The organism is Streptomyces sp. NPDC002092 (assembly GCF_053593775.1).
The window spans coordinates 373486-430878 of sequence record NZ_JBSFDG010000003.1 but is presented as its reverse complement, the minus strand read 5'-3'; the positions used below and the strand labels follow the sequence as shown (position 1 = coordinate 430878).

General features: G+C 68.6%; 50 protein-coding genes, 1 tRNA gene and 7 pseudogenes (2 of these 58 cut by a window edge). 26 read left to right on the top strand and 32 right to left on the bottom strand.

Translation table 11 applies throughout. The annotated features are described in order from the left end of the window. Positions 1-204 carry the 5' portion of a TetR/AcrR family transcriptional regulator gene (locus tag ACWCRD_RS09450; RefSeq protein WP_450965314.1) on the bottom strand. The gene continues 459 nt to the left of window position 1, outside the view, so the window shows 204 of its 663 coding nt (coding positions 1-204); it begins with the start codon at positions 202-204; its stop codon lies beyond the left edge, outside the window. 316 nt (positions 205-520) lie between these two features. Between ACWCRD_RS09450 and ACWCRD_RS09445 the strand changes: the two genes are divergently transcribed. From ACWCRD_RS09445 to ACWCRD_RS09420, 6 genes are all read left to right on the top strand, one after another. Continuing rightward, positions 521-1807 carry a M6 family metalloprotease domain-containing protein gene (locus tag ACWCRD_RS09445; protein WP_450965313.1) on the top strand — a complete coding sequence of 429 codons (1287 nt, stop codon included), beginning with the start codon at positions 521-523 and terminating at the stop codon, positions 1805-1807. Between the two features lie 69 nt (positions 1808-1876). Next, positions 1877-3592: an IclR family transcriptional regulator domain-containing protein gene (locus ACWCRD_RS09440; RefSeq protein WP_450965312.1), complete on the top strand. Its 1716-nt coding sequence runs from the start codon at positions 1877-1879 to the stop codon at positions 3590-3592. A 343-nt stretch (positions 3593-3935) separates the two neighbouring features. Further along, positions 3936-4400, top strand: a complete 465-nt coding sequence (locus ACWCRD_RS09435; RefSeq protein ID WP_286253726.1) for a hypothetical protein — start codon at positions 3936-3938, stop codon at positions 4398-4400. A 532-nt stretch (positions 4401-4932) separates the two neighbouring features. Further along, positions 4933-5115 carry a hypothetical protein gene (locus tag ACWCRD_RS09430; protein ID WP_450965311.1) on the top strand — a complete coding sequence of 61 codons (183 nt, stop codon included), beginning with the start codon at positions 4933-4935 and terminating at the stop codon, positions 5113-5115. Between the two features lie 102 nt (positions 5116-5217). Continuing rightward, positions 5218-6102: a DNA-processing protein DprA gene (locus ACWCRD_RS09425; protein WP_450965310.1), complete on the top strand. Its 885-nt coding sequence runs from the start codon at positions 5218-5220 to the stop codon at positions 6100-6102. A 12-nt stretch (positions 6103-6114) separates the two neighbouring features. After that, positions 6115-6870 carry a hypothetical protein gene (locus ACWCRD_RS09420; protein WP_450965309.1) on the top strand — a complete coding sequence of 252 codons (756 nt, stop codon included), beginning with the start codon at positions 6115-6117 and terminating at the stop codon, positions 6868-6870. A 3-nt stretch (positions 6871-6873) separates the two neighbouring features. Here ACWCRD_RS09420 and ACWCRD_RS09415 read toward each other — a convergent pair whose 3' ends face one another. Then, on the bottom strand, positions 6874-7215 hold the full coding sequence (locus ACWCRD_RS09415; protein ID WP_450965308.1) for a helix-turn-helix domain-containing protein: 342 nt from the start codon (positions 7213-7215) through the stop codon (positions 6874-6876). A 465-nt stretch (positions 7216-7680) separates the two neighbouring features. On the opposite strand from ACWCRD_RS09415, the gene ACWCRD_RS09410 reads away from it, so the two are divergent. The 4 genes from ACWCRD_RS09410 (at position 7681) to ACWCRD_RS09395 (ending at position 11921) form a co-directional block, all read left to right on the top strand. Then, positions 7681-8202 (top strand): hypothetical protein, encoded by a 522-nt coding sequence (locus ACWCRD_RS09410; protein ID WP_286253739.1) that lies wholly within the window; start codon positions 7681-7683, stop codon positions 8200-8202. Between the two features lie 505 nt (positions 8203-8707). Further along, positions 8708-9172, top strand: a complete 465-nt coding sequence (locus ACWCRD_RS09405) for a hypothetical protein (protein WP_286253741.1) — start codon at positions 8708-8710, stop codon at positions 9170-9172. Positions 9173-9559: 387 nt separating this feature from the next. Then, positions 9560-10447, top strand: coding sequence for a hypothetical protein (locus ACWCRD_RS09400; RefSeq protein ID WP_450965307.1), 888 nt, complete (start codon positions 9560-9562; stop codon positions 10445-10447). Continuing rightward, complete coding sequence (locus tag ACWCRD_RS09395) at positions 10440-11921, top strand: hypothetical protein (RefSeq protein ID WP_450965306.1); 1482 nt, start codon at positions 10440-10442, stop codon at positions 11919-11921. The genes ACWCRD_RS09400 and ACWCRD_RS09395 overlap by 8 nt, the downstream gene beginning before the upstream one ends. Before the next feature lie 29 nt (positions 11922-11950). Here ACWCRD_RS09395 and ACWCRD_RS09390 read toward each other — a convergent pair whose 3' ends face one another. From ACWCRD_RS09390 to ACWCRD_RS09355, 8 genes are all read right to left on the bottom strand, one after another. Beyond that, positions 11951-12097, bottom strand: a complete 147-nt coding sequence (locus ACWCRD_RS09390; protein ID WP_450965305.1) for a hypothetical protein — start codon at positions 12095-12097, stop codon at positions 11951-11953. A gap of 113 nt (positions 12098-12210) precedes the next feature. Then, positions 12211-12348, bottom strand: a complete 138-nt coding sequence (locus tag ACWCRD_RS09385) for a hypothetical protein (RefSeq protein ID WP_450965304.1) — start codon at positions 12346-12348, stop codon at positions 12211-12213. A 156-nt stretch (positions 12349-12504) separates the two neighbouring features. Continuing rightward, positions 12505-13203, bottom strand: a complete 699-nt coding sequence (locus ACWCRD_RS09380; protein WP_450965303.1) for a nitroreductase — start codon at positions 13201-13203, stop codon at positions 12505-12507. Positions 13204-13431: 228 nt separating this feature from the next. After that, on the bottom strand, positions 13432-14172 hold the full coding sequence (locus ACWCRD_RS09375) for an NADPH-dependent F420 reductase (protein ID WP_450965302.1): 741 nt from the start codon (positions 14170-14172) through the stop codon (positions 13432-13434). A 106-nt stretch (positions 14173-14278) separates the two neighbouring features. Further along, positions 14279-14872, bottom strand: coding sequence for a TetR/AcrR family transcriptional regulator (locus tag ACWCRD_RS09370; RefSeq protein WP_450965301.1), 594 nt, complete (start codon positions 14870-14872; stop codon positions 14279-14281). A gap of 247 nt (positions 14873-15119) precedes the next feature. Then, the gene (locus ACWCRD_RS09365; RefSeq protein WP_450965300.1) at positions 15120-15956 is read right to left on the bottom strand and encodes a helix-turn-helix transcriptional regulator; all 837 of its coding nucleotides are present in this window, start codon (positions 15954-15956) and stop codon (positions 15120-15122) included. A 304-nt stretch (positions 15957-16260) separates the two neighbouring features. Then, complete coding sequence (locus tag ACWCRD_RS09360) at positions 16261-16404, bottom strand: hypothetical protein (protein ID WP_319097811.1); 144 nt, start codon at positions 16402-16404, stop codon at positions 16261-16263. Between the two features lie 61 nt (positions 16405-16465). Continuing rightward, the gene (locus tag ACWCRD_RS09355; protein WP_319097809.1) at positions 16466-17215 is read right to left on the bottom strand and encodes an SDR family oxidoreductase; all 750 of its coding nucleotides are present in this window, start codon (positions 17213-17215) and stop codon (positions 16466-16468) included. Between the two features lie 123 nt (positions 17216-17338). Between ACWCRD_RS09355 and ACWCRD_RS09350 the strand changes: the two are divergent. Together ACWCRD_RS09350 and ACWCRD_RS09345 are read left to right on the top strand one after the other, a co-directional pair. Further along, positions 17339-17512 (top strand): annotated as a pseudogene (locus ACWCRD_RS09350) (DUF6233 domain-containing protein); the annotation flags it as partial. A gap of 294 nt (positions 17513-17806) precedes the next feature. After that, on the top strand, positions 17807-18199 hold the full coding sequence (locus ACWCRD_RS09345) for a nuclear transport factor 2 family protein (RefSeq protein WP_385993986.1): 393 nt from the start codon (positions 17807-17809) through the stop codon (positions 18197-18199). Here ACWCRD_RS09345 and ACWCRD_RS09340 read toward each other — a convergent pair. Continuing rightward, a pseudogene (locus ACWCRD_RS09340) lies at positions 18177-19023 on the bottom strand (IS5 family transposase). The gene ACWCRD_RS09345 and the pseudogene ACWCRD_RS09340 sit on opposite strands and share 23 nt — an antisense overlap. 97 nt (positions 19024-19120) lie before the next feature. Here ACWCRD_RS09340 and ACWCRD_RS09335 point away from each other — a divergent pair. Beyond that, positions 19121-20059 carry an alpha/beta fold hydrolase gene (locus ACWCRD_RS09335; protein WP_316779893.1) on the top strand — a complete coding sequence of 313 codons (939 nt, stop codon included), beginning with the start codon at positions 19121-19123 and terminating at the stop codon, positions 20057-20059. A gap of 105 nt (positions 20060-20164) precedes the next feature. Then, entirely contained in the window at positions 20165-20614 is a 450-nt protein-coding gene (locus tag ACWCRD_RS09330) for an acyl-CoA synthetase family protein (protein WP_316779891.1), read from the top strand. Positions 20615-21025: 411 nt separating this feature from the next. On the opposite strand, the gene ACWCRD_RS09325 is transcribed toward ACWCRD_RS09330, so the two are convergent. The 20 genes and pseudogenes from ACWCRD_RS09325 to ACWCRD_RS09230 all read right to left on the bottom strand — a co-directional run bounded on the left by ACWCRD_RS09325 (position 21026) and on the right by ACWCRD_RS09230 (position 46031). Then, positions 21026-21769 (bottom strand): NADPH-dependent F420 reductase, encoded by a 744-nt coding sequence (locus ACWCRD_RS09325; RefSeq protein ID WP_185007532.1) that lies wholly within the window; start codon positions 21767-21769, stop codon positions 21026-21028. A gap of 229 nt (positions 21770-21998) precedes the next feature. Beyond that, entirely contained in the window at positions 21999-22235 is a 237-nt protein-coding gene (locus ACWCRD_RS09320) for an NAD(P)-binding domain-containing protein (RefSeq protein WP_286253768.1), read from the bottom strand. Between the two features lie 487 nt (positions 22236-22722). Continuing rightward, positions 22723-23562 (bottom strand): helix-turn-helix transcriptional regulator, encoded by an 840-nt coding sequence (locus tag ACWCRD_RS09315; RefSeq protein ID WP_450965299.1) that lies wholly within the window; start codon positions 23560-23562, stop codon positions 22723-22725. 352 nt (positions 23563-23914) lie between these two features. After that, entirely contained in the window at positions 23915-24664 is a 750-nt protein-coding gene (locus tag ACWCRD_RS09310; RefSeq protein ID WP_450965298.1) for an SDR family oxidoreductase, read from the bottom strand. A gap of 208 nt (positions 24665-24872) precedes the next feature. Beyond that, positions 24873-25740 (bottom strand): annotated as a pseudogene (locus ACWCRD_RS09305) (IS630 family transposase); the annotation flags it as partial. A gap of 114 nt (positions 25741-25854) precedes the next feature. Then, positions 25855-26868 carry an amidohydrolase family protein gene (locus ACWCRD_RS09300; protein WP_319097805.1) on the bottom strand — a complete coding sequence of 338 codons (1014 nt, stop codon included), beginning with the start codon at positions 26866-26868 and terminating at the stop codon, positions 25855-25857. A gap of 52 nt (positions 26869-26920) precedes the next feature. After that, entirely contained in the window at positions 26921-27895 is a 975-nt protein-coding gene (locus ACWCRD_RS09295) for an Lrp/AsnC family transcriptional regulator (RefSeq protein WP_316779874.1), read from the bottom strand. Positions 27896-28096: 201 nt separating this feature from the next. Then, positions 28097-29737 carry an MFS transporter gene (locus tag ACWCRD_RS09290; RefSeq protein WP_450965297.1) on the bottom strand — a complete coding sequence of 547 codons (1641 nt, stop codon included), beginning with the start codon at positions 29735-29737 and terminating at the stop codon, positions 28097-28099. Between the two features lie 329 nt (positions 29738-30066). Next, positions 30067-31227, bottom strand: a complete 1161-nt coding sequence (locus ACWCRD_RS09285) for an XdhC family protein (RefSeq protein WP_450965296.1) — start codon at positions 31225-31227, stop codon at positions 30067-30069. Between the two features lie 303 nt (positions 31228-31530). Next, entirely contained in the window at positions 31531-33705 is a 2175-nt protein-coding gene (locus ACWCRD_RS09280; RefSeq protein ID WP_450965295.1) for a xanthine dehydrogenase family protein molybdopterin-binding subunit, read from the bottom strand. Continuing rightward, positions 33702-34703 (bottom strand): FAD binding domain-containing protein, encoded by a 1002-nt coding sequence (locus tag ACWCRD_RS09275; protein ID WP_450965294.1) that lies wholly within the window; start codon positions 34701-34703, stop codon positions 33702-33704. The genes ACWCRD_RS09280 and ACWCRD_RS09275 overlap by 4 nt, the downstream gene beginning before the upstream one ends. Before the next feature lie 3 nt (positions 34704-34706). Beyond that, complete coding sequence (locus ACWCRD_RS09270; RefSeq protein ID WP_319097799.1) at positions 34707-35225, bottom strand: (2Fe-2S)-binding protein; 519 nt, start codon at positions 35223-35225, stop codon at positions 34707-34709. 706 nt (positions 35226-35931) lie between these two features. Beyond that, a complete protein-coding gene (locus ACWCRD_RS09265; protein ID WP_385994007.1) occupies positions 35932-36621 on the bottom strand; it encodes a TetR/AcrR family transcriptional regulator in 690 nt (229 codons plus the stop codon). Between the two features lie 135 nt (positions 36622-36756). Next, the gene (locus ACWCRD_RS09260; protein ID WP_450965293.1) at positions 36757-37725 is read right to left on the bottom strand and encodes an NADPH:quinone oxidoreductase family protein; all 969 of its coding nucleotides are present in this window, start codon (positions 37723-37725) and stop codon (positions 36757-36759) included. Between the two features lie 126 nt (positions 37726-37851). Beyond that, entirely contained in the window at positions 37852-38610 is a 759-nt protein-coding gene (locus ACWCRD_RS09255) for an SDR family oxidoreductase (protein WP_385994010.1), read from the bottom strand. After that, a complete protein-coding gene (locus ACWCRD_RS09250; RefSeq protein ID WP_450965292.1) occupies positions 38607-39395 on the bottom strand; it encodes an enoyl-CoA hydratase/isomerase family protein in 789 nt (262 codons plus the stop codon). Before ACWCRD_RS09250 ends, ACWCRD_RS09255 begins: the two co-directional genes overlap by 4 nt. Then, on the bottom strand, positions 39392-41035 hold the full coding sequence (locus tag ACWCRD_RS09245) for an AMP-binding protein (RefSeq protein WP_390105900.1): 1644 nt from the start codon (positions 41033-41035) through the stop codon (positions 39392-39394). The genes ACWCRD_RS09250 and ACWCRD_RS09245 overlap by 4 nt, the downstream gene beginning before the upstream one ends. Beyond that, on the bottom strand, positions 41032-42777 hold the full coding sequence (locus ACWCRD_RS09240; protein WP_450965291.1) for a CocE/NonD family hydrolase: 1746 nt from the start codon (positions 42775-42777) through the stop codon (positions 41032-41034). The genes ACWCRD_RS09245 and ACWCRD_RS09240 overlap by 4 nt, the downstream gene beginning before the upstream one ends. A gap of 580 nt (positions 42778-43357) precedes the next feature. Beyond that, complete coding sequence (locus tag ACWCRD_RS09235) at positions 43358-44701, bottom strand: cation:dicarboxylate symporter family transporter (protein ID WP_390105897.1); 1344 nt, start codon at positions 44699-44701, stop codon at positions 43358-43360. A 163-nt stretch (positions 44702-44864) separates the two neighbouring features. Beyond that, positions 44865-46031, bottom strand: a complete 1167-nt coding sequence (locus ACWCRD_RS09230; protein ID WP_390105895.1) for a mandelate racemase/muconate lactonizing enzyme family protein — start codon at positions 46029-46031, stop codon at positions 44865-44867. A 109-nt stretch (positions 46032-46140) separates the two neighbouring features. On the opposite strand from ACWCRD_RS09230, the gene ACWCRD_RS09225 reads away from it, so the two are divergent. The 12 genes and pseudogenes from ACWCRD_RS09225 to ACWCRD_RS09170 form a co-directional block, all read left to right on the top strand. Continuing rightward, complete coding sequence (locus ACWCRD_RS09225) at positions 46141-46824, top strand: GntR family transcriptional regulator (RefSeq protein WP_450965290.1); 684 nt, start codon at positions 46141-46143, stop codon at positions 46822-46824. A gap of 903 nt (positions 46825-47727) precedes the next feature. Further along, positions 47728-47803, top strand: a tRNA-Arg gene (locus ACWCRD_RS09220). 255 nt (positions 47804-48058) lie between these two features. Continuing rightward, positions 48059-49386 (top strand): annotated as a pseudogene (locus tag ACWCRD_RS09215) (protein kinase domain-containing protein); the annotation flags it as partial. A gap of 307 nt (positions 49387-49693) precedes the next feature. Continuing rightward, positions 49694-50260, top strand: coding sequence for a Uma2 family endonuclease (locus ACWCRD_RS09210; RefSeq protein ID WP_450965289.1), 567 nt, complete (start codon positions 49694-49696; stop codon positions 50258-50260). A 290-nt stretch (positions 50261-50550) separates the two neighbouring features. After that, positions 50551-51852 (top strand): tyrosine-type recombinase/integrase, encoded by a 1302-nt coding sequence (locus ACWCRD_RS09205; RefSeq protein ID WP_450965288.1) that lies wholly within the window; start codon positions 50551-50553, stop codon positions 51850-51852. Positions 51853-51916: 64 nt separating this feature from the next. Next, positions 51917-52201 (top strand): winged helix-turn-helix domain-containing protein, encoded by a 285-nt coding sequence (locus ACWCRD_RS09200; protein WP_450965287.1) that lies wholly within the window; start codon positions 51917-51919, stop codon positions 52199-52201. A 91-nt stretch (positions 52202-52292) separates the two neighbouring features. Then, positions 52293-52577, top strand: a complete 285-nt coding sequence (locus ACWCRD_RS09195; RefSeq protein WP_450965286.1) for a hypothetical protein — start codon at positions 52293-52295, stop codon at positions 52575-52577. A gap of 66 nt (positions 52578-52643) precedes the next feature. Beyond that, the gene (locus ACWCRD_RS09190; RefSeq protein ID WP_450965285.1) at positions 52644-52823 is read left to right on the top strand and encodes a hypothetical protein; all 180 of its coding nucleotides are present in this window, start codon (positions 52644-52646) and stop codon (positions 52821-52823) included. Between the two features lie 886 nt (positions 52824-53709). Beyond that, entirely contained in the window at positions 53710-54177 is a 468-nt protein-coding gene (locus tag ACWCRD_RS09185) for a hypothetical protein (RefSeq protein WP_450965284.1), read from the top strand. 17 nt (positions 54178-54194) lie between these two features. Continuing rightward, a pseudogene (locus ACWCRD_RS09180) lies at positions 54195-54969 on the top strand (IS5 family transposase); the annotation flags it as partial. A gap of 130 nt (positions 54970-55099) precedes the next feature. Next, positions 55100-55543, top strand: a pseudogene (locus ACWCRD_RS09175) (class I SAM-dependent methyltransferase); the annotation flags it as partial. Continuing rightward, a pseudogene (locus ACWCRD_RS09170) lies at positions 55543-55779 on the top strand (hypothetical protein); the annotation flags it as partial. The pseudogenes ACWCRD_RS09175 and ACWCRD_RS09170, both read left to right, overlap by 1 nt. Positions 55780-57161: 1382 nt before the next feature. On the opposite strand, the gene chvE reads toward ACWCRD_RS09170, so the two are convergent. Then, positions 57162-57393, bottom strand: the 3' end of a protein-coding gene (gene chvE, locus ACWCRD_RS09165; RefSeq protein WP_450965283.1) for a multiple monosaccharide ABC transporter substrate-binding protein. The gene runs 854 nt beyond the window's last position; the window shows 232 of its 1086 coding nt (coding positions 855-1086); its start codon lies off the right edge, out of view; it ends in the stop codon at positions 57162-57164.

The following is a 57393-nucleotide window of genomic DNA, read 5'->3' as shown; positions in this document are numbered from 1 at the left end:
TGCGTCGCGGTCGGGGAAGTTGCGGTACACCGTGGCGTTGCCCACGCCGGCCCGGCGGGCGATCTCGTCGAGCGGCACCTCGGGGCCGAACTCGGTGAACATCTCCCGGGCGGCGGCGACGATCCGCTCCCGGTTGCGCAGGGCGTCGGCGCGCGGCCGGGCCACCTTGCGCTGCGGGGCCTTCGCGGTCGTCGTGGCGGTCACGGTGTGCTCCTCGGTGAGAGTTGCTGCGAGTAGTCGGTAGTGCTGCGAACGATCGGTGGTGCTGCGGACGGACCATCGGTGGTGCTGCGATCCGGGGAAGCACTCCCCGCTTCGCTCGGACACCTGACTAAACGGGGAGACGCTCCCCGCTTATTTCAGGTTGACGGAGAGATTTAATGTGACCTGAGTCACACCACCCTCTCGGCGAAACCCCACGTTCGGGCTCCTCCAGCGCGCGCCCGCGCAGCCCCCCAATCAGGGTGATCGAAAGGGCGCAGTCCGATGCCGCCGGCTGCCATGGACGAAGGACGCGTGCATGCAGCTCTGCCGTGGGATACGTCCACGCCGCGCGGCCGCCCTCGCGTCCGTGACCGCCCTGACCTTCGCGGTCAGCACCTCGGCCGGCACCGGACATCTGACGGTGCCCTCCACGACCGCCGGAGCGGGCCCGATCGCGGCGGCCCGCAGCGCCGTGCTCAACCCCTGCATGATCAGAGGCGGCCACGCCATCCAGCTGTCGGAGGGCGTCCCGACCGGCGCCGGCTACTCCCGCTCCGCGGGCACCGTCCACGCCCTGACCCTGATGGTCGACTTCTCCGACGCACCCGGCCCCGGCCACGCCCTCGACCGCTTCCACGAGTTCTTCCCGAAGACCCGCCAGTGGTTCCGCACCGCCTCCTACGGCCGCCTGGACTACCGCCCCGAGACCCCCATCCGGCACTGGCTGCGCATGCCGAAGCCGTTCAAGGCGTACGGCATAGAACGCGGCGCCCCCTTCGACTCCGGCTACCGCGAGCTCGTCCAGGACATCGTGAGCGCCGCCGACCCCAAGGTGAACTTCCAGGACTACGACTTCCTGAACGTGCTGGTGACGCCGAACGCCGGCCCGTCCGCCCTGGACACGGTCCTGTCGGTGACCTTCGCCGGCAACTCGGAGGCCCCGGTCGCCGACGGCGTCCCCGTCGCCAACGTCTCCTTCGTCTACTCCCGCCAGGACGACGGCTCCGGTTCCTACGGCAGGACCGGCTACCGGGTGCTGCCGCACGAGAACGGCCATGTCTTCGGCCTGCCCGACCTCTACACCCAGGCCGGCGGCGGCGCGGTCGGGCACTGGGACATCATGAGCGAGGACTGGGGGGCCAACAACGACCTGCTCGGCTGGCACAAGTGGAAGCTCGGCTGGCTGGACCCGTCCCAGGTCAGCTGCGCCGCACGGCACGGCACCACCGAGCACATCCTGACCCCGCTGGAGCGCGCGGGCGGCCCGAAGCTGGTCTTCGTGCCGCTCAGCAGCCGCACCGGGTACGCCGTGGAGGTACGCACCCACGCGGGCAACGACGAGGCCGTGTGCCGTCCGGGCGTACTGATCTACAAGGTCGACGCGGCCGTCGACACCGGAATGGGACCGGTCAAGGTCTACGACTCCCGGCGCGACAGCGGCGGCTGCACCCGCAGCCCCAATGTGCACGCGGAACTCTCGGACGCCCCCTTCACCCCCGGCGAGGTCTTCAAGGACCCGAAGCGAGGGATCCGCATCACGGTGGCGGGGACGAACGGCTCCGGAAGCGCGCGCAGCTACCGGGTGCTGGTCACCCGGCGGTGAGCGGCCCGCAGTGCACCGGGGTTCTCCGCATTACGGTAGGCATGCCCCGACCGCCGTACCGGAGACCCGATGCCCGCCAAGCCCACGATGGACGCCGACGCCGCTGCTCCCGACGTACGGGCCGCGTCGTCCGCCGTATCGGCCGACGGCTCTTCTGACGTACCGGCCGAGGCGGTCGCGCCGCTCATCCGCGGGGTGGCCGTGCTGCGCCGGCTGACCGAGGCGGGCGGGACGCTGAGCCCGAGCGCCCTGGAACGGGCCACGGGCCTCGCCCGCTCCACGGTCGACCGGATCACCGCCACCCTCGCCCGCATGGGATACGTCCGCCTCGACGGCCGGGACGTGATCCTGACCCCCCGCCTGATGGAACTGGGCAACGCCTACCTCTCCGCCCTGCGCCTGCCCGCCCTGCTGGACGCGCGCGCCGACGCCCTCGCCGACGAACTGGACGAATCCGTGTCCCTGGCGGTCGCCGACCGCGACGGCATCCGCTTCATCCACCAGGCCACCCGCCGCCGCGCGATGTCCCTGAGCTTCCGCATCGGCGACCTGCTGCCGGCCGAACGCACCGCGCCGGGCGCCCTGTTCGCCACGGAGTGGACGCAGAACGACTGGCGGGACTGGCGGCAGCGCAGGGCAGCGGACCGGGAGGGGACGCTCTTCCCCGCCGTACCGCCACCCCAACACCCCTACCCCGACGAGGACTTCGAGCGACGCGTGGCCGAATCGGCCGCGAGCGGCTGGGCCTTGGACGACCAGCTGATCGAACCCGGCCTGGTCGCGGTGTCCGTCCCCGTACGGGACCCGCGCACCGGCCGTATCGCCTGCGCCGCGAACGTGGTGAGCCACACCAGCCGGCACACCGCCGCGGACCTGCGCGACACCCTGCTCCCCCGGCTGCGGGCGGCGGTACGGGTGATGGAGGACGACCTGCGCGAGGTGCCACCGCCCCAGCCGTCCGCCGCGCCCTCCGGCCTCGCGACCTGGACCGGCGCGTCGAAGCAGGAACTGGGCCGGGAGTTCGTCGAGTCCCTGGCCCGCGGTCTGACGGTCCTGACGGCCTTCGGCGAGGGCCGCGCCGCCCTGACCCTGACGGAGGTGGCAAAGGCAACGGGCCTGGCCCGCGCGACGGCCCGCCGAGCCCTGATCACCTACGAACACCTCGGCCTGATCCACCCGCAGGACCGCACCTTCACCCTCACCCCCCGCGTCCTGTCCCTCGGCTTCCCGCCCCTCTCCCGTACGTCCCTCCCCGAGATCGCGGCCCCGCACATGGCCGAACTCGCCCAGAGGGTCCACGAGTCGACGTCCCTGGCCGTGCTGTCGGGCCACGACATCCAGTACACGGCCCGCGTCGCCACGAGCCGCATCATGAGCGTGAACATCACGGTGGGCACCCGGCTACCGGCCTACGCGACATCCATGGGCCGCGTACTGCTGTCGGACCTCCCCCCGTCCGACCGCCCCCTCCCCTCCCCGCTCCTCCCCCTCACCCCCCACACCCTGACCGACCCCGAGGCCCTGACCCGCCTCCTCACCGAGATCCGGTCCCAGGGCCACGCCCTTGTGGACGAGGAACTCGAGGTGGGCCTCCGCTCGATCGCAGTCCCGGTCCGCGACCGCACGGGCCGAGCGGTCGCCGCCCTGAACGTCGCCATGCACGCGGCCCGCCACACGCCCGAGGAGTGCGAACGGGACATCCTGCCCCACCTCCGCGCCACGGCGACCCGTATCGAGCAGGACCTCCACGTGGCAGGCCGCTTCACCCGAGTACCGACGACCTGACCCCACACCCCGCCCGACCAGATCCGGTACGCTGACGCCTGTGGCCTCCACGGCCACGACCCCGCCTTCGTCGCCTTCGTGGGGCTTGTAGAAAACTCCGTCGCCGCAGGTCAGCGGCTGGCCAGGAGATCGCTCCGGAACGCACACCCGTCGATTCGGAAACGCTCAGCTGATCGCTGCAGGTCAGGGCGCGTCCTCGGTCGCACCGTCCAACGTTGCAGCATCAGCTGCCAGGCGCCGCGTTGCAAGCGGCCCACTTCAATGAATGGCTTCGTTTTCTCGGCTTCATTCCTTTCCGGCTCAGCGAGGGCGTATGCGCTGGTTCCGGTCGATGCTCAGGGGCATGAGGACCGCATTCCGAAACAAGTCGCTGCACACCGCCCTGGCTGTGATTGATCGCGAAGAGCGTGTACTGCTGTGCAGGGTTCACGGTGACCCCTCGTGGCGGCCGGTCGCTTCCCGCGTAATCCGTCTCCTGCCGTCACCGTTCTCTGTCATTCATGTTCTGGACTCACTCTTCTCGCACTGGTTCCTAGCACGTACTCCGGTTGTCGGACGTTACAACCCGCTACCGGCGCGAGACAGGCTGGATGAATCGACGCGCATCTTTGTAGTCCGTCGCAGCAAAATGCGATCGTTCAGTCTTCGTGCCCGCGCACGTGTTGTCACGACCGTCGATTACGCCTGGCATCCGTTGTCGAATGTCGAGGACGAGAAATTCGATGTACACCCGCGCGAGCTCGGCCCGTTCCTCCGTGGATATATCGAAGGCTGGATTCCTGACGGCATCATCACTCTCGTCGAATGACTATTCTCCCAACCAAGGAGTATGCCTCGTGACAAGTGCTCAGTATCGGCTCCAGCCGCCAGGCCGCGGACCGCTGCGGTTGGAGATCCGGACGCTTCTGGCGGCGGCCGGGCTACCCGAGGCGGACAACGACGACCGCTACCGTGCCCATGGCGTCGTGGTGACCGATCGCGGCGAGTCGGTCGGCGTGGAGTGGTTCGTCTCCCCGCAGTCTGCGCCGCGCCGCCGCCGACGAACAGCTACGGGGCTGGCCCATGGGTCCGGCAGACCGCGCGCAGGAAGCCGCCCGGCGTCATCTCCACGCGGCCTTGTTCGGCATTCTGACGGAAGTGGGGTACCTGGTGGAGGCTGATCCGCCTGATACTCCCGGTGCTCTTTCCGTTCGGGCCGGCCGGGTTTCCACGCCCACGACATTGGCTTCGGACATCAGGCGGATCCTGGCGGACCTACACGGCGTCGCGGACGCACCAGAGGACTCCGGACTCTGAGCGCCTCTACCCTGACCCGGCTGGCCCAGGACAAGCGGCCAGACGTGGATGGGCTTGCAGCGCTGTGCGCGTGGTCCGGTCTCGACACGGACGACTTCGTCCGCTCCGAGGACCAGCACCGGCCGACGGCTGAGCCGCTGGCAATGATCTCCACCTATCTCCGCGGCGACCGCAGCCTCTCCCCTGAGTCGGCTGCCGCGCTGGAGGAAGTCATCAAGATCACCTAAGAACGGTCCGAAAATCTGTCACGATCTGCGATCTCGTCACTACGAGAAACCCAGCCCGCTCGATCCTCGTTTCATCACGTCTGCCATTCCTATACTTGCGGCATGGACCAGGAGCTGGAGCGAGCCGCCCTCGTCGCACTGCTGCGGCGCGGCGATCGCTCCTGGCCAGAACTCACGGACCAGGTCGAGACCGTGGGGAGCGCACGTGAGGTCCTTGAGAGCGCGCTCGACGCCTCTGGACAGGGTGCACTCTTCGACACCGAGCCCGCCGTCGACCTGGAGGCCGTGGCCGCGGAGATCGCCGCCTGGGAACGCGAGGGCATGCGGCTGATGACCATCCTGGACGAGGACTACCCGCTGTACCTGCGGCTGGTGCACCAGCGTCCACCGTTCCTGTTCCTGCGCGGAACCGCGGTCGAGGACGATCTGCGGGTCGCGGTCGTCGGTACCCGCAACCCGACCCCGGAGGGCGTCGCGCACGCGCGCGCGATCGCGGGCGGGCTCGCCGAGCGAGGCGTGACCGTGGTCAGCGGCCTGGCTGCCGGCATCGACACGGCCGCACACGGCACTGCCCTCGCTGTCGGTGGTCGTACGGTCGCCGTCATCGGCACCGGCCTGCGCCGCTCCTACCCCGCCCAAAACGCTCGTCTCCAGCAGGAGATCGCCGAGCGGGGGCTGCTCATCTCTCAGTTCTGGCCGGACTCGCCGCCGTCGAAGGCGTCGTTCCCCATGCGTAATGCCGTGATGAGCGGCTACAGCCTGGCCACCGTAGTGGTCGAGGCCGCCTACCGCAGCGGTGCCCGCATGCAGGCCCGTCTCGCCCTGGAGCACGGTCGACGCGTTTTCCTGATGCGTTCCCTCATGACCCACGAATGGGCACGCGAGTACGCGTCCAGGCCCAACACCACCGTCATCGACGGACCCGACGACGTCTTCTCGGAACTCGGCTCCCTCGTCCCGGCCACGGGCGAGCTCACCTGGGCGTAGCTGGCGGCCCGGGTGGCAACCGTCGGCGAGCTCTCCGCCCGCTACACCAACTTCCTCGTCCACCCACCGCTGCCCGGACCCGGCGTCTGCCAGGTCTGCCGGGGCATGGCGAACAACGGATACCCCACATGCTGGCCCTGCCAGCAGGCGACAAAGATCCTCGGAGCCGATGTCGCCGATGCCGTGGTTCCCGTGAGCCTGGCCCTCAAGGGCGAGCAGTACGCCAACGAACTGTGGCGCTACAAGAACACCGTGGGGCCGCAGCAGGAGTACTTCCGTATGGGGTTGGCAGCCGTGCTGTGGCGCTTTCTCGCACTGCACGAAGCCTGCGTCGCAGCGCACTGCGCGGTACCCGCCTTCGACACCGTCACCTCGGTACCCAGCACCAGCGGACGCCCCACCCATCCCCTACGGGACATCGTCGCCGACATGGCCGCCGTCACCCGAAGCCGCCACCGCGACCTGCTCAGCCCGACGCCGGACGCAGCATCTCTCGGCCGCGCCGCTTCCTCCCAGCGCTACACGTCATCGGCGTTGTGGGGCAACAACGTGCTGCTCATCGACGACACATGGACCACCGGCAACCACGTCCAGTCAGCGGCGGCAGCTCTGAAGTCCGCCGGCGCCGGCAGTGTGGCGGTCGTCGTCCTCGGACGTCATCTCAACACCTCCTACGGCGACACCGCGGCCCATGTGCACCAGGCGCGGCTGCGTCGCTTCTCCTGGGCCGCCTGCACGCTCAGGCCCTGGGATCACGCACAGGTCTGACCCCTATCGACCCAGAGTCCTTGGAATCGAGACCGCAGCCGACCGCACCGCGGACGGTCCCGGCCAGAGCTGACGGTCGAGGGCGTCCTCCAGGCGTGTGAGAGTGCCGATGTCGGGTAGCACGTCACCGTTGACCACCCGGGCGACAGTGGAATGGGCAACACAGGCGACCTCGGCGAGTCCCCGCAGGGACAGATCACGTGACCGCATCGTCCGGCGCAGGTCTCGCGCCAGCAACAGGCCGCAGTGAGCGCTCAGCGGAGCATCCGAGGCGAGGGTCACCTCAGGCCAGGTGCCGTCCGCCACATAGAACAGAGGGGGCTTGTCGTTGTTGCTGCGTGGCATGGCCCGATCGTGCCACGCGCAGTAGCGCCTCTGGGCAAGCTGTGCGAGCGCTGCAACCCGTCGAAATACGGTCCGGCCACGGGATGCCTACGCTCATCCACGGTCGCCCGCGGCGCCTGAAGCCGTCCCCTCCGTGTCACGCACGACGACCGGGTATCTACGTCTCCTCTCCTCTTGTACCTGTCGGCTCACCTACCGCTGCACCGACCAACCGTCCGCAAAGATAAGTGACTTGGCACTACGCATCGCTGACCTGATGCATCAACTCTCCTTACTGACTGGCAGGTTGGACGCAACCCACTGACGCAAGTGGCATGAGATCACCACTAATCCGACCGTCCAGTGTGAGCAGACGAACCATCAGATGCGTTTTGCTCACGGAGCATTCGGCTACTTGCTGCAGTTGGCTGCGCCGCCAGGTAGGGTGATCCACAAGTCGCTCCGGAGGCAGCCGAGGAGGGTGTGGTGGCTAACGCGACGAGCACTTCTGCTCAGCCGCTCATCACCCGTCTTCGGGAGCTGGCAGATGTCGAGCGAGCCCGTCGTGAAGCGGCCGATCTGGCCGTAGCGGAAGCCGAGCGCGTGCTGCAGGAAACCCAACACCTTCAGCGTGTCGCGGCCGAGCGCCATGCCGCTGTCCTGGCGACCGTCGAGGCCGCCGAAGCGTACGTCGGGCAACAGGCACAGGACGCATCGGACATTGGTTCTCGCGACGAACAAACAGAGCAGCCCGGCGCAGACACGGCTGCCGCTCCGAGTGCTCCAGGGCGCTCCCTGAAGCACCTCGTGGTGGACGCGCTCGACATCGGAGAGATCACTCCACTGACGCTGATCTACGAGCGCGTACGGGAGGTCCGACCCGACTCGACCGCGAGTGCGATCCGCGCCGCTCTGGCGGCCCTGCACAAGAGGGAGACGGTGGAAATCGTCCGCCGGGGCGCCTACCGACTGCTGGTGATCCCGGAGGCATACCGCACAGACACCTAGAGACTGCAACCTCACACCCAGCAGCAACGTGCGCGTGGCGCCGCCAGAGAGTACTTGGCGGTTCTCCTCCAGCGGCGCCGGTGACACGTCAGCTGAGGGCCCACGCATCGAACACCACCCTAGGGCATAGCCCCTGTTCCGCGACGGGCCCTGATCAGAAATGCCTGTAGCAGGACACGAACTGAGGGCCCGTTATGCCATTCCTGGCGCCATACATCAGCAAATGCCGCTCCTCCGCGCCACCCATGACCCGTTGCGCCCTGCGTGCAGGAGGTGCGTGATGGCGCCTTCCGATTACTCGCGATCGCGGATCCTTCCGACCGAGCGCCTCACCCCGCGCCGGCAGCTTGAAGTCATCGACGCCATAGCCGAACTCGGCGGCCCCGGCCGGTCTGCCGTCAGGGCCACTACCGTCGGGAGGCGGCTCAATATCGCTCCGAGGTCCGTCAGCGGGACGGCAGGTTTCCTTGCCCAGGCCGGGATCTTCCGAGCCGACCCCGGCTCCTTGGCACTGACCGAGCTCGGCTTCGCCCTCGCTCAGTTGCGAAGCGCCGATTCGGCGCGTGCGCGGCTTCTGCTGCGGGACAGCTGGCAGGGCCAGTGGTTTCAGCGATCCGCCGTACAGCACCTGTCCTCCGGGCCGTTGGATGAGGCCGAGCTGGCCCGACGACTCAAGGCCGGCGCTCCTGGCCCTGCGGAACGCGGCCTCTATCTCACGGAGTGGCTGGTGTATGCCCTGCTGGTCGACCGTGACGAACTGGGGCGATGCACGCTCCCCGCCGGAGAGGAGCGTCCCACGGCCTCCGCGCCGAACAAGAAGGAGTCGCTGGGCGTCCTGGACCCCTTGATGAGTGCCACTCCCGCGCAGATCTCCGCGCTGCCCGATGACCGGTTCATCGCGCTGATGGGCGCCTACCAGACCGTCTTCGCCTCTCTGTCCCCACGGCTTCGACAGCAGACCACCGGCTGAGCGAGCCCGTTTCCCGGCGCCGCGGCTTCCCGGCCGCGGCGCCGCTCACCCGCCTGCACTCGTTGAGCCAGGCGGTCAGCAGTCGTGCCACCACGGAGCCGTTGCGTCGGCACCGCGCCTGAGCACGTCTGCCTCCTGCCAGCGCGACCGCTGCGCCTGTCACACCCGTTTGCCTCCCTCCTGTTGCCGCGGAGATCATCCATGCCCAAGGTGTCGCATGTATGGAACACCACGATTTCAACCGTTTCGATCCCATCGTTCGCGCATCCTGTCGTTGCGGGATCAGAGCCGGTTGTGCTGGTGCCACCCCGGCGAAGGGCCCTCACTGTGGGAAGCGAACCCTCTCTCACATACGCGTTCGGCCGTGTCCAGGACGCTTGGCAGACCATGGCCGCCCGCGGCGAATTCACCGAACAAACCCTCGACAAGTTCGGTCTGTTGCTCAAACGCTGCGAGCGCTACATGCAGCTGCGCGGCGTCGTGGTCCTCGGCGATGTCACCACCGATCTGGCAGAGGACTTCGTCACCGCCCGCGGCCGCAGCCGCCACGGCCGCGTCACCGACTCCGCGGCGGCCACGATGCGGCTACGCCGCTCAGTAGTCCGTACCGCCTACCGCACCCTGCGCGAGCTCGGTCTGAGCGACGCCGACCCCGCCCGGGACATCGTCCTGCCCGCTCGTGCGATCGGCGGTGTCCGGCCGCTGGCCGAGGACGAGGTCATCGATCTGCGCCACCGCGCCTCGTTCGTCACCCGTCCCAGCCGCCATGGAGCCGCCGCCGCGCTCGCGCTGACCGGCGGGCACAGCGGGGAGATCGGGCACATCCGCGTACGAGACCTCGACGTCAACCACCGCCGTGTGTGGATGCACGGCTCCACCAAGGTGGACGCACGCTGGTGCCCCCTGGACGACTGGGGCCTCAACGTCCTGACCAGCCGCGCCGAGTTCGTCAGCGCGCGGCAGCTGCGCAAGGAGTCCGCGCCGAACGCCCGCCTGGCCGTGTCCGACCGGCACGGATCCGACGCCTACTTGCAGGCACGTGCCTGTGTCGCCCTGGGCGACCTCCTCAGGCGCATCGGCCTGGGCGACCAGGAAGATGTCAAACCGTCCTCGATCACCGCCTGGGCGGCGGTCGCGGAGTTCGAGCGCACCGGGCGCATCGAGGACGCAGCCCGTCGCCTCGGCCTGCGCTCCCTGGACCGAGCCGCAGCGGTCGTCGGCTACACATGGCGTACCTCCAGCGCTGAGGACGGGCAGGAGGCGGTCGGTGCCTGACGATGTCTTCGGCGATGCCCTCCCTCAATATCTCCGGCCCAGCAGGAAGCGCCAGCTGAGCGACAAGGAACAGCGCACCCAGCCACAGCGGATCGCGGACTGCCTCGACGAGACCCTCATCTACGAGATGGCCGAACAGCTGCCCGCGCCGGCCAGTATCGGCTGCCCCCGCAAGTACCCAGCAGTCGTCTACCTCCTGCTCGCCTCCCTGATGACCGTCACCGGCTCCAAACGCTCCGCCGTCGGCAGCCTCGACGGCAGACAGTGGCGGGCCGTCCGTGCCTCCGTACGGCGGCACGCCGGACGCACCGCAGCCGCCTTGCTGCCGCTCACCCCGCCGAGCCGCAACCAGTACCTGTACGCCGAAGAGAAGCTTTTGGCCCCCAGCATCGAGACGCTGCAGCACCTCTTCGAGCAGCATGCCGTCCAACAGGCCCTGCACCAGGGCCTGTTCCCGGAGGATGCCACACGGAACTGGGTGAGACCCGAACGCCGTCAGCTTCTTGTCGGCGACGCCACTGTCCCCAAAGCACCCTCCAAAGCGGAACACGCCTACACAGTCGACACCACAACCGGGGAGATACGCAGGCACCGCGTAGACCCCGCAGCTCGTCTCTACTACGAGAACGGTGAGAAGGAGAAGCGCCCCGCGCGGGGCACGAAGTGGTTCTTCGCCTCAGCCCGTGACGACGGCTACTGGCAACGCGTCATCCTGACCGTCCGGCATGTCTCCGGCGGCGAATACGAGGACGAGGCCGCCGTCGCAGTACGCTCCTTCACGCAGCTCAGCCGCCTGTTGCCCGGCTGTATGGGCGTCATCTACGACGGAGCGTTCCGCGGCGTCCACCGCGACGCCCTCGCCCGCCTCGGCCTGCTGGTCATCAACCACCAGCACGGATCCGTCAAACCCCGGGCCTACGAACTCCTGCGCTTCGGCCGCTGCCGCCACGATCTATGGTGCTACCAGGGTCGTATAGCCGAACGCGTCCTCCTCGACGACGGCACAAGCACACTGCTCCCAGTCCCCGTCAGCCGCCTCGAACACCGACAAGGTCGTACGAAGTCGCGCTGGTACCACCTGCTGCTCATCCCCTGCCGCCACGGCGCACATCCGCACCGCGTCCAGGTCGGAATCACCACGACTCCCGATGACCGCGTCGGCACGGATCCGGCCACCGGCCGCAGGCACAAGAGCGACACCGAACGCGACTTCCACCGCGCCGAACACCTTCAGCAGATCCCGGAGTCCACCCTCACCCACCAGCAGATCTACCCCTACCGCAGCGACTCCGAGTCCGTACACAATCAGTTGGACCAGAGCATGTGGAACAACCGCATGATCTCCTACGGGCTCGAACGCCAGAAGGTCTTCCTCCTCGGCTTCGCCCTCGCTCAGAACGCCACCAGCCGGCGCATCTTCCTGGAGCGGTCAAAGACCGTACAAGCTGAATGTGCGGGGCGGAAGGTGGCGTAGTCCGGCACGCTGTTGTCGTACCGCCGTCATCAGCGCGCCGTGGTGCTACCTGTTCCAAGGGCCTCGCCCCAGTGGACCGGGCCGCCCATGCACGCGGAGAATGCGTCGTCGTCGCTGCCGCCAGGTGTGATGACCCGCAGCGACAGGGTGGCGACGCCTTCGTCCCCAGATGCCACTGCCGCGAGTCGGCTCCTCGGGTGTGAACACATCAAAATTCGTACCGCCCGTGACACAGCTGACGGACCGCGGATTCCACGGTCCGGGTACCGTTGTGATGCCGAGACCGTCATTATTCTGGCAGGTCAGCGGCGTTGTGGTGCAGGGAGTGGTGGTCGAGGTCGACGTCCAGGACCGGGGTGTCAGCGATGAACAGCAGCTGGATCTTGCCGCGTTCGGCGGCCTGCGCGTAACGCACGAACTGGTCCATGTCCGTGTAGCTGTTCAGGTTCGCACCGGGCAGCCGCCAGGCCCCCGGATCCGCCGTTGAACTGCATGCCCAGGATCACCTGTCAGCTTGTCATGGCCACTCCTCAGACGCAGCGATGTGGGCCCGCCCGCCGAATGGTTCCGGCAGTCGGTGGAACTACTGCTTGCTGAGGACTCCCGGTGTGTCATGCAGGACCACGCTCCACTGCAGCGGAACCCGCTCCGTGCGGAGCGTGTTCACCGGTGCCTCCGGGTCGGCCATGCCGAAGGAGATCCCGAACAGCAGCTTGAGCTCCGCGCGGACGCCCAGGAACTCGCGGACGGTGTCGGCGTAGACGCCGAGGACGGTCTGCGGGATGCCAGCCAGCCCCCGGGCCGCCAGCGAGAGCAGGAAGTTCTGTGCGTACATGCCGATGTCGCCGGCCGTCCGCACCCCGTCTCCGAGGGCCGGCATGAACAGGAAGGCGGCATGGGGAGCGCCGTAGAACTCCAGGTTCTCGCGGACCGCCGCCCTCCTGCCGTCCCGGTCCGAGCGCTCGACGCCCCGGGCCCGGTAGACACTCGCGCCCAGGGCCTGCGAGCGCTGGAGGTAGAGGCCGTCGCCGTAGCCGTCGGTGAAATCCGGGGAGGTCCGCCCGTCCTCCTCGGCCCGGAGCAGCTCTTTGGCCAGGGCGTCTCGCGCCGCGCCCGAGACGACGTGCACCGTCCACGGCTGGGTGTTGCTGTTCGAGGGGGCGGTCTGTGCGTCTTCCAGCACACCGCGGATGTCCGCAGGGGACAGGGCGGTGGGCAGGAACCGCCGGGGGGAGCGGCGGGAGCGTGCGATGTCAGTGAAGGGTGATGCGGTGCCGCGCAAGGCGGTTCCTCTCCGGGGCGCGCAGTCATCTGCCATGTTGCGCTGCGCGGAGGCCGCCGCGGCTGCGGACGCACCCTGCGGGTGCCGGCAGGCTTGCGGCTGCTCGCAGGCAGCGGCGTGCCGAAGCTGCAGTCCGCAGCGCGGGGGACTGTGCGCTCTTCGTGTTCGGTCTTCGTTCGTGGAGTGCCGGCGCTGTCCGTTGCCTGCACGAGTGCCGCGTCGGGTGCCTCAGCGGTGGGCGGCGCGGTTCATCTCGACGACGTCGTCGACGGTGGGATTGGCACCGAGGGCGGCGATGCGTTCCGGGAGGCTGTCGCGGATGGCTGCGTCCTTGGCGCGGTCGGCCGCGGCCAGGGCCGCCGGCAGCTCGTCGAGGGTCAACTCGGTGCAGTAGGCGGGGCTGTTCGGCTGCTGGCGCCAGGAGTCGGCCAGCGTACCGGCGTCGTAGGGGTCGAAGCCGGTGTCGTCCACCAGGCTCATGGCCACCTTCCGCGCCTCTTCGGAGTCACCGGCGACGGGGATGGCGAGGCGGCCGGGCGTTCCGGCCGGGACGCCCTTGGTCCGCTGGGTTTCGGCCAGCGCGGCGTTCCACGCCTTGACCACGGGGCGCCCGAGCAGCTCGGCGGTGTACACGCTCTCCACCTGGCCGTTGTCCACCGCCTCGATCGGGTCGCTGAGCATGCCGGGGTAGTAGTTCGAGGTGTCGATGACCACCGTCTCGTCGGGCACCGACGCGAACAGGTCCGCCAGCTGGCCCGCCACTCCGAACGGGATCGACAGGACGATGACGTCCCGGTTCTGGACGGCGGCGTCGGCGAGCTGCACCGCGCGGGCCCCGGACTCCAGCACCTCCGCCCGGACGGCCTCGGGGCCGCGGGCGTCGGCCACCTGGACGTCGTGACCGGCCGTGCTGAGCTTGGCAGCGAGGTTTCCTCCGATGGCGCCAGCGCCTATGGCAGTAATTTTCATGACTTGTTCCTTAAGGAGGTTGTGCCGCCCCTGAGGGCAGCACGATGTGATGGATGGGTGGTGGTGCCGCCTGGCCTTAAGGGGCGGAGCAGGGTGCCTGGCGGCTTTACGCCTGGGTGTCCTGCTGGCGGTAGCCGCTCGCGATGAGCGTGCGGAGCCGGTCGAGCGACTCCTCCTCGGTACCGGTGCCCTTGATCCAGGCAACGGAACAGGCCGCGAGGAACAGGTCGTTCCCCCGCACCGACGCGCGCACGCGCCCCGCGAGCTGCGCGGCTCGCACGTATTGATCGGTGGCGGTGATGAGGATGTGGCAGGGAATGGTGAGCGGGTTGTCCGGCTCCTGCGCCCGGGCGGCGGCCATGAGCGGGTCCGGCAGCCCGCTGAAGGCGCTGAAGTACTCCTCCATCGCGCGCAGCCACTGCTCCAACGCCTCGGCCGGGTCACCGAGTTGCTCGATGTCCGCCTGGCGGGCCACAAGTTCCTCGGAGCGGGTCTGCAGCACGGCCGCCAGCAGTGCCTCCCGGGTGGGGAAGTGCCGGTACAGGGTGCCGGGTCCGACGCCTGCCTCCTTGGCCACCGCTTCGAGGGAGGTGCCGACCCCGTGCTGCAGGAAGTGACGCTGCGCGGTCTCCAGGAGGGCCGCGCGGTTGCGCTGGACGTCCGCGCGAGGCTTGCGTCCGCGCTGCTCGCCGGCGCTCATGCGCCCTCCTGACTGCCGTGATCCTGCGGCCGCATCAAAACGGATGCTGCCTCCGTACTTAGTCGAGAGTAAAACGGAGGCAGCGTCCGGTCAAATGGGCGGCTCGAGCGCGAAGCACTGACATCGCAGGGGGCCGACATATTCGGCCGTAGAGCGCAGGCAGAAGCCGTGCGGGCTGCACCAGTCCAGGGTGCCCATGTCCGGCCCCTCCCGCGCCGAGCCCGGCCCGGTCCCCCAGTCCAGGACTTCAGGGGGTGAGCTGTTGGTGTCCGATGACGGAGAGCAGTTCGAGTTTGCTGTGGCTCTCTGCGCCGGGGCGGGTGGTCAGCACCACCAGGGTCTGGGCGCGGTTCTCGGTGTACAGGAGCTGGGCGTCGACGTCGATGCGGCCGAGTTCGGGATGGAGGAGGGTCTTGCAGTCGCCGTAGCGGGCGACCTCCTGAAGTTCCCACATGCGGACGAACTCGGGGCTGTGTTCCTGGAGTTCGGCGAGGATCCGGGCGGCCCGGGGGGTGTCGCTGCCGGCGGTCAGCGCGGCCCGCAGGCGTGCCGCTTGGGCGCGGCCGTGGCTTTCGTGAGTCTCCTCGGGGTACACCAGACGCTCGGCCGGGTCCATGAACCAGCGGTAGTAGCCGCTACTGGCCAGACCGGTGTGGCGGGTCTGGTCGCCGAGCAGCGCGATGGCCATCGGGTTCATCGCAAGAGTGTCGGACAGGTCGGTCGTTACCAGGGCCGGGGAGTCGTCCAGGCGGTCCAGGACCCGCATCAGGGTCGGGCTGACATGTTCGGAGCGGTGGAAGCGGGCCGGGGCGTTGTGGCCGATGAGGGCGAAGAGGTGGTCGCATTCGTCCAGGGTCAGCCGCAGTGCCCGGGCGAGGGCGGTGGTGATCTGGACGGAGGGCTGCGGAGCACGCTGCTGTTCCAGCCGGGCGTAGTAGTCGGTGGACATGCCGGCGAGCTGCGCGACCTCCTCGCGTCGCAGCCCCTGCGTACGCCTGCGCGGACCCTCGACCAGCCCGACATCGCGGGGCCGTAGCGCCTCACGCCGATGACGCAGGAATTCCGCCAGTTCCTTCTTGTCCATGCCACCCATCCTCGCCCCATCCCGCCCGGCTATCCAGAGACCGCCGATCCATGGCTAAGCCACTCCTCTCCCAGCCGCGCGAAGCCGCTCACACGGCCGACACCGAGGGCGTTCTCAGCGAGACGACCCGATGATCATCAGCCCTGCGTGATCCGCTGGGAGATTCACCAGCTGTCGGCAGTGCGCCGGAGGCCGTCGGCATGGCAGACAGCTGGCCGCGACATTGCCCCGTCGAGGACACCCAACGCTTGACCGGCCCCGGGCCTCGTCGCCCGGCCCGGCTGGCACGACGAAGTTCGCCGTGTCAGCCGGGCGCTCGCGTGCCCCTCGGCGCTCGGACGGAGCCGGTCGCCTCCAGTGCGACGACCGGGGCGGAGCCGAAGGCGCTTCCGTACCGTTCCGCGGCCTCGGTGAGGAGCTCCCCGAGGCGGATCCAGCTCGCGATCATCCATGATCCGGCTCAACAGGACCCGCCCGCGTGCTGTTGTTCCGCGTCTGTCACAGGTCGGTCAGCTGCCGCTGATCATGGCGAGGACCTCGTCGTAGGAGCCGTTGGCCTGTGCGTCGCGGAGGAACCTGGCGCGCTCGACGACAATCTCCTTCGCGTCGGGCTTCTCGCGCAGCAGGTCGAGAGCCTCGGTGAGGAAATCGTCCAACGGCATGGATTGCTCGTTGTCCTGCTGGCCCATCAGGGTCGTGCGTACAGCCGGCGGGACCATCTCGATCACCTGGACGCCGGTGTCAGCGCCGGCGAGCTGGATGCGCAGGCTCTCGGAGAAGGAGTGCAGCGCGGCCTTGGTCGCGCTGTAGGTCGGTGTGAACGGGAGCGGTACGAACGCCAGCGCGGAGGTGACGTTCACGACGGCCGCGTCGTCCTTGCCCGAAAGCAGCGGCAGGAAGGCGTACGTCATCCGGATCGTGCCGAGCAGATTGGTCGCGATGTGATCCTCCGCGGCCTGGAGTCCGGCCGGGTCGAGGACGCTCTCCAGCAGCTGAATGCCGGCGTTGTTGACCAGGATGTTCAGCCCGGGGTGGCTCGCCGCCACGGTCTCACGGGCCCGGGCGATCGAGGAGGGGTCGGCGACATCGAGGACGAGGGCGTCGATGCCGGGGTGCTCGGCCGTGATCTCGTCGAGGAGTTCTTTGCGCCGGCCGGCGACGATCACCTTGTTGCCTGCCTCGTGCAGACGCAGGGCCAGACCGAGGCCGATGCCCGAGGTTCCGCCGGTGATCAGGATCGTGTTGCCGGTCATCTTCATGGGGGACTTGCTCCTTCGGTACGGCGGGCCGGTGAGCGCCCGCAGCCTCGACCGTAGGAGCGCCCGCGCAGCGGCGGGAGAGGACGGTTTATCCATGGGTCGGCGGTCTCTGTCTCGTGAAGCGAACGCCGGCCGTCGGGCTGGGTCCTGCAGAAGCCGGACGGCGGCCGCGGTCCCGGCCGAGGCGTCGTCCACGCCGTCGACTGCGAGGAAGCACCCACCGGGGCGCCGCTGCCGACCCCGGGCCAGGCACTGGACGCCGCGAAGCATCCCGGTACCCGGCTGTGCCCCCTGTGCAGCCCATGCTCGACGTCCCGTACGAGCTGGTTGAGCACGTCTCGTAGCTCACGACCGCAGCTCTTTCTCGTGCGCGATCTCCATGGTGGCCGGCTGGGGAGGATTGTCGGTCCATGGACATGTGATCCTCTCCCGCCCTCGCCGATACACCCCCATAGTCGAGACTGCCGGGCGCGCCCGGCCCCTGCGGCGAAGGAGAGTATCGCCGAGGTCAACGGCGCCTACGACCAGGTGCTGGCCCTGCTGAGCGGCGCCAAGGCCTGATCCAGCAACGCACAAAATGGAGAGCCGAACGTGAAACCCACGAATGAAGACACCGTCGAAATCAGCAGGGTCGTGGCGCTGTGGGCGCACATCATGGACGACCACGAACTGGACCGTCTCGGCGAATGCCTCACCGAAGACGCGGTGTGGGACGGCAGCGTCTTCGGCGGTGCCCCGGTCGTCGGGCTGGACGCGATCGCGGCCTTCATGAACGCCCCCGGACACGCGAAGGCCCACCACACGACGAACATCGTCGTGTCGGAAGGCCCGGGCGACGAGGTGCGGGCCCGATCCAAAGGACTGAGCCTGCTGGAGGGCGGCGATGTCGCCAGCGTCGTATACGCCGACGACCTGCGACGCACCGATGACGGCTGGCGCATTTCCCGGCGGGCCATCCATCTCACCTGGCCACGTCGCTTCTAGGGGTGCTTGCAAAAGCCGGGTGCTTGCGGGCGAGTGTCATGCAATGGGCGAGTTGCAGTAAGGCGTCGTGCATGTCCTCGCGTGCTCCCACCGGATCCACAGGCGGCGAGGGCCACGGAGCCAGGCGTTGGCGGACTCGGCGTCCCAGCGGACCTTGCCCGGACCCGAGCCGTGCGGCCGGCTCCGTCGAGCGATCTCCGGTGTGATGCCACGCTCGCGCAGTCGGCGGCGATAGAGGTCGTAGTCCTGGCCGCGGTCGGCATACAGCATCCTGGGTTTGCGCCGGGGGCGGCCCCGCTTGCCCGCACCGGCCCAAGGCTGTCGATCAGCGTCAGAAGCCCGGTGACATCGTGGCGGTGACCGCCGGTCAGAGACACCCGCAGCGGAGTGCCGCGGGCATCGGTCAGCACGTGATGCTTCGAACCCGGCCGCCCGCGGTCAACCAGGCTCGGACCGACTTTCGGGCTGCTTCGTCCCCGCTTGGCCTGCACATGAGAGGCGTCGACGGTGGCGCGGGAGAAGTCGAGACGGTCCGCCGCCCGCAACCCGTCCAGCAGCACCCGCTGGAGCTCCTCCCACACCCCTGCCTCCTGCCACTCGGCCAGCCGCCGCCAGCAGGCAGGACCCGAACCGAACCCCAACTCCTGCGGCAGGAACTCTCACTGGACACCTGTGTACAGGACGAACAACACACCCTGGAGCGTCCTGCGGTCATCGCTCCGCTTACACCCCCGGTATCGGAACCGCCGCTCATGCTTCGGCAACAGCGGCTCGATCACCACCCACAACCCGTCACTGACCTCCCACCGCTTCCGCCGCGCCATGGTCACACCCCACAGAAAACACGGGATTACGTACATCGCCGCCGTAGCACAACACGATCTTTCTGCACGGACCCCTAAAAAAGGACGTAACACCGCCATGAACGCTTTCACCACCGCCGTAGCCGTCGGGTCGGAGGAGCCGCTCAGCCCCGGCTACGACGCGGCGACCAAGGACGACGCCGAGTTCAACAAGTACTTCCGGCACGGCTTCATCACCATCGACGACGTGCAGATGCACTACGTCATCGGCGGCGACGGCCCGCAGGTCATGGTGCTGCTGCACGGCTGGCCGCAGAGCTGGTACGAGTACCGCCCGATCATGCCCTCACTGCTGCCCGGCCGCACCGTCATCGCCATCGACCTGCCGGGCATGGGCGACTCGACCGGAAACCCGCCCTCCATGACCAAGACGGTCCTGGCCACGTACGTCCACAAGCTGCTCAACCACCTGGGCCACCACGAGAACGTACAGGTCGTCGGCCACGACTTCGGCCTCAACGTCGCCTACCCACTGGCCGCCCAGCACCGCGACCAGGTGGCGGGCCTGTTCCTCATGGACGGCGGCCTCGTCGGCAAGAACCTGAGGTTCGCCACCCTCGCATCGGTATCTTGGCACTTCTCCTTCTTCTTGCAGAATCCGCTCGCCGAGGAACTGGTAACCGGCCGGGTCGAAACCTTCCTCACCCACTTCTTCCAGAGTGTGAAGACCGCCGGCGAGAACGTCTCCGACGACGAACTCGCCGAGTTCGTCCGGGTGTTCTCCCGCCCCCAGGTCCTGCACGCCGGCTTCGAGCTCTACCGGACCCTGACCCAGGACGAGGCCGACAACACCACACTCCAGGACACCCCGCTGACCATCCCGGTCCACATGATCACCCAGGCCGCCCTCGCCGACGTGTTCCTGCCGCCCATCCATGACGCCGCCCCCCACGCCACCTCCGCCGTCGTCCCCGGCGCCGGACACTTCCTCGCCCACGAAGCACCCGACCGCGTCCTGGCCGAGATCAACGCCTTCTACCCCACCTCCACCCCCTGACCAAAAAGCACCACACGACCACATGACGTCCAAACCATCCGATGCCAGAACTCGCGCGGTCCCTGAACGGCGACCTCGAAAGCCGGCACACCGAGGCCAACATAAATGGCGCCTGACGACGTCTCAGCCAGATCACACCTGCCGGCATCCGCGGACGAGTGGATCCGCACCCCGGTCGGGGAACACGTCGAGGTGCAGTCCGCGAGCGGTGGGACGGGCGTGGCGACCGCGCTCGTCGGCGGCGCACCGATCCTGCCGGTCCGACCCGGCGAGCTGTCCGGTCCGTCCCTGGGAGTCACGCTGGAGGCGTGGGGTCCGGCGGGCGGGCCGGTCCGTGGGCAGACCGCCGAGCTGGTGATCATCCGACCGATGCCGTCCATGCCGCTGCACTTCTGGAACGACGCAGGTGGCAGCCGTCACAACGACTCCTACTTCCCCGCCTGCCCGGGACTGCGGCGGCACTACGACCGGGTCACCATGACCCAGCGCGGCACGGTGATCGTGAACAGCCGTCCGGACTCCACCCTGAACCGCCCGGGGGTTCGGATCGGATGAGGAGCGCGGGAGGGCGGCGGTGTCGCCAGCGTCGTCCACGCCGACGACCTGCGACGCACCGATGCCGGCTTCCAGTGAGGTGTCTGTTGCCTGGCGTCACCACCTGTGGCGGTTGACTGGCTTTCAGGAGAGCAGAAGGCCGGTACGCGCGGTTCGCCGACGAGCCCTCCATTCAGGAGCCGGAGGGGTTCTCCGGCTGGACGTGGTGGCCTTGGAACAGACCCGGGCCAAGCGCCGGTCTCACAACCGGCTGGGCCGCGGTGCAGTGGGGCACTGTACGGATGCGGGCACCTTCTTGTCGGCGCCGGCCGACGTGCCGCCGGGGGTGGCGGGGTTCGTCGCGGAGCAGTTGGAGACAGGGGCGAGACACGAGGGCCTCTCACGGGTCACCGCGTCGGCCCCCGTACCTCCTCACATGGAAATTGCGCGGTTCAGGCGGACAAGGTATTCCGCGTCCGGTTGCACGCCGGCCCCGAAGCGTTCCCGGATCACGGCGAGCCCGAGGTCACGCCGCTTCGGTGATCGCGCCGCGTCGGCCGTCGCCAGTGCGTCCGGCAGCTCTTGACGGGTGAGATCCGTGCAGTAGGCGGGTGTGCCGGGCTGCTGCCGCCACGATTCCGCGAGCGGCCCCGCATCAAAGGCGTCGAACCCGGTGTCCTCCACGAGTGCCATGGCCAGGTCACGCTCGCGCGGACTGTCGGCCGCGACGGGGAGCGAGATGCGGTCCGCACTTCCCACCGGCTTGTTCCTGTGCGCGAACGACTCGGCTCCGATCGAGTTCCACGCCTTGACGATGGGCCGGCCCAGCAGCTTTGCAACCCACACGCTCTCGGCCTGGCCGGCCTCGATCGCCGCGATTCCGTTGTCCCGATGCGGGAAGTAGTTCGACGTGTCGATGACCACCGTGTCAGCCGGAACCTTGGCGATCAGTGGTGCGACCTGCGAAATGCGGGCGAAGGGAATCGAGAGGACCACGGCGTCGACGTCCGCTACAGCTTCCGCCGCTGTCACCGCTCGTCCGCCCGAGGCCAGTACGTCCGCCTCGATCGTCTCCGGGCCGCGCGAATTGGCCGCCTTCACCTCGTGCCCGGCCGCGCTCAACCGCCTGGTCAACGTCTTGCCGATGTTCCCGGTGCCGAGAATGCCGATCTTCATGGTGAAACTCCTTGTCCGGAACGGAACCCCGGTTTCGGTGACCGGGGTTCCCGGGCTTGGTCCCTGCGGCGCGACCGGGGCTGCGGCCGATCGCGGACGCGGTGGTGTCAGTGGGTGATGGCGACCTTGCCGAAGTGAGCGCCGCTCTTCGTGCTCGTCGTGTGTGTTCGTGGTGTGCCGGCATTGCCGCCCTCGTGCCGTCGCGTCCGCGAGAGTCGCGTCGGGCGACTCAGCGGTGGGCGGCGCGGTTCATCTCGACGACGTCATCGACGGTGGGGTTGGCCGGGAGGGCGGCGAAGCGTTCCGGGAGGCTGTCGCGGATGGCCGCGCCCTTGCCGCGGTCGGCCGCGGGAAGCTCGTCGAGGGGCAGTTCGGTGCAGTAGGCGGGGCTGTTCGGCTGCTGGCGCCAGGAGTCGGCCAGCATGCCGGCGTCGTAGCCGGTGTCGTCCACGAGCCGCATGGCCACACGCCGCGCCTCCTCAAAGTCGCCGGTGACGGAGCTGGCGAGGCTGCCGGGCGTCCCGGCCGGAACGCCCCGGATGCGCTCAGGAGGGCAGCGCGGTTGCGCTGGACGACCGCGCGGGGCTTACGTCCCCGCTGTTCACCGGCGCTCATGCACCCTCCTGCCTGCCGTGATCCTGCGGCCGCATCAAAACGGATGCCGCCTCCGCCTATCTGCGAGAGTAAAACGGAGGCTGCATCCGGTCAAACCGGCGGCCCGACCACGGAGTCCGGACAGCCCAGGGGCCCACCTGTCTGGCCGCAGCGCGCAGGACAAGAGCCGTGCGGAAGTGGGTGCGCGGGGGCCGCGCCGCCGGACCCGACGACTTCCGGCGTCCTGGACCGTGCCCCGCATGCATCACCAGCGCCCCTGGCCGGATTCGGCACACAGGTCTCCAGCTTGTTCGGCCCCTCCCGCGCCGAGCCCGGCCCGGTCCCCCCAGTCCAGGACGTCAGGGGGTGAGCTGCTGGTGCCCGATGACGGAGAGCAGTTCAAGCTTGCTGTGGCTCTCCGTGCCGGGGCGAGTGGTCAGCACCACCAGGGTCTGGGCACGGTTCTCGGTGAACAGGAGCTGGGCGTCGACATCGATGCGGCCGAGTTCGGGATGGAGGAGGGTCTTGCAGTCGTCGTAGCTCTGTGCGACTTCCTGCAGTTCCCACATGCGGACGAACTCGGGGCTGTGTTCCTGGAGTTCGGCGAGGATCCGGGCGGCTCGGGGGGTGTCGCTGCCGGCGGTCAGCGCGGCCCGCAGGCGCGCCGCATGGGCGCGGCCGTGGTGTTCGTGGACCTCCTCGGGATACACCAGACGTTCGGCCGGGTCCATGAACCAGCGGTAGTAGCCGCTACTGGCCAGACCGGTGTGGCGGGTCTGGTCGCCGAGCAGCGCGATGGCCAAGGGGTTCATCGCGAGGGTGTCGAGCAGGTCGGTCTGCACCAGGGCCGGGGAGTCGTCCAGGCGGTCCAGGACCCGCATCAGGGTCGGGCTGACATGCTCGGAGCGGTGAAAGCGGGCCGGAGCGTTGTGGCCGATGAGCGCGAAGAGATGGTCGCGTTCGTCCAGGGTCAGCCGTAGTGCCCGGGCGAGAGCCGTGGTGATCTGGACGGAGGGCTGCGGGGCGCGCTGCTGTTCCAGCCGGGCGTAGTAGTCGGTGGACATGCCGGCGAGCTGCGCGACCTCCTCGCGTCGCAGCCCCTGCGTACGCCTGCGCGGACCCTCGACCAGCCCGACATCGCGGGGCCGCAGCGCCTCACGCCGATGACGCAGGAATTCCGCCAGTTCCTTCTTGTCCATGCCACCCATCCTCGCCCCATCCCGCCCGGCTATCCAGAGACCGCCGATCCATGGCTAAGCCACTCCTCTCCCAGCCGCGCGAAGCCGCTCACACGGCCGACACCGAGGGCGTTCTCAGCGAGACGACCCGATGATCATCAGCCCTGCGTGATCCGCTGGGAGATTCACCATCCGTCGGCGGTACGCCGCAGGCCGTCGGTCTGGAAGACGGCCCGCCGCGATGGTCCCCCGTCGAGGACACCCAACGCTTTGACCGGCCCCGGGCCTCGTCGCCCGGCCCGGCCGATGGGACGAGGTTCGTCGCGTGACGGCTCTCGCGTGCTGTTGTTTCCCGTCGGAGACAACAGGTCGGTCAACTGCCGGCGATCATGGCGAGGACGTCGTCGTAGGAGCCGGTGGCCACTGCGTCGCGGATGAACCTGGCACGCTCGACGACAATCTCCTTCGCGTCGGGCTTCTCGCGCAGCAGGTCGAGGGCTTCGGTGAGGAAGTCGTCCAGCGGCATGGCGTGTTCGCTGTCCTGCTGGCCGAACAGGTTGGTTTGCACGCCCGGCGGGACCATCTCGATCACCTGGACACCGGTGTCAGCGCCGGCGAGCTGGATGCGCAGGCTCTCGGAGAAGGAGTGCAGCGCGGCCTTGGTCGCACTGTAGGTCGGGGTGCTCTGATAGGGGACGAACGCCAGCGCTGAGGTGACGTTCATGACGACCGCGTCGTCCTTGCCCACCAGCAGCGGCAGGAAGGCGTACGTCATCCGGATCGTGCCGAGCAGATTGGTCGCGATGTGATCTTCGGAGACCTGGAGTCCGGCCGGGTCGAGGAGGTTCTCCCGCTGCATGATGCCGGCGTTGTTGACGAGGACGTTCAGCCCGGGGTGGCTCGCCGCCACGGTCTCACGGGCCCGGGCGATCGAGTCGGGGTCCGCGACATCGAGAACGAGGGCGTCGATGCCGGGGTGCTCGGCCGTGATCTCGTCGAGGAGTTCCTTGCGCCGGCCGGCGGCGATCACCTTGTTGCCTGCCTCGTGCAGACGCAGGGCCAGACCGAGGCCGATGCCCGAGGTTCCGCCGGTGATCAGGATCGTGTTGCCGGTCATCTTCATGGGGGACTTGCTCCTTCGGTACGGCGGGCCGGTGAGCGCCCGCAGCCTCGACCGTAGGAGCGCCCGCGCAGCGGCGGGAGAGGACGGCTTATCCATGGACCGGCGCTCCCTGGCTGAGCCGCAGACGACGCTCCTGCCCGGTCAGCGCCTCCAGAGCGGGCGTAGCGAGCCACCGGAAGGAGAACCCGGGGGCCAGGATCACAACCTGTTGGAAGACGGTGAGCCAGGTGGCGTTCGCAGCGATGAACTCACCCATCCCCGCGGTGAGATGGAGGCGCACGTTGTCCCAGACGAGCACGATGAGCCCGCCGAGCTGGATGCGGGCCCGCACGACCAGGTCGCGCAGGTCTCGCCAGCCGAAACCCTTCGGCTGGCCCAGGCGGCACCGGTACTCGCGTACCGCGTAGAACATCCGCGAGCGGCGGCCCGGCTGGTAGCAGACCATCCCTGCCATCGACACCCGGCCCGATCCTCGCCCGCGTACCCGCACCACGGCGTGCAGCCCCTGCGGCCCCAGGTCCTGGAGCGCGGCGGCGTCAGCGACTGCCCGGCCTCGTCCTGGAAGACGATCCAGGCACCGAGAGCCGCCGCGGTGCTTTTACCCGCAGCCAGACGTCCTTCTTCCACAACTCGACCGCCGCGTCGTCGCGTTCGATGGCCCGGCGGGCGGGCTGCTGCCACGATCAGCCGTGCCGTCTCAGGAGCCGCCACGTGCCTTGGAGCGTGTACGAGACGTGGAGCATAAGACCGATGAGCGTCTTCACCCGGGCCAGTGTCCACCGCTGATCTGCCCAGCCGTGTGCCAACGGCCCACGCTGCAACTCGCTTTCAAGCCGGGACAATTGAGCATTGCTGAACTGGGGTCGTCCGGGTGATCCCACGGAGGCGGCACCGGCCGCACCGTGTTCGCGCCAGGGCCGGCGCCACCGCTCCACGGACCGCTCACTCACTCGCAGCGCGGCGGCGACCTCCCGGTTCTTCTCCCCGCGCTCGAAGCGGTCCACGGCCTGCAGTCGGACCCGCTCCCGCGCTGCCCTCCCAGCGTCGGTCAGCTCGCCGCCCTGCGCACATCTCACAAGCCCACAGCTACCTGACCATCGCAGAGGCGTCAGGAGAACGCCCCGACATCACCCGATCAAGTTCAGCAGGTTCTCTCCGGAGTCCTTGAGAGTGTGTGAGAGCGCGAACGATCAGGCTCCTGACAAGCCAAGGAGCGCGTCGGCGTTGCCATGGGCGATCCGCGCCCGATCGGCGGGAGAAACCGGCAAGTTGTTGAGGAACGCCGTGGCCTCGTCATTGGGGCTGTACGGATAATCGACCGAGAAGAGGATGCGATCCGCGCCGAAAGCGGTCAGGGCGGCGAGGAACGCGGATTGGTCGAAGAAGCCACTGGTCGTGATCCACACCTGATCCAAGATGGTCTGCGATACGTCTCGCTGCAGCCCGATTTCCTTTCCCGGTCCGAACATCGCATCGACGCGCTGAAGCATCATCGGCAGCAGCTCGCCCATATGGCCGATGATCAGCTTCAGATCCGGATTTCGGTCGAGTGCGCCCGACACGGCCAGGCGCAGAATGTGAAGCCCTGTTTCCGCATGCCAGCCGAAACCGGCATTGGACAAGATGAACGCGGTAAAGTCCGGCAGCCCCTGGAAGTAGATGTCGCGCACCGCACGTGGCGCGGGTCCGGGATGGATATAGAGGGGGGCGCCGATGGCCTCGGCACGTGACAGGATCGGAGCGAAGCGCGGGTCGTCGAGGAACAGTCCGTCGGTGGTCCCGTTGATCGAGGCGCCACGGAAGCCCAATCGGGTCACGCACCGTTCCAGTTCGTCCGCGGCCGCCTCGGGATCCTTCATGGGGAGGTGCGCGAACGCCGCGAACCGATCCGGTTGCCGTTCGACGGCCTGAGCCAGTCGGTCGTTATAGTCGCGCGCAAGGCTCACACCCTCCTCACCGGCCAGCATCTCGGCGCCCGGGCCCACGGCCGACAGCACCTGCATGGTGATTCCGGCTTCGTCCATCGAGCCGATGCGTTCCTGCTCTGTATCGTCCAGGGCCCGGTCGAGCGCACTCGCCGGCTCGTCTGCATCAGAGGGCGCCCATCCGGCCGGCACCCATCCGGATGCAGCGACGTCCGCGGTGGAAATCCTTTGCGCCAGATCAGTGAAAAGGACATGTTCCTCTAGAGCAACGATGCGCATGATCTTGTTCTCCGTCCAATTGGAATGTGAGTGCGACACAAGGGGGCGGCGGTCAGCGGCTCGGCTCGTAGGTGAGTTGCTTGACGTGCCGCAGGGTCAGGGCGGTTTCCACGGCCTGCACTCCGTCGAGGCCGCCGATCTTCTTGCTGAGGTATGTGTAGAGCTCGCCGGTGCTCGAGGTGGCGACGGTCGCGAGGAGGTTGGCCTGGCCGGTGGTGGCGCCGGCGAAGCGGACCTCGTGGTGTTCGGCCAGTTTCCGTCCGGCGGTGTCGAGTGCGGAGGGGGCGACGGTGAGCCAGAGCATCGCGCTGATGCCGTGTCCGAGGGACTCGCGGTCATGCTGCACCTTGAAGTAGAGGATGCCCGTGGAGCGCAGACGCTCCAGGCGCCGCTTGACAGCGAACTCCGACTGGCCGGTGCTGGTCTGCAATTCACTGAAGGTCGCCCGGCCGTCGCGCCGCAGCACGGCGAGCAGCGCCTCGTCTGCTCCGTCGAGAGCGATGCGGGCGGCTACCGGCTCGCTGTACGGGAGACGCAGTGCCGCCTCCTGGTCGGGTTCGAGCGCTTGAGTCTTGTCGAGCCAGCCGAGCGGGCCGCCGTAGAAGGTGTGCAGCAGGCAGTGGGCGCTGACCGAAATGACCTGAGGCGTGCGTTGCAGGCGGTCGAAGAGCAGTTCGTCGCGGTCCTGTCGGCTGCGGGCTCCCATGGCGCACAGCACTTCGGTGCCGCCGGAGATGAGATCGACGTGTGAGGTGTCGGGACGCCGGGCCAGCGCGGTGGCGAGTTGTTCGGCCACGTCGGGAGTGCAGCGCAGCCGGACGATCCAGCTCTGGCGGCCCAGCAGGCTCTCGTCGGTCATGCCGACGATCCTGAGTCCGGCGGTGGTGCGCAGTTTGCGGAAGCGGCGGGCGACGGTCTGGTCGGACACTCCGAGGATTTCGGCGATGCGGCTGAACGGCGCCCGCCCGTCCACCTGGAGCGCGTGCAGCAGCTTCAGATCGAGCGCGTCGGGTGAAGGGGACTGCATCGATGGCTCCTGCTTCGGCCGGGTGAAGTTCACGTCGTGTCGTACGACAGCGCTGTGTGGCCCGGGACGGGAAGGGTCCGATCCCGGGCCACTGCGCGGCGCCGCGCCCGTCCCCACGGTCGGCGCCGGTACCGGCGCGGTGACTGTCCGCTCCTTAGCCGTGCCGGTACGTCTGGTGTCATCTCGGTGCGGGTCCGGGGCTCACGAGGGGCGGCTGCCTGCGCCAGGCACCGTCTGAGTGCCGGCGGTGGGCAGGTCGGGTGTGCGAGGCCCTTGCACGGAGGCAGCCGGGCCTGTTGCCGGTAGGACCGACTGCTGCTGTGGCCGGCGCAGCAGGACGAAGCCCACCACGGCCGCCAGCAGGGTCAGGACGGCCGCGACGACCAGGCAGAGCTGAAGACCGTCGATGAACGCCTGCGACACGGCGCCGAGGACACGCGGGGTGTCCGCGCCCAGGCGAAGCCTGCCGACCGAACGCAGTCCGCCGGCGTCCGCTGCCTCGGTGACGCGCCGGATCGTCGCTCCGCCCAGCCCCGCGTCGGTGAGATGTCCGGGCAGAGCGTCCACAGCACGAGAGGACAGCAGCGCGCCCAGGACGGCGGGGCCCAGGGCGCCGCCGAGTTGACGGAAGGCGTTGTTGGCGGCAGCGGCCATACCGGCCTGGTGGAACGGCACCGAACTGACGGCGGTGGCGGTCATCGGGGTCAGGACGAACGACACGCCCAGGCCGAGCAGGGCCATCCGCCAGGCCAGTGAACCGAACGAGGTGTTGGCGTCGATCGTGGTCAGCGACAGCAGCGCGACCGCCACGACCAGCAGGCCGCCGGGAATCAGCACCCGCGGAGAGACCCGGTGCACCAGGCGTCCCATGGGGACACCGAGGACCAGCGGCACCATGCACACCATCAGCAGCCGCCAGGCCGATTCGAGGGTGCTGAGCTGCTGGACCATGCCGAAGTAGAGGCTGAGGGCGAAGAAGAACCCGATGAGCCCGAGGAAGCTGATCATGGCGATCAGTGAGGTGGCGGTGAAGGAGGGGCTGCGGAACAGTGTCAGGTCCAGCATCGGGCTGGAGCTGCGCCGCTCCACCCGTATGAAAGCGACCGATGCGCCAACGGCGGTGGACAGGGCAAGCATCACCTTGGTGGCGGTGAAGGAGTCGGCGCCGCCCTCGATGATCCCGTAGACCAGAGCGGTGATGGCCAGCGCGGCGGTGATCTGGCCGGGCCAGTCCAGTCGGCGCGTGCCCGGGGCACGGGAGTCGGTGAGCAGCTTCGTCGAGACGACCAGCGCGAGCAGCGAGGCGGGGACGGGCAGCAGGTAGAGCCAGCGCCACGCGAAGTGCTCGAGGATCACGCCCGCGATGACGGGGCCGAGTGCGAGGGCGGCCACCAGGGAGGTCGCCCACACGCCGATGAAGTTCCCGCGCTCTCGCGGATCGGGAACGGTGTGGCTGATCAGGGCCAGAGTCGAGGGCAGCAACGCGGCCGCGCCCAGACCGGCGAAGGCCTGTCCGGCCCAGACGACCTCGATCGACTGGGCGCACAGTGCGATCAGGGCACCCAGACCGCTGAAGGCCAGGCCCGCCTGGAAGACCTTCTTACGGCCGTGCACGTCACCGAAGACGCCCGCGGTGAGGATGAGCGCGGCCATGGGCAGCACGAACGCGACGCTCACCCAGGACAGCTGCGAGGTCGACGTGTCCAGCGCCCGCTGAATGGCGGGCAGGCTCGCCGAGACGGTAGTCACCGGCAGATAGGCGACGAACACGCCGACGCAGGCCATGACGAGTGTGGGCACCCGCCGCTCCTGCGGCGGGTTCGCCGTGGTCGTGACGTTCACGAAAGACTCTCTCCCTTAGGTACCAGGCGCTGTGGTCGGCTGGCTTCCGCCGCAACGTTCCGGCTTGCCGGGGAGCCGAGGCCAGCCACGAGCGCCGGATCCCGGAAATCCGACATCGGGGCCTTCGGTCCGGAGGAAGTCCGACCCGGCAGAGAACAACGGCCGGCAGCTGTCGGCGTGCCCGAAGATCTGGCAGAGCCGCGGATACAGCCGTTCCGGCCGCCCAGTGATGCGGGCCCGGGGACGGCGCAGGCGCCGCCCTCGGCGAGGGCGAAGGTCGTCATGATCAGTCCTTGTGTGGGAGGGGCCGTCCCGGAGGGCGTGCCAGGTCACGGCGTCACCAGCCGGTTGAGGGCACGATGTTCGGCGATTGCCTGGGGACCCGGCCGGTGTATCGGGCCCGTGCCCAGGGTCAGGGACAGGCCCGTGCCCTGGTTGGCATGGGCGATGATCTCCGCGGTGATGGAGACCGCCGTCTCCTCAGGCGTGCGTGCACCGACGTCGAGACCGATCGGGGAACGCAGCCGAGCCAGTCGGTCCTGCGCGACGCCCGCCTCGCGCAGGAGACGCAGGCGTTCGTCGTGCGTCCGGCGGGATCCCATCGCGCCCACGTAACCGACGGGCAGATCGAGTGCCAACTGCAGCAGGGGGATGTCGAACCTGGCGTCGTGGGTGAGGACGCAGACGGCGGTACGGCCGTCGACCTCGGTGCGTTCCAGATAGCGGTGCGGCCAGTCGACCACGACCTCGTCCGCGTGCGGGAGGCGGGCCGCGGTGGCGAAGACGGGCCGGGCGTCGCACACGGTGACCCGGTAGCCGAGGAAGCGGCCGGCCTGGCTGAGCGCGGTGGCGAAGTCGACCGCGCCGAAGATCAGCATGCGGGGGCGGGTCGCGGCCACATGGACGAGGACGGACAGCCGGTCGGGGCAGGTGTCCGCGTCCCCGCCGAACGAGGCGGCCGCGGTGCGTCCCGCCCGGAGCTGGGCTGTGGCCCGGTCCGCCACCGCCTGGCCTGTCGGCCCTGCGGCCAGCGTCGCGTCGGCGGTCCAGCTGTCGCCGAGAACGCTCAGGGTGGCGCCGATGAGTGCGTCGGGGCCGTCGACGACCTGTGCCACGGCGGCGGGTCGGTCCCCGGCAACCTCGGCGAGGGCCGCGCCGAGATGCGGCCGGGTCGCGGGGTCGATGCGCTGGACGAGAACGTCGAGTTCGCCGCCGCAGGTCAGGCCGACGGCGAAGGCGTCGTCGTCGGAGTAGCCGAACCATGCGCGCTGTGGGGCGCCCCGGTCCTGTAGCACCTGTCGGCACAGTTCGTAGACGGCGCCTTCGACACAGCCGCCGGAGATGCTTCCGACGGCGTTGCCGTCCTCGTCCACCGCGACCGACGTACCGACGGGCAGGGGCGCGCTGCCGGTGACGTCGACGACGGTGGCCAGGGCGAAGGGGCGTGCCTCGCGGCACCAGCGGTGCAGTGTGTCCGCGATGTTCAGCATGAGTCCTTCTCCGTGGTTTGCCGTCGGGGCGTGGGGCGGGTCGCCGCCGCGCCGTCGGGGAGTGCATACGCGGCGGCGACCCTGGTGGGTCCGGCAGCCGGGCGGGAGACCGGTTACCGGACAGGCCGGTGGCATCGAAGACCGCGTTGGCGAACGGGGCCTGCGCCGTGCAGAACGACACCCGGGCAAGCCCCGGATGTGCATTTCCGGGGAGGCTGAATTTCCAGTGATCCCGTGGGTGGTGCGATGTCGGTCGCACCACCCGAGCACTCCTGCCCGGAGTCATCCTGACGGGTTGACGGCCTACATCACGTGCTCGATCCGGATGGGCAGCCGGTTCTGGCGCTGTCCGGTGGCGTGGAAGACCGCATTCGCGACAGCGGCTGCCGCGCCGATCATCGTGACCTCTCCGAGGCCCTTCACACCGACGTCGTTGAGGAGCAGATCGGGCTCGTCGATGAAGTCGAAGTCGATCTCCTGTATGTCGGCGTTGACCACGAAGGGATACTCCTCCAGCGTGGTGTTGAGGAATCCGCCGAAGCGCGGGTCGACCTCGCTCGACTCCCGGAGCGCCTGGCTGATGCCCCAGGTCACGCCCCCGCGGACCTGACTGGCCGCGGTGACCGGGCTGGCGACCCGGCCGCAGTCGACCACACAGAGCGCCCTGGGCACACTGATGCGCCGTGTCGTGGCCTCGATGCGGACCTCGACGAAGTGAGCGACCCAGCTGAAGGCCGTGAAGTCCGGGAAGACCGGACCCGCGGCGGAGAACAGGCCGGCCCGCGAACGGTCCAGCATCTCGGGGGGCTGGCCCGGTCCCACGGAGGTCACCTCCACCTCCGTCGCCCCGCCTCCGGTGGCCCGGACCGCGTCTGCCACATCCACGGTCCCGGTGTCGCCCGCGCCGAGCTGCTTGCGCAGCTCGCGCAGTGCCTTGTGCACCGCGGGCAACGCCGTCGCGGTGCCCCACGCACCGGCGGTGAGATGCTGCGGCGCGATGCGCGTGTCACCCACCTGCACGACGACGTCCCGCACGGGAACACCGAGGTCCTCCGCGACCAGGAGAGCGATCGCCGAGCGGATGCCCTGCCCCATCTCGTGACCGTCGACGCCGACGGTCACCCGGCCATCGACCGCCGCGGACATACGGGCCACGGCCGGAGCGACCAGGACCGGGTGGGCGCCGACAGCGACGCCCAGGCCCACGAACGATCCGTCAGCGGCACGCATCGACCCCGGACGCGGATCGCGTTTGCCCCATCCGAACCGCTCCGCACCCCGCGTCAGACACCGCGCCAGGTGGCGGGAGGAGAAAGGCAGCCCGGTGACCGGGTCCGTGGCGGTGTCGTTGGCCAACCGCAGCTCGACGGGATCCCGGCCGGTGGCGTAGGCCAGTGCGTCGATGGCCGACTCGAACGCGAAGCTGGCCGGGCCCTCCATCGGAGCCCTCATGAATCCCGGCGTCTGGACATCGGTTTGGACCAGGCGCTGACGTCCCCCGAAGTTGGGTACGGCGTACAGCCTCGACGTCATCTCCGTGAACATGGCGGGGTACAGGTCGTGGCGGGACGTCTGGTGCTCCGCGTCGTGGAGGGCGGCCAGGAGCCGTCCCGACGGGTCGGCGCCGAGCCGGATGCGGTGACGGCTGACCGGCCGGAAGCTGCCGGCGTGGAACGTCTGCGGGCGCGGAACGACCAGCTTGACCGGACGCATCAGCCGGCGTGCGGCGAGCGCCAGTGGCCCGATGTGCGGTTGCAGTGCGTTGCGGGATCCGAAGCCGCCCCCGATGTAGGGCGAGATCACTTCGACATCCGCCGGATCGAGGTTCAGCTGCGTGGCGACTCCGTGGCGCAGTGCGCCGGCGTTCTGGGTGCCCTCGTGCACCACGAGCCTGTCGCCCTGCCATTCCACGACCGAGCTGATCAGTTCCATCGGGACCTGGTGCTGAGCCGGGTGCAGGTAGGTCTCGTCGATCTGCACCGGGCTCGCCGCGTACGCGCTCTCGGCGTCGCCCACCTTGACGTCGGGAAACCAGGGCAGGGCTTCTTCCTGGACGACGGAGGTGGCGCCTTCGTCATCGAGTCCGACGGCGAACGGCTCGGTCTCGTAGCGTGCCCGGACGAGTTCCGCCGCCTCGGTGGCGGCGACCAGGGTGTCGGCGACGACCAACGCGATCGGCTGTCCCCGGTAGGCGACGACATCGCTGAGCAGCGGCTGCAGGCTCTGGAAGGCGAAGCCTCCACCCATCAGGAACCCGGGACCGCGCAGTTCGTCCTCGCTGAACCGGGTCAGGACCAGACGGACACCGGGGACCGCCTCGGCCGCGGCGGTGTCGATGGCCACGGTGCGGCCCCTGCCGATCGTGGCCACGGCGAACATGGCATACGCCAGGTCGGCCGGGACGCGGTCGGCGCCGTAGCGTGCGCTGCCGGTGACCTTTTCGTGGGCATCGACGCGGCGCAGGTCCGGGGTCTTCATCGGGCGGCTCGCTTCCCGGCGGTGAGCAATGCGTCAGTGACGGTGCGGATGCCCAGCTCCACTCGGAACGCGCCGGTGCGCGGAGGGCGGGCCCCGGCGAAGGCGACTTCCCCCGCGCGGCGGGCGGTTTCCCTGGTGAGTCGCTCGCCGATCAGTGAGCGTTCCGCTGCCGTCGCCCGCCAGGGGCGCGTGGCGACCCCTCCCAGACCGATCCGGCAGTCCGTGACCATTCCCTGGGCGTCCAGCGTCACGGCGGTGGCGGCCGAGGTGAGGGCGAAGGCGTAGGACTCCCGGTCACGGATCTTGTGATAGACGGAGCCGCGACCGGCGGGTGTTGCGGGAACGCGGATCCGAAGGATCAACTCATCGGGAGCCAGGGTGTGTTCGAGCAGGGGGTTGTCTCCCGGTTCGACGTGCAGTTCGCCGAGCGGCAGCGTCCGCGCGCCTGCCGGGCCGACCACGTCGAGTTCGGCGTCGAACGCGATCAGGGCTACGGCCCAGTCGCCCGGGTAGGTGGCGATGCAGGCGTCACTGGTACCCAGCAGCGCGTGGGTACGGTCGAGTCCCTCCAGAGCCGCACAACCGCTGCCCGGATTCCTCTTGTTGCAGGGGAACTCCGCTCCGCCGCGGAAGTAGCCGCATCGCGTGCGTTGCAGCAGGTTCCCGCCGACCGTCGCCATGTTGCGCAGTTGCTGGGACGCCGCCCGCCACAAGGACTCCGACAGCGCCGGATAGTCACGGCGTACGACCGGATGGTCGGCGACCTCGGCCATTCTCGCTCCCGCACCGAACGACAGTTCGCCGTCACCGGTGCTGATCTCGGTCAGCTCGGCGAGACGGTGAATGTCGATGACGGCCGGCGGCGCCTCGATGCCGAGCTTCATCAGGTCGTACAGGGTCGTGCCACCGGCCAGGATCCTGGTGCCCGGCTCGGCGGCGGTCAGGGCATCGACGGCCCCGGCGACGCTGTCGGGCACCACATAGGCGAAGGAGCGCACCGTCTACACCTCGCTCTGCGCGGCCTGGTCGGCCACCCGGCGGATGGCGGCCGTGATGCCGACATACGCGCCGCACCGGCACAGGTTGCCGCTCATGTACTCACGGATGTCGCCGTCGGTCCCGGTGTGCCCTTCGGCCAGGCAGGCCAGGCCGGACATCACCTGCCCAGGTGTGCAGTAGCCGCACTGCAGGGCATCGCAGTCGACGAACGCCTGCTGCAACGGGTGCAGCGTGCCGTCGGGAGCCGCGACCCCCTCGATGGTCGTCACATCCTGTCCCGCGACCTGGACCGCCGGAGTCAGACAGGACACGACGCGACGGCCGTCGACGTGCACCGTGCAGGCACCGCACTGCCCCTGATCGCACCCCTTCTTGGTCCCGGTCAGCACGAGACGCTCCCGCAGCACGTCCAGCAGAGACTCACGAGGATCCAGAGCGAGGCACACCTCCTCGCCGTTGACGGTGAAGGCCGTCTCCACCAGGCCGGTCGGCGGCCTCGTGGTCGTCGATGTCTTCTCCATAGGGGGCTCGCTCCTTCGTTGCGGCGGGCGGGTGAGCGCCTGCGGCCTCGACCGTAGAAGCGACCGCGCAGGAGCGGGAGAGGAAGGTTTATCCATGGATCGGCGGTCTCTGCCTGATGGAGAGGTCCCTGAACGGTCCAGCCACCCCAGCCCAAGCCCCTCGGACGACGCGCACAGGCGCACATCCGCCAGGCCGTTCCCGGTCGGTCGTCGGTACGTCGCGTTGTCTGATCGAGTGATCACGGAGGGTTTCGCACCACGTCTGACCAGCGGGCGCCTACGGGGATTTGCGGGCTCGCGACAATCGTCGAAGGCGGAAGATCCGACCGCCCCGCACTCCGGACGAAACTCCCAGAGCGGGCCTACCTGACCTGCACCTTCAGGCCACGAAAGGATGGCCGCCAACGGCCCCTCGGCGGCAGGAGCGTTCGGCGGCGGAAGGTCGGACTGAAACCAGGCGGCCCGCGGGGTGCGTGCCGAAGGAACGCCGACGCGGGGCGTCCGCGCCCGACTCGGCGGCGGTGACGTCGGCGAGCGCGACGGCGCGCTCCCCGGCCGGGTCCGGGCCGCGCGGTGCCTCACGCCCTGCGCATGGCTGTTCGTGTCATCCGGACGGCGGCGCCGGCAGGTGCACCCGGGACACCGCGCCGGTGTCATGGTGGACGGGGTGCGTGCACGGCCGAGAGGTGCGCCCCTTCCCTGGGGCTTACCTGGGCGTCGACACCTGGTCCTTGGACGAGCGCGCAGTTGTGGAAAGGGGCTCGGATGCGCCCTGCCCCGAGCTGAGCCCGTCCAGCAGGAGATCGCCGAGCTCGGAGAAGGCGTCGCCGGCGGTCAGGCCGGTCCTCTCCAGGAGGACCCCCGACTGGACCGCGTCGATGGTGACCGCTACGACGTGGGCGGCGAAGTGGCCGTTGAGGGCACGGAAGACGCCGGTCTGCACGCCCTCTTCGATCAGTTCGTGGACCCGGTGTGCCGCGGCGGCGGAGTTCTTGCGGTAGATCTGCGCCGTCGGCTCGTAGCCGACCATGTCGTCGTAGAAGGCGTGGGAGTGCCGGCGCATGGCTGTGCCGACGCCGGTGAGGTAGACGCGGATGCGCTGCCGGGGGTCGGGCTCGGCCTGGACAGACTGTTCGATCTCGGCGGTCGCCTCCCGGAAGAAGGCGCGGGTGACCGCCAGTACCAGCTGTTCCTTCGTGGAGGCGAGGCTGTACAGCGTCGCCTTGGAGCACTCGAGCCGTTGGGCGAGCTCGTCCATGGTCACCGCGGTGAAGCCTTCGGCCAGGATGATCGCCTCGGCCTGGCGCAGCAGTTCGTCCCGCCGGCGTGTGTCGACGACGCGCCTGCGCGCTGTTCGGCGTGGGCGTCGGTCACGCGAGTCAGGTTGGGCCGTCACCGCGGCAGTCTCCCATGAGGATCTTCGCCTGAAGCGGCGAGTGGTCGTCCGGGCCGGAAGCCGACCCCTTGCAAATGGGTACCAGCGTACCTCCTAACGTACCCACGGGGGAATGTTCGCGTGAGCGACTCGTCGTCAGGCACCGACTTGCAGCAGTGTGCGGCCGAGGCCCCTTCGCTGGTCCAGGTGCTTCAGCGCAGCCGACGCCTGTTCCAGGGGAAAGACGGACGAGAGGGGCGGGTCCAGCCGGCCGGACTTCAGCAAGGGCCAGAGTTCGCGCCAACAGGCACGGGCGGCCTCCGGATCCTGGCGCCAGTACTCGTCCATCCCCACTCCGAGTACAGAGGTGTTGGTCAGCAGCAGACGATTCACTTTGACCGTGGGGATGCCCCGGCCCGCGAATCCCAGGACGAGGAGGCGCCCCCCGCCGTGCCGCAGCGCGCGAAGCGAGTCCGGGAAGCGATCCCCACCGACCGGGTCGACCACGAGGTCGACGCCCTGGCCGTCGGTGAGGGCTCTGACTGCGTCGAGGAATCCGCCGACACGTACGACCTCATGTGCTCCTACGGACCTGGCCAGTTCGGCCTTCTCCTCAGTGGATACGACCGCGATGACGCGCGCGCCGTGCGCTGCGGCCAGTTGGCAGGCCGCGCTCCCCACTCCGCCCGCGGCTCCGTGGACGAGGACGACCTCGCCGGGGAGGAGAGCACCCCGGTGGACGAGCGCGAAATGCGCGGTCAGGTAGTTAAGGGGCAGGGCCGCACCGCGGCGGGTGTCGACGTTGTCCGGGAGAGGAAAGACCATCGTTGCGTCGACAGCGACGGTCTGCGCGAAGCCACCGGTGACCGGCAGGGCTGCCACGCGGTCACCGGCGCGGAATCCGGCGCCGTCCGTGCGGACCGTTCCGGACACCTCCCAGCCGAGGACGAACGGCAGGTCGGGACGTGTCTGGTACTCCCCGCGAGTCTGCAGGATGTCCGGGAAGACCACACCCGCCCATTCGACGTCGATGAGAACCTGGCCCTCTCGGGTCTCCGGCTCCGGAAGCTCTTGTACGACCAGGGCATCAGGACCCTCGAATGCGGTGACGAGTACTCCCTGCATCAGTACCTCCCGGTCCCAAGGACCGTTTCGTGACCACTGTGTGTTTGCACATCTGCGAACCGGGTCGGCTGTGTGACCGTCCTCGACGACTCCCTCTCACGGGTCACTCGTTCGCGGGGCTCGCGGTTACCGGATGGAGGATCCGATGGAGATGCCGCCGTCGACGTCGAGGACGATGCCGGTGATGTAGCCGGCGGCCTCGCTGGCGAGGAAGGCCGCGGCTTCGGCGATGTCCTCGGGCCTGCCGGTGTGGCGCATCGGGACCTTGTTGGTGAGTTTGTCGCGTGCGGGGCCGTTCATGGAGGCGAGCATCGGAGTCTCGATGAGGCCGGGTGCGATGGCGTTGGCGGTGATGCCGTGGCGGGCGCCTTCGAGTGCGAGGGTGCGGGTCATGCCGACGATGCCGGCCTTGGCGGCTACGTAGTTGGTCTGGCCGAAGTTCCCGCGCCATGACATGGACGAGAAGCTGATGATGCGTCCGTAGCCCTGGCGTTTCATGGGGCCGAACGCGGCGCGGGCGCAGTGGAAGCCGCCGGTGAGGCTGACGTCGATGACCGCGTGCCAGTCGTCGTCGGTGATGTCCTCGACGCGGTTGTCGCGGATGATGCCGGCGTTGTTGACGAGCACGTCGAGGCGGCCGAGATCGGCGGTGATGCCGGTGATCCAGGCATTGACCTGGGCCGAGTCGGTCACGTCCATCACGTCGGTGCGGAGTTTCGGGTCGTGGGTGTCGGCGATGGTCCCGGCGGCATCGGTGAGGGCTTGTTCGTTGACGTCGGCCAGCGCGACGGTGGCGCCCTCCGCTGCGAACCGGGTCGCCATGGCGAGGCCGAGACCTTGTGCGGCCCCGGTGATGGCGACGACCCGTCCTTGGTAGCGGTTCACTTGTTGTCTGCTTTCGTGGTCCGGAGAGCGAGGAAGGCGCGCAGGGCGTCGGCCACCGAGCTCGCCGTCCAGTTGTCGGCGAAGGTGGCCAGTTCCTCGCGCAGAGCCTGCTCGGGGGTGATGCCGTCGATGCGGTGCAGGAGTGTCTTGAGGCGTTGCTGGGCGGGGCTGTGGCGGTCGGCCAACTGGTGGCAGACGCGAGTGGCTGTGTCGTCGAGGTTGGCCTCGGGCACGATCGCGTGGATCCAGCCGGTGTGCGCGAACTCGGTGGCGGGCAGCAGTTCGCCGGTGAGCAGGAGCCAGCGCGACAGGCCCCGTCCGACCGCGCCGGGAAGCCGGACGCTGGACCCGCCGGCCGGTACCAGCCGCCGCTGTAGGTGGCCGTCGCCGATGAGGGTGGTGTCGGCGGCGACGACGACATCGCAGGCCAGCGCGAGTTCGAGGCCCCCGGCGACGGCGTGACCGTGCAGGACGGCGACCCAGGGTTTCGGGCTGGCCGCGATGCGGCTGAAGCAGGCGGATACGTCGGCCAGGAAGCCGACCGGGTTGTCGCCGCGGTCGTGCAGCTGGAGGAACTGGTGGAAGTCCCCGCCGGCGCAGAAGCTCGGCCCGTTGCCCGCCACGGCGATCACTGCTGTGGCGGGGTCGTCCTCGGCGCTGGTGATCTCCTTGCCCAGGGCCTCGATGAGTGCGGCGTCGAGGGCGTTGCGCCGCTCCGGGCGGTTGAGCAGCAACCACCTGACGGCGCCGCGTTGTTCGACGAGGAGAGGTGCGGTGTCGGTCACTGTGGCTCTCGGCTTGAAAGTTCCGTGCGGCGACGGCTGCGCAGCAGGTAGCGCTGGGTCTTCCCGCTGGGTGTCTTGGGCAGGGCGTCGATGAAGTGGATCGTGCGCGGGTAGGCGTGGGCGGCGTAGCGGGTCTTGACCAGCAGCTGCAGCTCAGCGGCCAGCTCCGGTGATCCGTCACCGCCGTCGCGGAGGACGACGTATGCCTCGATGACCTCGCCGCGGACGTCGTCGGGTGCGCCGATGACGCTGCACTCGGCGACGGCGGGATGCTGCGCGAGGACGCTCTCGATCTCGAACGGCCCGATCCGGTAGCCCGCCATGATGATGACGTCGTCGTCGCGGGAGGAGAAGAAGAAGTCCCCGTCGGCGTCGATGCGTCCGGCGTCGCCCGTGAGGTACCAGCGGCCGTCGGCGGTGAACTTGGCGCCGGCCTGACCCGGGATCTGGTAGTCACGGAAGGTCATCAGCGGGCTTTCGGTGACGTCGATCGCGACCCGGCCGAGCACGCCCGGTCCGGCGGGCTCGTCCTTGTCGTCGGCCAGGACGGTCAGGCTCCAGCCGGGTACCGGCCGGCCCATCGATCCGGCCTTGAGGGGGCGGGCGAGTTCGGGGTGGTGGTGGTTGGCCAGGGGCATGCCGACCTCGGTCTGGCCGAAGTGGTCGTGCACGGCCAGGCCGAGCGCGGAGCGGGCCCACTCGTTGACCTCGGGGGTCAGTGGCTCGCCCGCGCTGGACGCCCGCTGCAGGCGCAGTCCCTGCGGTACCGGCGCCGTTGAGGAGCGCAGTCCCCGGTACACGGTCGGGGCGGCGGTGAAGTCGGTGACCTGGTGGTCGAGGAGGGTGCGCCAGGTTGTCTCGGGGGAGAAGCCGCCGGACAGCAGCAGGCTGGGGATGCCGGCGGCCATCGGAGCGACGATGGCGGAGTACAGCCCGTAGGCCCAGCCGGGGTCGGCGGCACACCAGTAGACGCTGTCCCGGGTGACGCCAAGGCCGTACTCCAGGTAGACCTGCCATCCGGCGATGTAGGAGACAGGGTGGATGACCCCCTTGGGCTTGCCGGTGGTGCCGGAGGTGAACATGTGCACCAGCGGGCCGTCCCCGCTCGTGAGGACGGCGGGCACCGGCTCGGTCGACGCGTCCGCGACGAGATCGGCCAGCGACGCGTCACCGTGCTGCGCGCCGGTTCCGGTGACGACGAGGCGGCGCTGGGGGTCGTCCGGCATGTCGGGGCCCGGGTCGAGCTTGTGGCGCTGGTCCGGGTCGACGACCACGACGCGCGCACCGGCGCCTTCCAGGCGCAGGGCGATGGCCTGGGGTGCGAAGGCGGTGAACAGCGGGACGTAGACCGCGCCGAGCCGCCAGATCGCGAGGATGACGGTGACCAGGTCGGTGCTCTTGCCCATCAGGGTCGCCACCCGGTCGCCCGGACCGACCCCGAGCCCCTGCAACGCCCGCGCACAGCGGTGCGACTCCGCGGCGAGCTCGCCGAAGGTCAGGGCGGAAGTCTTCCCGGCGCTGTCGACCACGGTGAACGCCGTGCGGTCGGCGGGATGCCGGTCGCACAGCAGTCGGGCAACATTCAGAGACGGAGCCGTGAAGGTCTCGGTCAGTTCGGCGACCCGGTCGGCGGCGCTCATCGCTGGTCCTTGCGGTCGATGATCGGCAGGACCAGACGGCTGGGGTGGTTCGGCCCGTGATGGATGTGGTTGACGGCGGGGATCATCTGCTCCTCGCTCTCACGGGCGATGACACCGCCGGTGTTGGTGTTGCGGTCGTAGCGGGGGAAGTTGCTGCTGGAGACGTCCACGCGGATGCGGTGACCGGGAAGGAACACGTTCGAGGTGGCTGTCATGTCGATGGTGATCTCGTAGACCGTGCCGGGCTCCATCAGCTCTTCCGTGGCGAGGCCGCCCCGGTAGCGGGTGCGCAGGATCCCGTCGCACAGGTTGATCGCCTTGCCGTCGGGGAAGACATCGACGAGCTTGGCGGTGAAGTCGGTGTCCACCGCCGAGGAGGAGACGAACAGGGTCAGGCTGACCGGACCGGTGACCTCGACGGCCTCTTCAAGCACGGGCGTGGCGAAGCACAGGACGTCCTCGCGGCCGGCGACCGTCCGTTGGTCGACCGGACCGCAGAATCCGAATGTCGTCGGCATGGATGCCCCGCCGGCGGTGGGAACCGGGCGGCGCGGGTCGTAGAGGTAGGTGTCGTGCCCGGTGCCGGCCGGTGGATCGGTCGTCAACGCGCCGTCACCGTCAGCGGTGTTGGCGCGACCGCCGCTGGTGAGGTGGAAGTCGGTCCACCGCGTGTCGGGCAGCGGCCACTCCTGCTCATCGCGCCACTGGTCGATGCCCATCACGAAGATCTTCACCGGCGCCACGCCGTCCAGAGCGGTGGTGTTACCGCGCAGCCAGCGGTCGAAGAACTTCACGTGCAGGCCGGTCAGGCCCAGCATCTGCGCACTGGCCAGCGGACCGAAGGAACGGTCGGGATAGACGCCGGTCGTGGCCATGTGATCCCACGGACCGATGATCAGCCGTTGCCCCTCGCGCGCCTGCGCAGTGCCCGTCTGTCGGCGGGCGGTGGTGTAGGTGCGGATGGTCTGGCCGATGTAGAGGTCGTACCAGCCGCCGATGTTGAGCGCCGGGACCGTGACGTTCTTGAGCTCGGGGGTGAGCTCCATGGCGTCCCAGTACCCGTCGTGGGAGGGGTGGGCCATCCAGTCGTCCCACCACTTCCCGTACGCCGCCAGGACCGGAACCTCCGCCGTCGGCAGCACCTCGTTGAGGGACTCGGCGGACAGCAGCGCCTGGCCGAGCTGCTGCACCTGGTCCACGGAGCCCTCACCGGCCGCCAAAGACCGCTGCGCATCGGCCGCGTACATCATGGCGTTCCACAGCGTGACCAGACTCAGTGAGAGCGCACCGCCCGCGCCATACCAGGGCGACTCGTAGTTGTCGATCGAGGTGAAGGCCGGTGCGATCGCCTTGAGCGCAGGAGCGCCGGTCACGGCGGTCTCCCACTGCACCATCCCGAGGTAGGACGGCCCGTACATGCCCACCGTGCCGTCCGACCATGGCTGTTCCGCGATCCAGGCGACGGTGTCCTCGCCGTCGGCCCGATCGGCCATATGCGGAACGAACTCGCCTTCCGAGCGGTGGGTGCCCCGGCAGTCCTGCACCACCACCGCGTAACCGGCCTCCACCAGAGTCAGGAGGTCGGGGATGGCTGACTGGCCGAAGCCCATCACGTCCTTGCCGTACGGCAGGCGCACGAGCAGCGTCGGGGCCGCCCCTTCGGCCGGATGCCACACGTTGGCGGCGAGGGCTACGCCATCACGCATCGGGACCTGGACGTCTATGTCGTATATGTGCTGCATCGGTGCTCCTCATTGAGCTGACGGCGTCGCCCCCGGATGCGGGTACGTTAAGAGGTACGTTCGTACCCTGTCAATTACCGGATGGAAGGTAGACCGCACGTGATTCACTTGCGCGGAACCCGGTGAGGACCCCAAGGTCCGCGAGGGTGCATCGATGCGTGGCGCCTTGCGCGAGTTCCTCGACGCCGCCGCGGTCGAGGGGCGGCTTCCGAACGGGTACAGGCGAGGTGGCAGACGGCAGAAGCCGGGGCCCGGAGACGACGTCCCAGGTGGCCGTCCGGACGATGAGTACCGGGCCCGGGCACGTCGTCGAGAATCTCAGGGAAGGACCGTTCGAGACGGTCGGTCGGCTGACGACGGCGAGGGCGGTGACTGAACCGCCCAGCGCCTCCAGAGTGGCTGTCAGCTGAAGGACCGCATTGCCTGCCGCCGGGCTTCGAGGCGGATGGTCATCGAGTGGGCGACGCCGGGCGTGCTCACTGGAAGGGTCCTCATCCGTCCTGGTGTGCGGCGGCCTGGAGGGTGCCGCCGGTGGGTGACGTGTACGGGGTCGAGGGATGACCGCACTCGACGGGCACGGCTACTTGCCCGCGCTGACCTTGGCGGTGTCCAACTCGTCCTGCGGCGGCGTGGTGGTGCGGGCGTGCAGGACCCTGCGGGCCTGTTCGGTGTCGAAGTCGTTCTCCCACTTGCCGATCACGATGGCGGCGACGGCGTTGCCGAGAACATTGATGAACACGCGGCCCTCGTTGAGGATGCGGTCGATGCCCACGATCAGGGAGAGGGCGGCGAGCGGGATGTGGCCGACCGCGGTGACGGTGCTCGCGAGAACGATGAACGCGCCGCCCGCGATCCCGGCGGTGCCCTTGCTGGTGAGCATCATGACGCCGACCATGATCAGCTGCTGCTGCCAGGACAGGTCGATGCCCATGGCCTGGGCCAGGAAGAGGGAGGCCATCGTGAGGTAGACCGCGGAGCCGTCCAGGTTGAAGGAGAACCCGGAGGGGATGACGATGCCGACCACGGGCCGGCCGATGCCGAGGATCTCCAGTTTGCGTACCAGCTGGGGCAGTACGGCCTCGCTGGAACAGGTGCTGAGGGCGACGAGCAGTTCGGCCTTGAGGAAGCGGATGAGGCCGAACAGGCTCAGGCGGCAGGCCCGCATGATGGCGCCGAGGACGACCAGGACGTAGACGACGCAGGTCGCGGTGAACAGGATGATGAGGTAGCCGAGCTGTTTGAGGCTCTCGGCGCCGTAGGTGGCGACCACGGTGGCCAGGGCGCCGAAGGTGCCCAAGGGTGCGAGCCGCATCACCCAGCCCACGATGCGGAAGACGACGTCCGACAGCGCCTTGATGCCGCGGGTCAGCGGTGCCCCTTCCTCGCCGGCCATGTTCAGGGCCACACCGAAGACGATCGAGACCATCAGCGCGGACAGGATCGCGTCCCCGGTGATCGCGCCCAGAAGGGAGGCGGGGATGAGGGAGGAGATGAAGCCGGTGAAGGTGGCGTGCTCGGTGGCGGTCTTGGGCACGTCGTCGGCGTTCAGTGACGAGGGGTCGACGTGCAGGCCGGAGCCGGGTTGGAAGATGTTGGCGACGACCAGCCCGATCAGCATGGACACCAGGGACAGCACCAGGAAGTAGCCGATCGCCTTCACACCGATCCGGCCGGCCTTGCGCAGGTTGTCCATGGAGGCGATGCCGGTGGTGACCACGCAGAAGACGACCGGGATCACGATCATCTTGACCAGCGCGATGAACCAGTCGTTGAGCGGCTTCAGGTCCTCACCCACCCCGGGCGCGAGGATGCCGACGGCGATGCCGAGGACGGCGGCCACTACGACCTGGAACCACAGCTCCCGTATGAGACGGCTCAGCCGTGACCGCTGCGGGCGGCCGGCGACGGTGGTGGTGCTTGTCATCGTTGGTGCTCCTTTGCACGACGATCGTGTGTAGCCCTGTCCCGTGGGGGTGCGGGGGACGCGACGCGGCTCGGGCGTCCCCGCTCTCGTGTGGCGCCCGTATCCGGCGGCGTCGGCCGACGGCGCCCGCCCGGTGGCGGGCGCGCCCGCGGTGGGGTGGCGGTCAGCTGTGCAGGGCGCGCAGCACCTTGTGGAAGGCGGCCTTGCTCTCGAAGCCGATGCCGGGGGTGTCGGTCAGGCCGACGCGGCTCTTGTCGACGACGGCGTCGTCGGCGAAGCCGCCGGTGGGCTGGAACTCGCCCGGGTAGGACTCGTTGCCGCCGAGCTTGAGAGCGGCTGCGATGTGCAGGGAGAACTGGTGCCCGCCGTGCGGGATGCAGCGCCTCGATGACCAGCCGTGCTGACGGAGCATGTCCTGGATGCGCAGGTACTCCACCAGGCCGTAGGAGAGCGCGGGGTCGACCTGGATGGTGTCGCGGTCGGGGCGCAGGCCGCCGTAGCGGATCAGGTTGCGGGCGTCCTGGAGGGAGAAGAGGTTCTCACCGGTGGCGATGGAGCCGGTGTAGTGCTCGGCGACGGTGGCGTTGAGGTGGTAGTCGAGCGGGTCGCCGATCTCCTCGTACCAGAACAGCCCGTAGGGCTCGATGGCCCGCCCGTACTCCAGGGCCGTGTTGAGGTCGAAGCGGCCGTTGACGTCGACGGCCAGCCGGGAGCCGTCGCCGTCCAGGACGTCGATGACGGCCTCGATACGGCGCAGGTCCTCCGCCAGGTCGGCGCCGCCGATCTTCATCTTGACGACGTCGTAGCCCAGGTCGAGGAAGCCGCGCATCTCGTCCTGAAGGTCGGTGAGGGTCTTGCCCGGGGCGTAGTAGCCGCCGGCGGCGTAGACGAAGACGGAGTCGTCGGGCTGCCCGTCGCCGTAGCGCTCGGACAGATACCGGTACAGCGGCTTGCCCTCGATCTTGGAGGCCAGGTCGAACAAGGCCATGTCCACCACGCCGACCGCGACCGAGCGCTCGCCGTGCCCGCCGGGCTTCTCGTTGGTCATCATCGCGTCCCACGCCTTGGCGTGGTCCAGGCCGCCCTGTTCGTCGAGCAGGCTTGCGGGCTCGGCCTGGAGGAGGCGGGGCAGGATCCGGCGGCGCAGGATCTCTCCGGCGCTGTAGCGGCCGTTGGAGTTGAAGCCGTAGCCCACCACGGGCTTGCCGTCACGGATGACGTCGCTCTCGATCGCCACGACCGAACAGTCCATGGAGCTGAAGTCGATCCAGGCGTTGCGGATCGAGGAGCTGATCGGAACGACGCCCTCGTAGACGTTGGTGATCTTCACTGCGGACCCTCTCTCATATCTTATAAGATGTGACGCCTGTTAGAGTCGGCTGGTCGGATGCGGGATGTCAAGGGGTGAGGAACCTCCGGAAAGGAACGGTCAGGGGGCCATGGCAGGACAGAACCTGTTCTTCAGCAAGAGCGACCTCGCCTACGCAGAACTCCGCGATCGGATCCTCTCCGGCACTCTTCCTGCCGGGTCACGGCTCGCCCAGTACGACCTCGCCGAGTCCCTCAACATGAGCATCACGCCCCTGCGCGAGGCCATCCGCCGCCTCAGCAGCGAGGGACTCCTCACCGTCGAAACCCACCGCGACGTCCGGGTCTCCGTCATGAACTCCAACGAGGCCCGCCAGCTTTTCGAAGTCCGCCTGTCCCTGGACCCGACCGCCGCCGAACTCGCCGCCCAGCGGCGGACCGACGACGACATCGCCACCATGCAGGCCGCCGTCGACAAGCTCCTCCCCGTCACCCGCCAATGGGGGGAAAAGGCACTCACGGCCCACCGCGCCTTCCACCAGGCGCTGTACCGGGCCTCGCACAACGACGTCCTCATCCGTCTCCTGGACGACCTGTGGGACAAGTCCGACCGCTACCGGCGCCTCGGCCTCGAACTCCCGCCCGGTGACGAACCCCGCACCCGGGATCTACAGGAACACCACCAACTCGTCTCCCTCATCGTGGACGGCCGCGCCGCCGAAGCCGCCGAGCTGATGCGGGGCCACATCACCCACAGCCTCACCGCCACCGCCATCAGCGCCCTCGAAGACCGCGAGGGCATTCGCGTGACGTGACGCGCGGCGACCGGCGCCGTCGTGGTGCATGAGGGGAGAGGACTGATAGGAGTGCGTGAGCTGGAGCATTTCCTGGCAGTCGTCGACTCCAGCAGCTTCAAGTCTCGCAGTAACACCTGGGCCCTCATATGGTGTTTAGCGGTCTGCCTGCAGCCACTCTGACGGACAGCACGTGTGGTCACAAACGAGTGGGGATCCGCTTCCACGCGTCATTGCGATGCCGACGCCGGAACAACGATCGCAGCCCCGGTCCCACAGTCCGTACCGATGGGTCACGCCGCGCCATAGTGCACCGTCCGGATCCACCAAGGTCCGGCGATCAACTGTCGCCCGGGACCAGGTCTCCGGCATTCCCGCTTCTCGCCCCCGGCAACAACGGCTCCAGCCGAGCCCACCGCCCCGTTGGGCACATCACGCCCCACGATCGCTGATCATCGTCCGCCCAAGATCTACCTTCGCAACACGTCCCAGCTACCGCACCAACGGCAAGTGAGCTCCGGCCCGCGCGCATCGCAAGAAGCCCCGGCCTCCCGGAACAAGGGACGACGTGCCGTGCCAGACGCCGGCAAGACAGCGCCCGGTGGCACCACAAGCTGACGCATGGAGCAGAACGGTCCAATCGCCCTTGACCTCCGCCCCCAGAACGCCCATCAATCATTCGCTACAGGCCACAGAAGCCGCAGCTCAGAGGCACTCCGGCTCGCCGACCCGCTCTCCTGCCTCCATACAGAGGACAGTCGCTGGCGCGCATCCGCTAGGCTGTCCCTGGTCGGCCGTTGGTACGTCGCACTGTCTGCTCAGGTGACTGTGCGGAGAGCGTCGCACTACGTCTGACCAGCGGGCTTGTACTCCTCGCCGAAGATCCACCGCCTGGATTTTCAGCAAGGTTTTCTACAAGCCCCCGCCTTCGTAGCTCAGGGGATAGAGCACCGCTCTCCTAAAGCGGGTGTCGCAGGTTCGAATCCTGCCGGGGGCACCATGCGTTACCGCTCTGACCTGGGGTTTATCCCCCAGGGAGGGCTCCTATTCGGCCTCGGACTCCTCGTCCGGGGCCGTTTGCGTGAGCGGACGGAGAGTCGATCCCCGAAATCTCTCCAGCGAATAAGAGTCATCCGGCCCGGACTCCGGCCCGGTCTTCTCCGGGCCATCGGGCTCTGGCTCCGCTTCAGGCACCCAAGGAGCGCACGAGCGAGCACGGAAGAATCGCACTTCTGTCGAAAGTGGTTACGCCTCGCGGCTGTTCCTGGTGATGGAACTCGTCGACGGCGTACCGCTGTCCGCCTACCGCGACCCCGGCCGGCCGCTGCCGGTCAGCTGGGCGGCCGCCGTCGCCGCGCAGGTCGCGACCGTACCGTCGTACGCGCACGACGTGCCGGTGATCCACCGCGACCTCAAGCCGGGCAACATCCTCGTCGCCCGCGACGGCACCGTGAAGGTCCTCGACTTCGGCATCGCGGCGATCCTGCGGACGGACGTCACCAAGCTGACCGCCACCGGCAGCCCCATCGGCACCCACCAGTACATGTCGCCCGAGCAGGTCCGCGGCGGACGCATCACCCCGCAGACCGACCTGTACGCGCTCGGCTGTGTGCTGCACGAACTCCTCGGCGGGCGGCTCGTGTTCGAGGCGGAGAGCGAGTACCTGCTGATGTACCAGCACGTCAACGCCGCCCCCCACCCCGCTGCGACAGCTGCGCCCCGATGTCCCCGAGGCGCTGGAGGAGCTGGTCCTGCACCTGCTGCGCAAGGCGCCCGAGGCGCGGCCCGCCGACACACAGGAGGTGTACGCGCGGCTGCTGCCGTTCCTCCCGCCGCCGGGCCAGGAGCCCGGCACGGCGGACGCCGGGCCGGCCGGCGCGCCCGATCCGACAGGCGTGTTCCGTCGCCCGTTCGCGCCCCGCGCCCGCGCCCAGGCCCCGGCGCCCGGAGGCCCGGCTCCGACGGCCGTCCTCCCGGGGTCCCCGCCGGTGCCCGCCCCCGCCCGGCTGCGCGAGGACATCAAGGAGGCGTACGCCCACTCCGACGCCCTGCTGGAGGAGGAGCGGTTCGCGCAGGCCGCCGAGGTGCTCGGCGAGGTCGTCGAACCCGCCGCCCTCGCCCTCGGCTCCGAGAGCAAGCAGGTCCTGGCGCTGCGCCGCCAGCGAGCGGCCATCCGCCTCCTCGGCGGCGACTACCGGGCCGCCCTGCCCGAGTTTCGACGCCCTCGCCGACGCCTACGCCCGTATCGCCGGGCCCACCGGCGAGCAGGCCCGCGCCTGCCGCGCCCAGGCGGCCCGCTGCCGCGCCGAACTCAGCCAGGTCACCGACGCCCTGGCCGCGCTCCAGGGTGTGCTGAACGTCGTGCGGGCCGTCGACAGCGACGTGAGCGAGGAAGCCGTGGAGCTGTGGCACAACATCGGGATGCTGCTGCTCGCCCAGGGCCGGACCGCCGAGGCGCGGCAGGTCCTCGAACCGCTCCACCAGGACATGTGCATGGTGTTCGGCCCGGAGGACGAGATGACCGTCGAGATCGCCGAGGCGCTCGCCGTGATCCGCCTCGACCTCGACGGTTCGGCTTCCTGACCCGCTTCCTCCAGGAACAGCATCGCCAAAACCTTGCTGCTCTGCGGCCGAGGGCCTCGCGAAGGTCACGTCGCCGGGTGGTTCAGCGCTCACCGGTGTGGCCGCCAGGTCAGTGGTGCCGCCCGCCGTGTTCCGATCCTCTGGCGACGAGTCCACCGCGCCGGTCTCCCACTTGTCGTGGGCTTGCTGGTCGGATGTCGGCCGACGGGGAGGGTACGTGAGCGGGATCAGCGTGCCGGAAGGACAGCAGACAGTACGCTGAATCCAGCGGGATCGGGCCCGCAGCACAGTGTCCGGGAGGTGCTCCATGACGGCCGAGATGGTGGCTCCGGCATGGATGCATGAGCAGATCACGGCGGAGGAGTACGACTCCTGGTCCGAAGAGCAGTGCGCCGGCATCGAGATCGTGGACGGAATGGTCGTCGTGAGTCCGAGTGCGTCCAAGCGGCACAACCGGCTGGCCCGGATTGTGGCGAACGCCCTGGATGCCGCCTCGGGCCCGGAGTGGAACGCTGACACGGACTTCGACGTCCGGCTCCAGGATGTCCCGCTCACCAATCGCCGCCCGGACGTCATCGTGTACCGCGCCGACACGATCGACATGACCCCCACCCGTCCTGAGCACGTGCTGCTGGTCGCGGAGGTGGTGTCGCCGGGCTCGGAGACCACCGACCGGATCGTGAAGGTCGATCAGTACGCCAAGGCGGGCATTGGGTTCTACTGGCGGATCGAGCAGGCCGCGACAGGCGTTCCTCTCGTGTACACCTACGTTCTCGACCCCGCGACCAAGACCTACCGGGACGGAGACGTGTTCACCGGCGTCCTCAAGGTAGTGGCCCCTTTCCCGGTGGAGATCGACCTGGGGCAGGTCTGACCTGGCGCGGCGCAGCAGTCGGCGGCGCGTGAGCAATGCGTGAGCGGATGGTCCGATACAGGGTGGCATGAGCCGAATCAAGTGGCTCGCCGTACCGTTCCGGCCATGGGAAACAGCACCGCGCGGCAGCGCCGGGCACCACCCGGCAAGGATCCGATCCCACTCCTAAAGCGGGTGTCGCAGGTTCGAATCCTGCCGGGGGCACCAGGTCTGACCAGCGCGTTTACCTCTCCGGGGTAGGCGCGCTGTTCGTCGTAGCCGTGGCATTAGCCGGCAGCAGGTTCCACGTCATGGCAAACACCAAGGTCAACACCACTCAACGAGGCCGCATCCGGCGCAATGGATCCGGCTACCAAGCGAGCGTCTATGTCGGGCGCGATCCGCTCACGAAGAAGAAGATCTACCTCTACGAGCAGGCCGCGACGCTCCCCGAAGCGGAGAAGGCCCGCACGAAACTCCTCCACCAGGTCGACGAGCAGCGCCACCCGAAGCGCGAAGTCACCACGGCATTCCTCCTCGACCGGTGGCTCGGCGTCGCCGAGCTCGACGAGACGTCGTACGAGCGGGCCGAGGGCATCATCCGCAACTACCTCAAGCCCACGTTCGGCGAGCTCAAGGCGGCCACGCTGACCGCCGAGATGCTGGAGCTGTTCTACGCCCGTCTCCGCCAATGCCAGGACCAGTGCGAAGGCTGGCGCAACGGCAAGACCGACCCCAAGACGAAGCAGAAGCACGCCTGCGAACCGCTCTCCGCGAACTCAGTCCGCAAGATTCACTTCATCCTGCGCCCGGCGCTCAACCGCGGCCTGCGCTGGGGCTACGTGACCACGAACGTGGCGGCCCTCGCCGAGCCGCCGTCCCAGCCCAAGCCGAACCCCGACCCGCCGACTCCCAAAGAGGCGGTCCTGGTTCTGAACACTGCCTGGCAGCGGGATCTGGACTGGGGAACGTTCCTGTTCATGACGATGGTCACCGGCTCACGCCGCGGCGAGATGTGCGCCCTGCGCTGGTCGGACATCCACCTCGACCGCCTCGAACTCTTCGTGAAGCACTCCAACAACGGCCGCCGGATCAAGGACACCAAGACCCACCAGCGCCGCAAGCAGGCCATCGACGTGATCACGCGTTCCGTCCTCGCCGCCCACCGAGCCCGCGCCGAGGAACGCTGCAAGGCGCTCGGCGGCGAACTCCCCCGCGACGTCTTCGTGTTCTCCGGCGAAGCCGACAGCTCCGCCCCACTCGCGCCGTCGAGCGTCAGCCAGCGTTACCGCCGCCTCGCGAAGAAGCTGGAGATCCACACCCACCGCTTGAAGGACCTGCGCGCGTACAACGTGACCGAGCTCCTGGGCGCCGGTGCCGACGTACGAACGGTCGCCGGCCGCGTCGGACACGGCGGCGGAGGAGCGACCACGCTCAAGTACTACGCGGCCTTCCTGGCCACCTCCGACCGCCAGGCCGTCACCGCCTTCGCCAAGCAGCTGCCGGTGCCGGAAGGGCTACTCGCCGAGCAGCCGGTGACGACCGTCATCAACGGGCTTCGCCTGCTCTGCGAGTGCGGGAACGAAGCGCTGTGGGCGATGCTCGGTCACTGAGGGCGGCGCTGAGGCCCTGTGCGGCCAGTGCGAGGCAGCCGTCCAGGCCCGCCCGGACGCGGCCGTGGGCCCCATCGGACGGACCATCAAGGCCGAAGCCGCCCCTCCTCGCGAGCTCGCTCCCTGGGAAGTGATCGCGCAGGAACTCGCGGACGCTATCAAGGACGGCACGATGCTCCCCGGCGAAGACGTACCCACGGTCGGCGACATCGCGCAGGCCCACGGTGTCTCGGTCGGTACCGCGCATCGGGCCCTTACCCAGCTGAAGCAGGACGGCCTGATCGAGGTCAGCCGCGGCCGCCGAGCCGTCGTCCGCGAGCTCCAGGAGGAGACCGACGATGCCGCATAGGCCCCGGGCTCTCAGCTCTCCCTCCCCTGCCCGCGTAGAGGCCGCGTACCTTGGGTCACGGGACTCGCTACCGATGCGGGAGGCTCAGACGATGAGCGAGCGGTACTGGACCATCGATTCGATCTGCGAGGCGCTCGGCAGCCCTGCCGCCAAGCAGCGATTCCTCGGCGAGATCAACCGTGCCCCGGTCCACGAGATCGTGAACCTCTTCGCCAAGTGGCAGCGGATCGCCGCCGGCCTTTCTGCCGCTGGGGAGCACGGCCGCGAGCTCGCCCGCGTCGAGACCGAAACGGGCGAGATCCCGGGCGAGTGGATCGACGTCACCGATCGCGTCCAGGCCGAGGCCGCGGCAGCCCGTGCACGCGGCGTCGCCTGATGACGTTCCGGCTCAAGTACGACCCCGGCACGGAAGCCGTACACGATGCGATGCCGGCCGCCGCAAGTGAAGCAGCTGTCGCTCGCGCTCGTGGCGGCCTGCGAGGACCCGATTGGAGCCACGGAGCCCTACGGCGAGGACGACGGCGTCGTACGGATGCTGGTCACCGAGCCCGCCATCGCCGTGCTCCTGGTCGGGCAGATCACCAAGACGTTGACGGTGCTGCAGCTCAGTTTCACCGGCTGACACCCCGGCGTGAGGACCGTCTACGGCCCCATAGAGCTCGTAACACGATCATGATCGCATTTACGAGCCCTTACGCCCATCTGGAAGAAACGCGATCGAGGAGTTCACCTCCGACAGTGCCGAGTAGGCCTTCTTCCGGTTCAGACTCTTCATCGGCAGATCTTTTGACCTCGCCCTGCCTGTTTTCAACTTCAGCGGTCGGCTTGGGCCGAGCACTTGACCCTTCGTAGGCGGGTTTTTGCATAGCGACCGCGGATCCACCAGCCACTCCGATCGCGGCAAGCAGGACAGGGGTGACGATCAAGATGGCGAAGACTCTACGTGCACGCATGGTTTCCCGCCTCGTCTAGGACAACGTCGCCACCAAGCTACCTCGCTAATCATTCCGAAAAACCGCTCAGCGAACTACTCACTCGCATGGATGTCGTCCGTTAAACGGCGCACCACAGTGAGCGGCTCGCCCTGCCAAGAGTCGGTCACTCTCATCCTTTCCAATCGGTTCGTTCCACGAAGGACCTCAGGACTACGAGGCAATTCCCCATTGAGCAGTCGACTCCGCCGAGCCAAATAGGCCATCGAAGCGGCGAGCGGCATTGCCGGAAATCAAGAAGTACAGCGAGCCCGATCCCGCGATGCTGTGCGGACCCTCCTGCCCCGCAACGAGAGGCCTCGAACCGAAAGAGCTCTACCTGGCGACCACGGCCGAGCTGGGCCGCCAGCTCTCACGGATCTACACCACGACCGGAACCCAAGGCCCCCTTTACCGGCACCTCTGCCAGCCGCCTGATCCACGGCCGGCACCAGGTGTCTAAGACGTCATCTCATTTGGTGAGTCCATGCGATGATTCATCGGCCAACAGGAAGGCAGGAGCGGGGGCGCGGGCCGATGGAGTACGTCAATCTCGATGCGCAGGTCGGCGAGCTGTCAGGGGTCTTGGACCCGTCTCGCTACCTGGAGCGTCTGCCTGCAATCTCCGGTGATCTGCCGTCTGGTGCGCGGTCCTTCGCCACGGACACAGGGCACTACGACTTCCACAGCAGGCGGTGTGTGAAGGATCTGACGCTTCGTGCTGTGCATGGTCTCGGCGGTGAGGAGATAGAGGTCGAGTTCCAGCACAACTGCTGGAAGCATGACCGCGATCTGGCCATCCGCTACGTAGGCGTGTCCAGCTTCGTCATCGATCCCGCTGGCGAGGACCGAGGGACGGACCTTGGGGCTGTGATGCTCGACGAGATCCTGCCGCACCGAGACGGCTGCAGCCACGAAATCGCCTTCTGGGACGGCACCCTCACGGTTGTCAGCCGTGACCTCCAGGCGGCCTGGACTGAGGCCGACTGCTCAACCGAGTCGTAGGCGGACAGATCGTGGGGATTGTTGAGCGGCTGGTGCCGGATGAGTTGTGGGAACTGTTCCAGCGGGTGGTCCCTGAGGCTCCGTCGCGGCCTCAGGGTGGCGGTCGGCGACGCCACGGTGACCGGGAGGTGCTGGCGGCGATCGTGTTCGTGGCCACGTCGGGCTGCACGTGGCAGCAGTTGCCGTCCGCGTCGTTCGGCCCGTCGGGAGCGACCGCTCACCGGCGCTTTGCCGAGTGGACGAAGGCCAGGGTGTGGGCCAAGCTCCACCGCCTGGTCCTCGACGAGCTCGGTGCCCGCGGCGAGCTGGACTGGTCCCGCTGCGCGATCGACTCCGTGAACATGCGGGTCCTGAAAAAGGGGATCTGACAGGCCCGAATCCTGTGGACCGGGGCAAGTACGGCTCGAAGATCCACTTGATCACCGAGCGGACCGGTCTGCCCCTGTCCGTCGGAATCTCGGGAGCGAACCTGCACGACAGCCAGGCGCTGATCCCGCTGGTGAAGGGGATACCGCCGATCCGCTCCCGGCGCGGACGCCGGCGGCGCAGGCCGGGAAAGCTCCACGCCGACAAGGGATACGACTACGACCACCTGCGACGATGGTTACGCGGACGCGGCATCAGGCACCGCATCGCCCGCAAGGGCATCGAGTCCTCGACCCGTCTGGGCCGCCACCGCTGGACCATAGAGCGCACGATGGCCTGGCTCGTCGGATGCCGTCGACTGCACCGCCGCTACGAGCGCAAAGCCGAGCACTTCCTGGCTTCACCAGCATCGCCTGCACCCTCATCTGAGCATCGCCTGCACCCTCATCTGCTACCGCAGACTTACCAAATGAGATGACGTCTAAACCCGATCAAGCCGTGGAATCATCGGGCCGCCGGACAGACACGTGATCTCCGTGAAGGGTGGTGGGCGGACATGGCTGCCGACTGGGAATGGGACGACACATTGTTCTCGGGCACAGCCACCTACTACCGGCGCGGAAGGCTCCCTTACGCCCCCGGGCTGACGCACGTGCTCGCCGAGGTCCTGAAACTTGACGGACGAGGACGCCTCATCGACGTGGGATGCGGACCGGGCATCCTCGCCCTGAGCCTGGCGCACTTGTTCAGCGAGATAGTCGGCGTGGACCCGGACAGCGGAATGATCGCCGAAGCCACTCGCGAAGCCACCGAGCGCGGAGCGACCGGGAAAGGGCAATGGGTCCAGGCCCGGGCCGAGGACCTGCCAGCAGGACTTGGAACGTTCACCGTCGCGATCTTCGCCCAGTCCTTCCACTGGATGGATCGCGACCTGGTGGCGGCAACCATCCGAAACATGCTCCAGCCCGGCGGAGCGCTGGTGCACATCTCCGACTTGAAACGGCGGCGCTGGTGGTCGGCGAGACCGTGCTGCCCGGCATGATCGGCGTCTGGTGGCTGGGGGACGCCTCACGCCCCGGCTTCGCCTGGCTGGCGGTGACCGGCTTCGTCCTGGCGGTCTCGGGCGCGGTCGCGGTGGCCTGGTTCGGCGCGCCGGAGAACGCCGGGAAGGACGTGCCGGCCCCGACCGACACCCCCACCCAGAACCCGGCGCTTGCCCAGAACCGAGCCTCTTAGCATCGGGGACTGGCGCGGTGGCATACGGCTTTCCGGCATCGTTCACCGGCTGGCATGACTGTCGCCCTGCGCACGGTGCACCCACACCCTTCGGGGTGGAGCTGTCGGAGGCGGCGCGGAAGTGCGGTACAAGTCGGGCCGCGGCCTCGGCGATCACCAGGCCCGTCTCGGTGTCCCACCTCAGCGACGTGTTCAGCGAACACAGCCAGCGACGATCCAATGCCCGGCACTCCGCCATGATCGACCTACGCACGTCCCCCATCGTCATGCGCAGCCCGATGAAGCCACCCGCTAAAAGCGGACCAATTTGACAGCCGCGAGGGCTCGAGGTTCACCGTAATGGTCGTGAAGCTGCTCACGTTGGTAATCAGTCGCTAAAGATCGCTCTCTTACGTAGCATTCGTGACGGCCACCCGCTCACTGACCAATAGCGGGTGCGCTCAGGGGGCAGGGGGGCCAACGCTCAGATCCCGTCTCGGCTTGTTGCAGCCGAGGCGATGTCTGTCGTTCCTGGCAGCGCCAGGCACCGATAGGTCACATCACCTATTCACCCTCTGCGGTCGCGGCGCCTGCACGGGCCGCCAACGGTCGGCCACGAGTGGGCCAAGACTCGGGATCCCGCACGGAAGGCGGCCATCAAGAACGCCAACGACCAGATGCCCGCAGGCTACCGCGCAAAGCACTGAACCAAGAAGAAGATCGTTAGGGGTTGACGTAATGAGGACGCGTACGCTCAGGTTCGGTCTGTATGCGGACGAGCAGGGTCTTACGTGGGTCAGACGACTCATCGAGGAGGCTGTCGACTCCCGCAGCGCCCGTCTCGTCAGGGAATCTGTCGCCGACACCGTTTTCGGTGGCGAGCTCACGACCGCTGATGTGTACGACTACCTGTCGGAGCAGTGGCGCTTGGAGCACCCCGGACATCGCAGCGGTACGCGAGAACTGGTCGAGTTGTGCGTCCACCTGAAGTGCTCGCTGAAGACGTGGCGAGCCATTCGCAAGTCAGTGATCAGGGATTTGTGCCCGGAGGGTCTGGAACCTCACGCTTGCCGTGTCCCATGGATCGCGGCCTGAACCGCACCACACAGACTCATAAAGCAGGCGTCGCAGGTTCGAATCCTTCCGGGGGCACGAGAATGCGCCAGGTAATGGGACATCGCGACCCTCTGCGAGTGTCACGGAGGGTCGCTTTTGTCTCAGATGGGAACCTGAAGGGATCGGCACGGCGGGAGACTTGAGGTAACTCAACGTCGGCAACGCGATTGGATTACCGTCGGCGACGCGCGGGCACCCCGTGCGGTAGATCCGAGCACACACCTGACCCACGTCAGGTGGCAGTGCCTGGCGAGCGGCGAGCGGCGTATCACGCAGCGGCTGTGTCGCTATTTGAGCTCTTCGGCGGTGAAGTAGCCGTTGGTGATCAGAAGTTTGTAGTTGGTCTTGTCGATGTCGACCGGCTGCAGCAAGCGGGCGGGCACGACCTTGACGCCGTTGTTGTAATCACTTCTGTTGTCCACCCACGGCGCCCTGTTGCTGAGTATGTCGTCGGCCATGTCCGCAGCGGCTCTGGCGAGGTCGCGGACGTCCTTGAAGACGGTCTGCGACTGCTGACCC

Coding starts and splice junctions, on each gene's coding strand:
- ACWCRD_RS09440 (WP_450965312.1), top strand. CDS start 1,877: ATGCCCGCCAAGCCCACGATGGACGCCGACGCCGCTGCTCCCGACGTA.
- ACWCRD_RS09335 (WP_316779893.1), top strand. CDS start 19,121: ATGAACGCTTTCACCACCGCCGTAGCCGTCGGGTCGGAGGAGCCGCTC.
- ACWCRD_RS09205 (WP_450965288.1), top strand. CDS start 50,551: ATGGCAAACACCAAGGTCAACACCACTCAACGAGGCCGCATCCGGCGC.
- ACWCRD_RS09235 (WP_390105897.1), bottom strand. CDS start 44,701: ATGACAAGCACCACCACCGTCGCCGGCCGCCCGCAGCGGTCACGGCTG.
- ACWCRD_RS09435 (WP_286253726.1), top strand. CDS start 3,936: ATGAGGACCGCATTCCGAAACAAGTCGCTGCACACCGCCCTGGCTGTG.
- ACWCRD_RS09360 (WP_319097811.1), bottom strand. CDS start 16,404: ATGATCGCGAGCTGGATCCGCCTCGGGGAGCTCCTCACCGAGGCCGCG.
- ACWCRD_RS09260 (WP_450965293.1), bottom strand. CDS start 37,725: ATGCAGGGAGTACTCGTCACCGCATTCGAGGGTCCTGATGCCCTGGTC.
- ACWCRD_RS09240 (WP_450965291.1), bottom strand. CDS start 42,777: ATGCAGCACATATACGACATAGACGTCCAGGTCCCGATGCGTGATGGC.
- ACWCRD_RS09445 (WP_450965313.1), top strand. CDS start 521: ATGCAGCTCTGCCGTGGGATACGTCCACGCCGCGCGGCCGCCCTCGCG.
- ACWCRD_RS09330 (WP_316779891.1), top strand. CDS start 20,165: ATGGCGCCTGACGACGTCTCAGCCAGATCACACCTGCCGGCATCCGCG.
- ACWCRD_RS09400 (WP_450965307.1), top strand. CDS start 9,560: ATGGCCGCCCGCGGCGAATTCACCGAACAAACCCTCGACAAGTTCGGT.
- ACWCRD_RS09285 (WP_450965296.1), bottom strand. CDS start 31,227: ATGCTGAACATCGCGGACACACTGCACCGCTGGTGCCGCGAGGCACGC.
- ACWCRD_RS09300 (WP_319097805.1), bottom strand. CDS start 26,868: ATGCGCATCGTTGCTCTAGAGGAACATGTCCTTTTCACTGATCTGGCG.
- ACWCRD_RS09195 (WP_450965286.1), top strand. CDS start 52,293: ATGAGCGAGCGGTACTGGACCATCGATTCGATCTGCGAGGCGCTCGGC.
- ACWCRD_RS09225 (WP_450965290.1), top strand. CDS start 46,141: ATGGCAGGACAGAACCTGTTCTTCAGCAAGAGCGACCTCGCCTACGCA.
- ACWCRD_RS09280 (WP_450965295.1), bottom strand. CDS start 33,705: ATGAAGACCCCGGACCTGCGCCGCGTCGATGCCCACGAAAAGGTCACC.
- ACWCRD_RS09355 (WP_319097809.1), bottom strand. CDS start 17,215: ATGAAGATGACCGGCAACACGATCCTGATCACCGGCGGAACCTCGGGC.
- ACWCRD_RS09245 (WP_390105900.1), bottom strand. CDS start 41,035: ATGAGCGCCGCCGACCGGGTCGCCGAACTGACCGAGACCTTCACGGCT.
- ACWCRD_RS09185 (WP_450965284.1), top strand. CDS start 53,710: ATGGAGTACGTCAATCTCGATGCGCAGGTCGGCGAGCTGTCAGGGGTC.
- ACWCRD_RS09325 (WP_185007532.1), bottom strand. CDS start 21,769: ATGAAGATCGGCATTCTCGGCACCGGGAACATCGGCAAGACGTTGACC.
- ACWCRD_RS09210 (WP_450965289.1), top strand. CDS start 49,694: ATGACGGCCGAGATGGTGGCTCCGGCATGGATGCATGAGCAGATCACG.
- ACWCRD_RS09385 (WP_450965304.1), bottom strand. CDS start 12,348: ATGGACCAGTTCGTGCGTTACGCGCAGGCCGCCGAACGCGGCAAGATC.
- ACWCRD_RS09315 (WP_450965299.1), bottom strand. CDS start 23,562: ATGGACAAGAAGGAACTGGCGGAATTCCTGCGTCATCGGCGTGAGGCG.
- ACWCRD_RS09370 (WP_450965301.1), bottom strand. CDS start 14,872: ATGAGCGCCGGCGAGCAGCGCGGACGCAAGCCTCGCGCGGACGTCCAG.
- ACWCRD_RS09310 (WP_450965298.1), bottom strand. CDS start 24,664: ATGAAGATGACCGGCAACACGATCCTGATCACCGGCGGAACCTCGGGC.
- ACWCRD_RS09375 (WP_450965302.1), bottom strand. CDS start 14,172: ATGAAAATTACTGCCATAGGCGCTGGCGCCATCGGAGGAAACCTCGCT.
- ACWCRD_RS09425 (WP_450965310.1), top strand. CDS start 5,218: ATGGACCAGGAGCTGGAGCGAGCCGCCCTCGTCGCACTGCTGCGGCGC.
- ACWCRD_RS09270 (WP_319097799.1), bottom strand. CDS start 35,225: ATGGAGAAGACATCGACGACCACGAGGCCGCCGACCGGCCTGGTGGAG.
- ACWCRD_RS09295 (WP_316779874.1), bottom strand. CDS start 27,895: ATGCAGTCCCCTTCACCCGACGCGCTCGATCTGAAGCTGCTGCACGCG.
- ACWCRD_RS09415 (WP_450965308.1), bottom strand. CDS start 7,215: ATGCCACGCAGCAACAACGACAAGCCCCCTCTGTTCTATGTGGCGGAC.
- ACWCRD_RS09365 (WP_450965300.1), bottom strand. CDS start 15,956: ATGGACAAGAAGGAACTGGCGGAATTCCTGCGTCATCGGCGTGAGGCG.